This window comes from Aquamicrobium zhengzhouense, assembly GCF_016124105.1.
GTDB classification, from domain to species: domain Bacteria; phylum Pseudomonadota; class Alphaproteobacteria; order Rhizobiales; family Rhizobiaceae; genus Aerobium; species Aerobium zhengzhouense.
This window is the reverse complement of record NZ_JADGMQ010000011.1, coordinates 1-56,546: the sequence shown is the minus strand read 5'-3', so window position 1 is coordinate 56,546 and position 56,546 is coordinate 1. Positions and strand designations below refer to the sequence as shown.

51 protein-coding genes (1 of these 51 running past the window's edge) are annotated in these 56,546 nt (G+C 60.5%); 28 read left to right on the top strand and 23 right to left on the bottom strand.

Annotated elements, in window-relative coordinates; translation table 11 throughout:
- A protein-coding gene (gene sppA / locus IOD40_RS14465; protein WP_198477401.1) for a signal peptide peptidase SppA crosses the window boundary here: on the bottom strand, positions 1-423 show its beginning. It extends 546 nt beyond the left edge of the window; only the first 423 of its 969 coding nucleotides appear in the window; the start codon lies at positions 421-423; the stop codon falls past the left edge of the window.
- Between the two features lie 248 nt (positions 424-671).
- Between sppA and lptC the strand changes: the two genes are divergently transcribed.
- The 6 genes from lptC (at position 672) to ptsN (ending at position 5,744) form a co-directional block, all read left to right on the top strand.
- Positions 672-1,397 (top strand): LPS export ABC transporter periplasmic protein LptC, encoded by a 726-nt coding sequence (lptC, locus tag IOD40_RS14460; protein WP_198477400.1) that lies wholly within the window; start codon positions 672-674, stop codon positions 1,395-1,397.
- On the top strand, positions 1,387-1,935 hold the full coding sequence (locus IOD40_RS14455) for an LptA/OstA family protein (RefSeq protein ID WP_198477399.1): 549 nt from the start codon (positions 1,387-1,389) through the stop codon (positions 1,933-1,935). The genes lptC and IOD40_RS14455 overlap by 11 nt, the downstream gene beginning before the upstream one ends.
- A 51-nt stretch (positions 1,936-1,986) precedes the next feature.
- Positions 1,987-2,736 carry an LPS export ABC transporter ATP-binding protein gene (lptB, locus tag IOD40_RS14450; protein ID WP_325099744.1) on the top strand — a complete coding sequence of 250 codons (750 nt, stop codon included), beginning with the start codon at positions 1,987-1,989 and terminating at the stop codon, positions 2,734-2,736.
- Positions 2,737-2,879: 143 nt separating this feature from the next.
- Positions 2,880-4,394 carry an RNA polymerase factor sigma-54 gene (gene rpoN, locus IOD40_RS14445; RefSeq protein ID WP_198477398.1) on the top strand — a complete coding sequence of 505 codons (1,515 nt, stop codon included), beginning with the start codon at positions 2,880-2,882 and terminating at the stop codon, positions 4,392-4,394.
- Positions 4,395-4,615: 221 nt separating this feature from the next.
- Entirely contained in the window at positions 4,616-5,197 is a 582-nt protein-coding gene (hpf, locus tag IOD40_RS14440) for a ribosome hibernation-promoting factor, HPF/YfiA family (protein ID WP_198477397.1), read from the top strand.
- An 82-nt stretch (positions 5,198-5,279) separates the two neighbouring features.
- On the top strand, positions 5,280-5,744 hold the full coding sequence (gene ptsN / locus IOD40_RS14435; RefSeq protein ID WP_198477396.1) for a PTS IIA-like nitrogen regulatory protein PtsN: 465 nt from the start codon (positions 5,280-5,282) through the stop codon (positions 5,742-5,744).
- A 47-nt stretch (positions 5,745-5,791) separates the two neighbouring features.
- On the opposite strand, the gene IOD40_RS14430 is transcribed toward ptsN, so the two are convergent.
- Together IOD40_RS14430 and IOD40_RS14425 are read right to left on the bottom strand one after the other, a co-directional pair.
- Positions 5,792-6,049: a BQ00720 family protein gene (locus tag IOD40_RS14430; RefSeq protein WP_198477395.1), complete on the bottom strand. Its 258-nt coding sequence runs from the start codon at positions 6,047-6,049 to the stop codon at positions 5,792-5,794.
- Positions 6,050-6,123: 74 nt separating this feature from the next.
- Positions 6,124-6,549 carry an Hsp20 family protein gene (locus IOD40_RS14425; RefSeq protein WP_198477394.1) on the bottom strand — a complete coding sequence of 142 codons (426 nt, stop codon included), beginning with the start codon at positions 6,547-6,549 and terminating at the stop codon, positions 6,124-6,126.
- Positions 6,550-6,661: 112 nt separating this feature from the next.
- Here IOD40_RS14425 and IOD40_RS14420 point away from each other — a divergent pair, with 112 nt between their 5' ends.
- Entirely contained in the window at positions 6,662-7,603 is a 942-nt protein-coding gene (locus IOD40_RS14420) for a nucleoside hydrolase (RefSeq protein WP_198477393.1), read from the top strand.
- A gap of 49 nt (positions 7,604-7,652) precedes the next feature.
- On the opposite strand, the gene IOD40_RS14415 is transcribed toward IOD40_RS14420, so the two are convergent.
- From IOD40_RS14415 to IOD40_RS14405, 3 genes are all read right to left on the bottom strand, one after another.
- Positions 7,653-8,546: a ribokinase gene (locus IOD40_RS14415; RefSeq protein ID WP_198477392.1), complete on the bottom strand. Its 894-nt coding sequence runs from the start codon at positions 8,544-8,546 to the stop codon at positions 7,653-7,655.
- A gap of 50 nt (positions 8,547-8,596) precedes the next feature.
- Positions 8,597-9,484 (bottom strand): methylated-DNA--[protein]-cysteine S-methyltransferase, encoded by an 888-nt coding sequence (locus IOD40_RS14410; protein WP_198477391.1) that lies wholly within the window; start codon positions 9,482-9,484, stop codon positions 8,597-8,599.
- A 98-nt stretch (positions 9,485-9,582) separates the two neighbouring features.
- Positions 9,583-10,065 carry a DUF2244 domain-containing protein gene (locus tag IOD40_RS14405; RefSeq protein ID WP_198477390.1) on the bottom strand — a complete coding sequence of 161 codons (483 nt, stop codon included), beginning with the start codon at positions 10,063-10,065 and terminating at the stop codon, positions 9,583-9,585.
- Between the two features lie 21 nt (positions 10,066-10,086).
- On the opposite strand from IOD40_RS14405, the gene nth reads away from it, so the two are divergent.
- Complete coding sequence (gene nth / locus IOD40_RS14400; protein WP_198477388.1) at positions 10,087-10,839, top strand: endonuclease III; 753 nt, start codon at positions 10,087-10,089, stop codon at positions 10,837-10,839.
- Between the two features lie 3 nt (positions 10,840-10,842).
- On the opposite strand, the gene IOD40_RS14395 is transcribed toward nth, so the two are convergent.
- The 3 genes from IOD40_RS14395 to IOD40_RS14385 all read right to left on the bottom strand — a co-directional run bounded on the left by IOD40_RS14395 (position 10,843) and on the right by IOD40_RS14385 (position 12,673).
- On the bottom strand, positions 10,843-11,280 hold the full coding sequence (locus IOD40_RS14395) for a DUF2214 family protein (protein ID WP_198477386.1): 438 nt from the start codon (positions 11,278-11,280) through the stop codon (positions 10,843-10,845).
- Between the two features lie 84 nt (positions 11,281-11,364).
- On the bottom strand, positions 11,365-11,787 hold the full coding sequence (locus IOD40_RS14390; RefSeq protein ID WP_198477464.1) for a VOC family protein: 423 nt from the start codon (positions 11,785-11,787) through the stop codon (positions 11,365-11,367).
- 160 nt (positions 11,788-11,947) lie between these two features.
- Positions 11,948-12,673, bottom strand: coding sequence for a sulfate transporter family protein (locus IOD40_RS14385; RefSeq protein WP_198477384.1), 726 nt, complete (start codon positions 12,671-12,673; stop codon positions 11,948-11,950).
- 168 nt (positions 12,674-12,841) lie between these two features.
- Here IOD40_RS14385 and IOD40_RS14380 point away from each other — a divergent pair, with 168 nt between their 5' ends.
- Positions 12,842-13,834: an adenosine kinase gene (locus tag IOD40_RS14380; RefSeq protein WP_198477382.1), complete on the top strand. Its 993-nt coding sequence runs from the start codon at positions 12,842-12,844 to the stop codon at positions 13,832-13,834.
- Between the two features lie 9 nt (positions 13,835-13,843).
- Here the strand turns inward: IOD40_RS14380 and IOD40_RS14375 are convergent, their stop codons facing one another.
- Complete coding sequence (locus IOD40_RS14375) at positions 13,844-14,476, bottom strand: trimeric intracellular cation channel family protein (RefSeq protein WP_198477380.1); 633 nt, start codon at positions 14,474-14,476, stop codon at positions 13,844-13,846.
- A 47-nt stretch (positions 14,477-14,523) separates the two neighbouring features.
- Positions 14,524-15,207 (bottom strand): nucleotide exchange factor GrpE, encoded by a 684-nt coding sequence (grpE, locus tag IOD40_RS14370; protein WP_198477378.1) that lies wholly within the window; start codon positions 15,205-15,207, stop codon positions 14,524-14,526.
- Positions 15,208-15,374: 167 nt separating this feature from the next.
- On the opposite strand from grpE, the gene IOD40_RS20100 reads away from it, so the two are divergent.
- Positions 15,375-15,944: a thermonuclease family protein gene (locus IOD40_RS20100; protein WP_233714002.1), complete on the top strand. Its 570-nt coding sequence runs from the start codon at positions 15,375-15,377 to the stop codon at positions 15,942-15,944.
- Positions 15,945-15,959: 15 nt separating this feature from the next.
- On the opposite strand, the gene hrcA is transcribed toward IOD40_RS20100, so the two are convergent.
- A complete protein-coding gene (gene hrcA, locus IOD40_RS14360) occupies positions 15,960-17,030 on the bottom strand; it encodes a heat-inducible transcriptional repressor HrcA (protein WP_198477376.1) in 1,071 nt (356 codons plus the stop codon).
- 132 nt (positions 17,031-17,162) lie between these two features.
- Here hrcA and rph point away from each other — a divergent pair, with 132 nt between their 5' ends.
- The 11 genes from rph to IOD40_RS14305 all read left to right on the top strand — a co-directional run bounded on the left by rph (position 17,163) and on the right by IOD40_RS14305 (position 28,384).
- Complete coding sequence (gene rph, locus IOD40_RS14355) at positions 17,163-17,879, top strand: ribonuclease PH (protein ID WP_198477375.1); 717 nt, start codon at positions 17,163-17,165, stop codon at positions 17,877-17,879.
- A 3-nt stretch (positions 17,880-17,882) separates the two neighbouring features.
- Positions 17,883-18,293, top strand: a complete 411-nt coding sequence (locus tag IOD40_RS14350; protein WP_198477374.1) for a VOC family protein — start codon at positions 17,883-17,885, stop codon at positions 18,291-18,293.
- A complete protein-coding gene (locus tag IOD40_RS14345; protein ID WP_198477371.1) occupies positions 18,293-18,940 on the top strand; it encodes a non-canonical purine NTP pyrophosphatase in 648 nt (215 codons plus the stop codon). The genes IOD40_RS14350 and IOD40_RS14345 overlap by 1 nt, the downstream gene beginning before the upstream one ends.
- Positions 18,941-18,976: 36 nt before the next feature.
- Positions 18,977-20,125 carry a radical SAM family heme chaperone HemW gene (gene hemW / locus IOD40_RS14340; RefSeq protein WP_198477370.1) on the top strand — a complete coding sequence of 383 codons (1,149 nt, stop codon included), beginning with the start codon at positions 18,977-18,979 and terminating at the stop codon, positions 20,123-20,125.
- Between the two features lie 3 nt (positions 20,126-20,128).
- Positions 20,129-21,025: a 16S rRNA (cytidine(1402)-2'-O)-methyltransferase gene (gene rsmI, locus IOD40_RS14335; protein WP_198477369.1), complete on the top strand. Its 897-nt coding sequence runs from the start codon at positions 20,129-20,131 to the stop codon at positions 21,023-21,025.
- A complete protein-coding gene (locus IOD40_RS14330; protein WP_198477368.1) occupies positions 21,015-21,389 on the top strand; it encodes a YraN family protein in 375 nt (124 codons plus the stop codon). Before rsmI ends, IOD40_RS14330 begins: the two co-directional genes overlap by 11 nt.
- A gap of 101 nt (positions 21,390-21,490) precedes the next feature.
- Positions 21,491-24,289 (top strand): [protein-PII] uridylyltransferase, encoded by a 2,799-nt coding sequence (locus IOD40_RS14325; protein ID WP_198477366.1) that lies wholly within the window; start codon positions 21,491-21,493, stop codon positions 24,287-24,289.
- Between the two features lie 33 nt (positions 24,290-24,322).
- A complete protein-coding gene (gene murJ, locus IOD40_RS14320) occupies positions 24,323-25,918 on the top strand; it encodes a murein biosynthesis integral membrane protein MurJ (protein WP_198477361.1) in 1,596 nt (531 codons plus the stop codon).
- 75 nt (positions 25,919-25,993) lie between these two features.
- On the top strand, positions 25,994-27,061 hold the full coding sequence (trpS, locus tag IOD40_RS14315) for a tryptophan--tRNA ligase (protein ID WP_198477360.1): 1,068 nt from the start codon (positions 25,994-25,996) through the stop codon (positions 27,059-27,061).
- Between the two features lie 97 nt (positions 27,062-27,158).
- Entirely contained in the window at positions 27,159-27,650 is a 492-nt protein-coding gene (locus IOD40_RS14310; protein WP_198477359.1) for a universal stress protein, read from the top strand.
- A gap of 152 nt (positions 27,651-27,802) precedes the next feature.
- Positions 27,803-28,384, top strand: a complete 582-nt coding sequence (locus IOD40_RS14305) for a NifU family protein (protein ID WP_198477358.1) — start codon at positions 27,803-27,805, stop codon at positions 28,382-28,384.
- Between the two features lie 103 nt (positions 28,385-28,487).
- Here the strand turns inward: IOD40_RS14305 and IOD40_RS14300 are convergent, their stop codons facing one another.
- Positions 28,488-29,105, bottom strand: a complete 618-nt coding sequence (locus IOD40_RS14300; protein ID WP_198477462.1) for a L,D-transpeptidase — start codon at positions 29,103-29,105, stop codon at positions 28,488-28,490.
- Between the two features lie 283 nt (positions 29,106-29,388).
- On the opposite strand from IOD40_RS14300, the gene IOD40_RS14295 reads away from it, so the two are divergent.
- Complete coding sequence (locus IOD40_RS14295; protein WP_198477461.1) at positions 29,389-29,889, top strand: MmcB family DNA repair protein; 501 nt, start codon at positions 29,389-29,391, stop codon at positions 29,887-29,889.
- Position 29,890: 1 nt separating this feature from the next.
- Here IOD40_RS14295 and IOD40_RS14290 read toward each other — a convergent pair whose 3' ends face one another.
- The 4 genes from IOD40_RS14290 to IOD40_RS14275 form a co-directional block, all read right to left on the bottom strand.
- Positions 29,891-30,457, bottom strand: a complete 567-nt coding sequence (locus IOD40_RS14290; protein ID WP_198477356.1) for an ActR/PrrA/RegA family redox response regulator transcription factor — start codon at positions 30,455-30,457, stop codon at positions 29,891-29,893.
- Positions 30,458-30,518: 61 nt separating this feature from the next.
- Positions 30,519-31,835: an ActS/PrrB/RegB family redox-sensitive histidine kinase gene (locus tag IOD40_RS14285; protein WP_198477460.1), complete on the bottom strand. Its 1,317-nt coding sequence runs from the start codon at positions 31,833-31,835 to the stop codon at positions 30,519-30,521.
- A gap of 46 nt (positions 31,836-31,881) precedes the next feature.
- Positions 31,882-34,335: an ATP-dependent helicase HrpB gene (gene hrpB / locus IOD40_RS14280; RefSeq protein WP_198477347.1), complete on the bottom strand. Its 2,454-nt coding sequence runs from the start codon at positions 34,333-34,335 to the stop codon at positions 31,882-31,884.
- Entirely contained in the window at positions 34,268-35,467 is a 1,200-nt protein-coding gene (locus IOD40_RS14275) for an OpgC family protein (RefSeq protein WP_198477345.1), read from the bottom strand. The genes hrpB and IOD40_RS14275 overlap by 68 nt, the downstream gene beginning before the upstream one ends.
- Before the next feature lie 462 nt (positions 35,468-35,929).
- Between IOD40_RS14275 and IOD40_RS14270 the strand changes: the two genes are divergently transcribed.
- Entirely contained in the window at positions 35,930-36,241 is a 312-nt protein-coding gene (locus IOD40_RS14270; RefSeq protein WP_198477459.1) for a (2Fe-2S)-binding protein, read from the top strand.
- On the top strand, positions 36,207-36,692 hold the full coding sequence (gene bfr, locus IOD40_RS14265) for a bacterioferritin (RefSeq protein WP_198477343.1): 486 nt from the start codon (positions 36,207-36,209) through the stop codon (positions 36,690-36,692). Before IOD40_RS14270 ends, bfr begins: the two co-directional genes overlap by 35 nt.
- 6 nt (positions 36,693-36,698) lie before the next feature.
- Here the strand turns inward: bfr and IOD40_RS14260 are convergent, their stop codons facing one another.
- A complete protein-coding gene (locus tag IOD40_RS14260) occupies positions 36,699-38,489 on the bottom strand; it encodes a glucan ABC transporter ATP-binding protein/ permease (RefSeq protein WP_198477341.1) in 1,791 nt (596 codons plus the stop codon).
- A 187-nt stretch (positions 38,490-38,676) separates the two neighbouring features.
- Positions 38,677-47,127 (bottom strand): GH36-type glycosyl hydrolase domain-containing protein, encoded by an 8,451-nt coding sequence (locus tag IOD40_RS14255; RefSeq protein WP_198477339.1) that lies wholly within the window; start codon positions 47,125-47,127, stop codon positions 38,677-38,679.
- Positions 47,128-47,420: 293 nt separating this feature from the next.
- Between IOD40_RS14255 and gyrB the strand changes: the two genes are divergently transcribed.
- Positions 47,421-49,868, top strand: coding sequence for a DNA topoisomerase (ATP-hydrolyzing) subunit B (gyrB, locus tag IOD40_RS14250; protein WP_198477332.1), 2,448 nt, complete (start codon positions 47,421-47,423; stop codon positions 49,866-49,868).
- Positions 49,869-50,774: 906 nt separating this feature from the next.
- Here the strand turns inward: gyrB and IOD40_RS14245 are convergent.
- Genes IOD40_RS14245 through IOD40_RS14235 form a run of 3 tightly spaced genes read right to left on the bottom strand, consistent with a single transcriptional unit; the run spans position 50,775 to position 52,836 of the window.
- The gene (locus IOD40_RS14245; protein WP_198477331.1) at positions 50,775-51,347 is read right to left on the bottom strand and encodes a DUF6969 family protein; all 573 of its coding nucleotides are present in this window, start codon (positions 51,345-51,347) and stop codon (positions 50,775-50,777) included.
- Positions 51,347-51,628: a hypothetical protein gene (locus tag IOD40_RS14240; RefSeq protein ID WP_198477330.1), complete on the bottom strand. Its 282-nt coding sequence runs from the start codon at positions 51,626-51,628 to the stop codon at positions 51,347-51,349. The genes IOD40_RS14245 and IOD40_RS14240 overlap by 1 nt, the downstream gene beginning before the upstream one ends.
- Entirely contained in the window at positions 51,625-52,836 is a 1,212-nt protein-coding gene (locus IOD40_RS14235; RefSeq protein ID WP_198477329.1) for a YeeE/YedE family protein, read from the bottom strand. Before IOD40_RS14235 ends, IOD40_RS14240 begins: the two co-directional genes overlap by 4 nt.
- Between IOD40_RS14235 and IOD40_RS14230 the strand changes: the two genes are divergently transcribed.
- From IOD40_RS14230 to IOD40_RS14220, 3 genes are all read left to right on the top strand, one after another.
- The gene (locus IOD40_RS14230; protein ID WP_198477328.1) at positions 52,826-53,458 is read left to right on the top strand and encodes a thioredoxin family protein; all 633 of its coding nucleotides are present in this window, start codon (positions 52,826-52,828) and stop codon (positions 53,456-53,458) included. The two genes, IOD40_RS14235 and IOD40_RS14230, sit on opposite strands and share 11 nt — an antisense overlap.
- Positions 53,459-54,181, top strand: coding sequence for a cytochrome c biogenesis CcdA family protein (locus IOD40_RS14225; protein WP_198477327.1), 723 nt, complete (start codon positions 53,459-53,461; stop codon positions 54,179-54,181).
- 125 nt (positions 54,182-54,306) lie between these two features.
- Positions 54,307-55,602, top strand: a complete 1,296-nt coding sequence (locus tag IOD40_RS14220) for a sulfurtransferase (RefSeq protein ID WP_198477325.1) — start codon at positions 54,307-54,309, stop codon at positions 55,600-55,602.
- A 538-nt stretch (positions 55,603-56,140) separates the two neighbouring features.
- Here the strand turns inward: IOD40_RS14220 and IOD40_RS14215 are convergent.
- Positions 56,141-56,546, bottom strand: a 406-nt coding sequence (locus IOD40_RS14215) for a transposase (protein WP_233714001.1), incomplete at its 5' end; no start/stop codon positions are given.

The following is a 56,546-nucleotide window of genomic DNA, read 5'->3' as shown; positions in this document are numbered from 1 at the left end:
TGAAGATTGGCGCGCGACAATATGGTCGGTCGCGCTTGCAATCATATATCCCGCTGAAGCTGCCAGCGTGCCGACCTGCGCGACAACCGGCTTCTTGGCAGACAGCGTCCGGATCGCCTCAAACAGGGCCTCACCGCCTGCTGTGGTGCCGCCGGGCGAGTTGATCCAGAAGATGACCCCTGCAACCTGATCGTTCTCGCTGACTCGCTTGATGCGCTTCAACAATTCGTCATCTTCAGTGATCGTGCCTTCGATCTTGATCTTGGCGATATGCGGCGCGCTCGCGCCCAGCGTGTCCCGCATTGTCCACGAAGCCAGCGCGGCGACTGCGAGAACGAGTGCCAGAAGCCCGAAGGCCCGCCAGAATGTCAGCTTTCGCCGCAATCTGCGTCGGTCGATAATGTCGTCTGCGCGCTGCGCCATGGTCCGTCTCTTTCCGTTCGGCCCCATCCAGAACTCCTGCTTTTAAGCGAAGGAGCTTCACGCTGGAAGGGTGGATTCACCCTCAATTGGCAATGAGCCTTCCCAAACGTCGTCCGCAAGAGTATTGCGCACTCGCAAACTTATCCAAAAAACACCATATTAACGTGTGATCGCGCCAAGGGGACGCTGAACAGGACGACCGTGGTATCGTCACAGCGAGCGCAACGCTCGGAGAACGGATAGCAAATATGACCCATACGGCAACGGAACGGTCGCCCGAATCGCGGCTGCGGACGAGCCGCACTGGAAGCGTGCAGCCCGATGCAGGTCGCGTCGAGGCGGCCTTCAATCGGGCCCGGAAGCACTCACGGCGCGTGCGCCTGCTCAAAATAGCGCTGCCGACACTGGCCGTGGTGGCAACAGCGGCTTTTTTTGGCGCATCCTGGATTTCGGCGCCGGGCGGCGTCTCCTTTGATCTCGGCGCAACCGCGATCGAAGATGGCCGCATCGTCATGTCCGATCCGCGCCTTGACGGGTTCACGGGCAATGACAGGCCTTATTCCATGGCGGCTTCGCGGGCGATGCAGGACCTTGGCAATACCAATGTCATTGATCTTGAGGGTATCGAAGCAAAACTGCCGTTTGATGACGCCAATTGGGTAAATGTCGCGGCAAAGAGCGGCATCCTCGACCGGGCAGCCAACACGTTGAACCTCAATGACGAGATCGAGCTGACCACCGACACGGGGATCGTCGCTTTGCTGAAGTCGGCGAAGGTGGATTTTCGCGGCGGAAATCTGGACTCCGACACGCCAGTCGACATAACACTGTCCGGTGCACGCATCGAGGCAGATTCATTGCAGGTCCGCGATCGCGGGGCTGTGATGATCTTCGACAAGCGGGTACGTATGGAAATCGAGCCGAAGCGATTGCAGACTGCTGCATCGGGCGAGGGAGGAGCCGATGAGAATTGATACCCGCGCGGTCATGCTGGCTGCTGCGCTGACTCTGCCATTCGGCGGATTGGCCTCTGCGCAGGAGGGACGGCTGACTGGCATCAAGCTCGACGGCGGCAAACCCATCCAGATCGAAAGCGACCGGCTTGAGGTGCGTGAGGCCGATGGCTTGGCGCTGTTCACCGGCAACGTTTCTGTCGTGCAGGGTCCGACGCTTCTGCGAGCCGGCCAGATGACGGTTTACTACAATACCGGCGATGATGGATCAGCGACCACCGGTTCGGCCGACATCGACCGGCTGGAAGTCTCGGGCAAGGTTTATGTCCGTTCCGAAAGCCAGGTCGCCACTGGCGATGCCGGCAGCTTCGACATGCGCACCGAGGTTCTGGTGCTCACCGGCAAGGAAGTCGTGCTGACCGAGGGCGAAAACGTGGTCGTTGGCTGCAAGCTGACTGTGCAGATGGCAACCGGTCAGGCTCAGCTTGACGGGTGCGGCGGAAATCAGGCTGGCGGCCGGGTGAAAATGCTTCTCAAGCCGAGTTCGCAGGGGCGCTGATTCTTGAAACGCCCGGCATTTCTTGAGCGCTCCGGCACTCCGGCGGCGGCAGTGAGCGCAACGGACCGCGAGCGGTTTCGCGGCACGATGATCGCGCGCGGCCTCACCAAAAGCTACAAGGGCCGTCAGGTCGTCAGCGGTGTGTCGTTCGGCGTGCGGGCCGGCGAGGCCGTCGGCTTGCTCGGTCCGAACGGTGCCGGCAAGACCACATGCTTTTATATGGTCACCGGGCTGGTGCCGGTTGATCAGGGCACCATCGAGATTGACGGCTATGACGTTACCGCGCTGCCCATGTACCGGCGCGCCCGGCTCGGGATCGGTTATCTGCCGCAGGAAGCTTCCATCTTCCGAGGCCTGACGGTCGAGAACAACATTCGTGCAATCCTCGAAGTCGTCGAGAAAAGCCGCAAGCAGCGCGAAAGGCGGCTCGATGAGCTGCTGGAAGAATTTCACATTACCCATTTGCGCAAATCGCCTTCGGTCGCCCTGTCGGGCGGCGAGCGACGCCGCCTGGAGATTGCCCGCGCACTTGCGAGCAACCCGAATTTCATGCTTCTCGACGAGCCGTTCGCAGGCGTTGACCCGATTGCCGTGTCGGATATCCAGCAGCTGGTGCGACATCTGACGGCGCGCGGCATCGGCGTCCTGATCACCGACCATAATGTGCGCGAAACGCTCGGGCTGGTTGAGCGCGCCTACATCATCCATGCAGGTCAGGTGCTGACACACGGCGTCCCCGACGAAATCGTTCGCAACCCGGACGTGCGCCGTCTTTATCTCGGCGAAGGCTTCACGCTTTAGTCTTCGTCGGCGTCCGGCATTAATGGCCGGCTAATCCTTCTCAGGCACTTTCCCTTGACAAGCAAAAGCCGGGCCAGTTTGATCCGGCACTTCGCGAGACGCTGCTAAAACAGCCGCGTTCGCTACAGGGGGTCGTGTACTGGATGGGTCTCAGCGCCAAACTGCAATTGCGTCAGTCGCAGTCGCTGGTCATGACACCTCAACTCATGCAGTCCATTCGGCTGCTGCAGTTTACCCATATCGAGCTTGAACGTTTCATCGACGAGGAGATCGAGAAAAACCCGCTTCTCGAACGCCCTGAGCCCGTGTCCGACGAACCGGAGATGGATGTTCGCAGCAGTCTGAGCGAGGCGGAAGCCGCGGATACATCCATCGACCAGATGTTTGAAGTGGCAGAGACAAGCGTCGAGACGCTTGCAGATCAGCTCGACACCTCTATGGAAAACGTCTTTCCAGACGACCCGGCAGCCGACGCCGTTCACGCGCCGGATCGGCCCCAGCTTTCGTCAGCAAGCACCGCATCGGCTGGTGAGAGCTACAATCTGGAGGAGATGGCACGCGCGGAAATAACGCTCTTCGACCATGTCACCGAGCAGATCGCCTTTTCGCTGCGCCACCCGTCCGATTTGATGATTGCACACGAGCTTGCCGACGCGCTCGATGAAGCTGGTTATATGCGCGCGTCAGTGGAGGAGGTTGCGGAACGGCTGGGGACAGATGTGGAGGATGTTTGCGCTGTTCTGGAGGTCTGTCAGCGCTTTGATCCGCCCGGCCTCTTTGCCCGTGATCTGGCCGAATGTCTTGCGCTCCAGCTTCGTTCAAAGGACCGACTGGATCCTGCCATGCAGGCGATGCTGGCCAATCTGGACTTGCTGGCGCGCCGCGATTTTGTCCAGCTGCGCCGCTTGTGCGGCGTCGATGATGACGATCTGATCGACATGCTGGCGGAAATCCGCGGTCTGGATCCGCGCCCGGCTCTGGTTTTCACATACGGCACGGCAGATCCGATCGTGCCGGACATTATCGTCAAGCCTGCCGCCGATGGCAGTTGGTCGGTGGAACTCAACCCGGACGCACTGCCCCGCGTGCTGGTCAACCAGACTTACTTTGCGAGCGTTTCCACCAGGGCGAAGAGCACTGCCGAGAAGGAATTTCTTGCCGAGTGCATGCAAAGCGCGAACTGGCTGACCCGCAGCCTTGATCAACGCGCGAAGACGATCCTGAAAGTGGCCTCCGAGATCGTGCGCCAGCAGGACGCCTTTCTGCTTCACGGCGTCCGTCATCTTCGCCCGCTTAATCTGCGCACTGTTGCCGACGCGATAGGCATGCACGAATCGACGGTGAGCCGTGTCACGGCAAACAAATACATGATGACGTCGCGGGGGCTGTTCGAGTTGCGCTACTTCTTTTCCGTCGCGATCGCTTCGGCTGAGGGGGGTGATGCACATTCCTCGGAGGCGGTTCGCGACCGCATCCGTGCGCTGATCGACGCGGAGACTGCGGCGGAAATTCTGTCCGACGATGCGATCGTTGCGATCCTCAATCAGGATGGAATCGATATTGCCCGGCGCACGGTCGCCAAGTACCGCGAAGCGATGAATATCCCTTCATCGGTTCAGAGAAGGCGTGAAAAGCGTGCGCGTGCGGCGGTTGGCTGACGGGGTCTGTCAGCCACCTTCAATTGACAAGCCGATATGAAGTGGCTAGAAGCCCGCCCCCATAAGGCGGCCAGCGACACGTCGGTAGCAAGCCACCTGGAACGAGCGGGTTTGAGGATCTGACAAAGTTCGAACTGGTTTGATGGCGTTAGAACCTTGTAAGCGCCACCTTCCGGTATAAACTCATCAGTATCGATAATCCGCAAGAAGGTGAGTTTCTCATGAACCTGCGTATCTCGGGTAAGCATATGGATATCGGCGACGCATTCCGCTTACGGATCGAAGGCCGGATCGAAGATGCTGTCACGAAATATTTCGACGGCGGTTATGCGGGCCACGTGACTGTAGAAAAGTCCGGCTCCCGCTTCACTGCGGACTGCATGGTGCGGCTCGACACAGGAATTTCCCTTCAGGCGACTGGTCAGGCACAAGACCCTCAAATCGCGTTTGATGCAGCTGCAGAGCGGATAGACAAGCGCCTGCGGCGGTATAAGCGCCGCCTAAAGTCCTATGCGCCTAACGGAGCAGGTGCACAAATCATCGATCTGGACTACAAGGTGGTAGCGCCGGTAGCCGATGAGGACGAGGAAGTCCCGGAGGATTACGCCCCGACCGTCGTTGCAGAATCGACCATGGCGTTGCAAACGATGAGCGTTGCGTCGGCTGTTATCGAACTGGATATCAAGGACAGCCCGGTATTTGTGTTCCGAAATGCAGGAAATGACCATGTCAACGTGGTGTATCGCAGAGCGGATGGCAATATTGGCTGGATCGACACGTCTTCGGCAGCACTGAAAGCATAAAATTCTGACGGAAATACCCACTCGGCCGTCCGCAGGCGGGGGGCTTGCACCGCGGTAAACTGGCAGAGCAAAGGACAGCAAGATGGATCTCAGCGACCTGATCGGGGTTTCGGCAGTGATGCCGGCCTTGAAGGCCAATTCCAAGAAGCAGCTTCTGCAATTGCTAGCTGAAAAAGCGGCGGCGGTTACCGGCCTACCGGAGCGGGAAGTGTTTGACACGATCCTGCAACGCGAGCGTCTGGGCTCGACCGGTGTCGGGAATGGCATCGCGATCCCGCATGGCAAGCTGCCCGGGATCGACCGGATCACCGGCATTTTCGCGCGGCTGGAATCACCGATTGATTTCGAGGCGCTGGATGACGAACCGGTAGACCTGGTGTTCCTGCTGCTTGCGCCGGAAGGCGCAGGCGCAGATCACCTCAAGGCATTGTCACGGATTGCGCGCGTGCTGCGTGATCCGGACACAGTCACAAAAATCAGAGGTACCAAGGACGCGCAGGCGATCCATACGTTCCTCGCTCAGGCGCCGGCTTCGCACGCAGCTTGAGCTCTCTGGCCCCGCGCATCCGGCCGGGGCCATCATCTTTCTTCCGCTTAGTGGATGCTCACCGGGGTCAGGTCGTTCTGACGGGCTCCGGCGATCGCGGCATCGCGCGCATCCGTCAGCATGATCGGTGTGCCATTGGCGGCAAAAACCGCCCAGAGCCGAATGCCCGGCTCCATCTGGGGCATCCCCGGAAACTTTCCGACGAGATCTTCGCTGTTCATCTCACGCAGATAAGCGACGGAGCCTTCACCCAGACCCGCCATTTCCGCGTCTGACAGGACGTTCTTTTCAAAATCGGCATTCATGTCAGCCTCCTGAATCTGCGGAGTGTCATCATGACCAACCCGCATTAGAGCCGTTGGTTCCGGTCACGACTGTTCTAGTCTGTCACCGAAATGTTTATTTTTCGTACGAGCCTCTCGGGCTCCGGACGGTCAAGGTCAATCGCGAGAAGCCCGTTCTTCAGCTCCGCGCCTGCAACTTTCATGCCGTCTGCCAGTACGAAGATCCGCTGAAACTGGCGAGCTGCAATCCCGCGATGCAGATATTCGCGCTCGGTATCGTCAGCCTGGCGGCCGCGCACCACAAGTTCGCTGTCCTCGACGGTCACTTCCAGATCCGCCTCGGAGAAACCCGCAACCGCGAGCGTGATACGCAGCTTGTCTCCGGACCCGTTGGTCGCGCGCAGTCGCTCTATATTATAGGGCGGGTATCCGTCACCGCTCTTGGCGACGCGCTCCAGCGTCTTTTCGATCGTGTCGAACCCAAGCAGAAGCGGGCTCGAAAAGGGCGTCATACGGGTCATCTCTTGTCCTCAGTGAGCGACTTGGAGGGGGCGAAAACCCGGATGGCATTCTCGCCCGTGCCCCTGATATGGTCTGCCTTGAATTCGAGTTCAAGTCAGCAAGGGGGGCATCATGAGCGAGCCACGCAAGATCATCATCGACACCGATCCCGGCCAGGACGATGCGGTCGCCATCTTGCTCGCCCTCGCCAGCCCGGAACTCGACGTGCTCGCGATCACCGCGGTCGCGGGCAATGTCCCGCTTTCCCTGACCCAGAAGAACGCGCGTAAGATTTGCGAGCTTGCCGGACGAACGGACATTCCGGTCTATGCCGGAGCGGTTCGGCCGATCACGAGGGGCCTCGTCACCGCAGAACATGTGCATGGCCGCACGGGCCTCGACGGGCCAGATCTTCCTCAGCCGTCCATGCCGCTGCAGGAAAAGCACGCGGTCGATTATCTCGTCGAGACGATCATGAATGAGCCGGACAGCGCGGTGACGCTGTGCGTGCTTGGTCCCCTCACCAATATTGCACTCGCCATGATCCGCGAACCAGCTCTCTCGGGGCGGATCAGTGAAATCGTCCTGATGGGTGGCGGCTATTTCGAGCAGGGCAACGTCACGCCCTCGGCAGAGTTCAACATCTATGTCGATCCGCAGGCCGCAGATGTCGTTTTTCGTTCGGGCGCGCCAATCGTGATGATGCCGCTCGATGTGACCCACAAGGCGCTCACCACAAATGCGCGCGTGGCAGCGATCCGTGAGCTTGGAACGCCGGTGGCGGTTGCCACTGCCGAGTTGCTCGACTTCTTCGACCGCTATGACGAGGAAAAATACGGCACCGATGGCGGCCCGCTGCATGATCCCTGCGTCATCGCCTATTTGCTGAAGCCTGATCTGTTTTCCGGCCGCCAATGCAATGTCGAGATCGAGACAGCGTCGGAGCTGACCATGGGGGCCACAGTGGTCGACTGGTGGGGGATCACGGACAGACCAAAAAATGCGCTGGTCATGCGCGACATCGATGCCGACGGCTTTTTCGCGCTTCTGACCGAACGTCTGGCGCGGCTCTAACGCCGCGCTGTTCTATGCCGAAATTTTCAGCCTGAGTGTCGGCTGTTCGTCACATCGCCGCGTCGACATCCGCCGCGTGGGGGATTGCGGGCTGTGCCCCTGCTGCAAGGCAAGCGAGCGATCCGGCAATCGCGGCGCGGCGCATCGCGCTTTCAAGGGGCAGCCCGTCGGCAAGTCCTGCCGCCAGATAGCCGCAGAACGTATCTCCGGCACCAACCGTATCCACCGGTTCGATCTTGAGGCCCTGCGCCCTCAGAAATTCATCCGGCGTTGCAGCTACGACGCCATCCCCACCAAGTGTGACGACCACGGTGCGGCTGGTTCTGGCCACGAAGTCGCGCATCCTGGCTTCACGATCATCGCCTTCCAGTGCCAGCGCATCGGCATAGAGGTCGAATTCCGTTTCGTTGGCGACGACATAATCAGTCTCTGCGAGGAAGCTGGCAGCTTCCTTGCGGAAGGGGGCTGTATTCAGGATCGACACCGCACCAGCCTCGCGGGCGGCGACAATCGCGGCTTTGACTATGTTGAGCGGGATCTCGTGCTGAAGAAGGACGTGATTGCCTGCCTTCAGCCTGGCCGCAGCAATGTCGTCTTCTTGTACCTCGCCATTTCCGCCCGGGATGACCGCGATGATGTTCTCGCCATCTGCGCCGACCATGATCGAGGCGATGCCCGTCGCGCCCTCGGTCGTTCGCACGGTCGACAGGTCTGCACCGCTTTCGCGAAGAAGCGCGAGCGCCTGACCTGCGAAGGGGTCGTTGCCCACAGCTCCGACCATCTTGACTTCGGCACCCGCGCGTCGCGCCGCCAGCGCCTGATTGGCGCCCTTGCCGCCGGGTGAGGTGGTGAAGACGGTGCCAGGAACAGTCTCGCCGGGGCGGGGCAGCCGCTCCACATTGGCGATCAGGTCAAGATTGATGGAACCGATGACGACGATCACGGCAAACTCCTCTGCTTTGCGTGACCGCTTAGCCGATTTCCCGGGGCGCGTCAGGTAGCTTGCGGCTGGAAATGCCCAGCTTCCCAGCCCAGCATGGCACGTTTGCGGGTGAGGCCCCAATGATAGCCGGTCAATGCGCCGGATTTGCCAAGCGCGCGATGACATGGGACGACGAAGGAGACAGGGTTCGCCCCCACCGCCGCGCCGACGGCTCGGCTGGCAGAGGGATTGCCGATTTCGGCGGCAAGGGCCGAATAGGTCCGCGCCCTGTTGATCGGAATGCGCAACAGCGCCTCCCAGACGCGGATCTGGAAATCCGAGCCGATCAGCACGACGCGCAGCGGTTGATCGGCTTGCCAGCGCGACGGATCGAAGATGCGGGACGCATAGGGAAGGGTAGCGGCCACATCTTCGACGTAAGCGGCGTTGGGCCAACGCCGCGCCATGTCCTCAAAGGCCTCTCGTTCTTCGCCCGCGTCGCAGAACGCCAGGCCGCACAGCCCGCGGTCTGTCGCCATCACGAGCGCAATGCCAAACGGGGACAAATGATAGCCGTAGCGGATCGTCAGGCCGCGCCCGCGGCTCTTGTAGTCGCCGGGCGACATCGCCTCATGGGTCACGAAGAGATCGTGGAGACGCCCGGGGCCAGACATGCCGAGTTCGAAGGCGGCATCGAGAAGCGGCGCCCCCTCGTCGAGAAGTCTGCGCGCATGATTGAGCGTCACCGCCTGGAGAAAGCCCTTCGGCGTCAGACCCGCCCAACGGGTGAAGAGTTTCTGCAGCGAGGAGGGTGTCTCGCCGACCGCTTCCGCGAGCGTTTCGAGTGAGGGCTGCTCGCGGTAATCCAGGCTGATCATCTCGATGGCCTGACGAACGATTTCATAATCGCTGCCCGTCGGGGTGATGTCGCGTTCAAGTGTGGCTGTCTGGACGTTCATGGAACCAACTCCTTGAACGGTACTATCGGACGCAGCGCCTTCCTCTGCCACCCGATTCTGGCAGAAACGATCCGTGCCCAAAATTATCTCCGTCTCGTCTATCGTCTAGCTGTAGCCAGGGCGTTGCCAAAGGCTGCGGCAAAACTTTCCCTGTCGTCCGGATTGAGAAAGGAGCCGATCGTTACCCGTCGTCCTTCGCCCTCGACCGCCATGTCGGTAATGCCGATCTCTTCATGACGCGCAACACGGAACTTTGCCCAGAAAGGATTGAAGGAAAAGCTCTGGGTCTTGCCAGAGGGCTCCACTTTGCGGATTTCGAGCAAGACACGCGAAACCGAAACCTCCTCGCGCGCCCGCGCAGCGCGATAGTTCATCTTGAAGGCGATGTAGAGCAAGAGAAGGTCCAGCCCGAAGAAGCCAAATACGGGCCACGCACCGAGTGACATGAAGAATGCGCCGGTCCCAAGCCAGGTAACGGCGAATATGCTCATGACGATCGCAAAGCCCTTCCGGCCCATCGAGCGATGGGGGGTCAAAAGCGCGCGAAAGATCGGCTCGTCCAAGGCATTTGTTTCCTGCATGGCCCGAAGTATAGAGGCCCCATGGAAAAGCCCAAGAGAAAAACCGCGTTACCGGCGACCACGCGTCCGGCTCGCAAGCGTGTGCGTACGCGTTACACGCGGGCGGAGATTCACGAAATCTTCCGCCGCTTTGCTGTCCAGCGTCCTGAGCCGAAGGGCGAACTGGAGCATGTCAACGTTTTTACCCTTCTCGTTGCCGTCGTCCTGTCGGCGCAGGCAACGGATGCCGGGGTCAACAAGGCGACGCGCGGCTTGTTCGCGGTTGCGGATACTCCGGAAAAAATGCTGGCGCTCGGCGAGGAACAGGTCGGCGAATATATCCGCACCATCGGTCTGTGGCGCAACAAGGCCAAGAACGTCATCTTGCTGAGCGAAGCGCTGATCCGCGACCATGGTGGCGAGGTTCCGGACAATCGTGATGATCTGGTGAAACTGCCCGGAGTTGGCCGTAAGACCGCGAATGTGGTGCTCAACATGTCCTTCGGCCAGCATACGATGGCAGTGGATACACATATTCTGCGCATCGGCAACCGCATCGGACTGGCGCCTGCCAAGACACCGGATCAGGTCGAAGAAATTCTGGTTCGCAGCATCCCGGACGAATATATGCGCCACGCGCATCACTGGCTGATCCTGCACGGGCGCTATGTTTGCAAGGCGCGCAAGCCGGACTGCGAAAAATGCGTGATCGCCGATATCTGCAAGTCAGCAGAGAAGACGACAGATGTTCCTGCCCCCCTCGTGCCGCTCGAGGAGGTGTCGGAGACGGTTTAGATCCTAATAGCCGATGCCCCTTGCCATCATGGCTGCGAAGACAAGGATCAGAAGCAGGAAGGCTCCTTCTGCGCGCATCCACGGCTGTACCTGAGCGATCTCGCTGGCCGAGATGGACTGGCTTACCTTCCGCCATTTCCGGAATTCGAGCGTCGGCTTGATCGATAACAGCCCGACAACGGCGAATGAGGTGACCTTGGCCCAGAACACCCAATAGCCGCCATAATACTCCCAGCCCTTGAGGCCAAGGAACACACGAGCAAAACCGACGACGAGCGCCAGTAGTGCGAGGCCGCCATAGGCGGCATCGAACCGCGCCAGTCGTGCTGTCGCGTCGCCTTGCAGCCCGGGGCGCACGAAACTGACCCGGATCGCGTAAACCGCGAAAATTGCAAAGACGACGACGTGGTGGAAGATCGCAAGGGTAAGATCGGCGAGCATGACTGCTTTCCTTCCGCGCGGCAGGCGCGGGCAGGGAGGTTCATGCAGATCCTGCCTCGCGTCAACCCACGGTCCGCTGCTGGCCTAGACCGCGAAGGTCACATACCCCTCCGCGCTGATGCGCCATGACGGGTTCCACGCGATCTCCCAAGCATGTCCGTCAGGGTCGGCAACATAGCCTCTGCAACCGCCATGGGGCGGTGCATCAGCGGCGCGCAAAAGCTGTCCGCCGGCGGCAACGAGAGCATCCATCAGCGGCGCGACGTCGTCCTGTCCGGCTACATTATGCGCCAAGGCAAACGCGCTTCTGGTGGAAAGAGCATCGCGGTTCATGTCCGTTTCGAGGGAGCTCTGCAGGAAGGTGCCGAGGACAAAGCCGTTCATCTGATAAAAGATGATCTCCTGGTTCTCGAAGATAGGCGTCCAGCCGAATCCCGACGTGTAGAAGCGGCGCGAACGTACGAGATCTGCGATGCCGAGCGTGATGACGGAAATCTGTTGTTGCATGTCCATAACCCCATATCCGCGCTGCGGAAGTGCAGCGTCGTTCAAGGCCATGGGGCTCATCGATCATCCGATGGCCAGGACCCGCCTCGCGGGGGCTGGGCTAACCGCACCAGCCTCTCCTTTTCTGACCGCCAGAGGCTAGCAGCGAACAGCAATTTGCTCAACCGGGCAGCGATCTTTGGCTGGCGCTTTCGCGCGCAGACACCGCCTTGTGAAGATGCACCATCATCGCCGCGGCAAAGATCGGGCCGAGCAGGTTGAGGATCGGGACGGAAAGAACGGCCGCGATCACCAGGCCGCCGATGAACACCGTGCCGGCGTGCCTGCGCCGCAGCGCCTTGGCCTCCGCCTCGCTGCGATAGCGCATGGCCGCGAACTCGAAGAACTCGCGCCCGATCAGGTAGCCGTTGACGACGAAGAAGGCGATGAAGTTGACGCCGGGGATCAGAAGCAGAAACAACGCAAGCAGATTGCCGGCGATGACGAGACCCAGGAATTTGAGAGAGACGATAATCGAGGTGACCAGCGGCAAGGCTCGGCCTAGGCCATCTTGCGGATAATCTTCCCTCTCGATGATCTCCGCCACATCATCCTGGAAAAGCCCCGCAATGAGCGCTGTGACCGGCGCGATCAGCAAGCCAAGACCGAGAGCAAGCGCTATGCCTGCAAAGATCGCGGCAATCCAGCCAAGCCAACTGGTCCAATCGGGAAGATCGGGCAAGAAACTCAAAAGAGGCGGCAAGGCAAGAGCTTCGAAGGCGCCGGTAATGAGAAACCAGAGGCCAATAAGCGCTAGGATTGTCAGGCCCAGAGACTTGTAGAGGACCGAGCGAAACTCAGGAGTGAAAAGTCGGGCGGCGGCGGCACTCGCGGCTTCCAGGATCATGGCATCTCCTATGCTCAAGAGGAAATAGGTGGCGGCCTGCCGCGCGGCAAGGTTGCACCTTGCGAAGGGTCAGATCGTAAAACCTTGCAATTAAAGCCTCAGCGGTTAAATCCGTCAGACAATTCAAAACCCGGAAACGACCGTTTGCGGGATCTTCCGGAGTATCAAATGAGCCAGTACGACGTGCTTTGCATTGGCAATGCGATTGTCGACATCATAGCGCGCTGTGATGAAGCCTTTCTCGTGGAGAACGGCATCATCAAGGGCGCAATGAACCTGATCGATGCCGAGCGCGCAGAGCTGCTCTACAGCCGCATGGGTCCGGCGATCGAGACGTCAGGCGGCAGCGCCGGAAACACAGCGGCAGGACTGGCCAGCTTTGGCGCTCGCTCAGCCTATTTCGGCAAGGTCAGCAACGATCATCTGGGCCAGATTTTCACGCACGACATTCGTGCGCAAGGCGTCGCGTTCGACACCAATCCGCTGAATTCCGCCCCGCCAACTGCACGCTCGATGATTTTTGTGACGCCCGATGGCGAGCGCTCAATGAACACTTATCTTGGTGCCTGCGTCGAGCTTGGGCCTGAGGATGTCGAGGAAGAAAAGGCCAAGGGCGCGCTCGTCACCTATTTCGAGGGCTATCTGTGGGATCCGCCCCGCGCCAAGGATGCGATCCGTCTGACTGCAACCCACGCGCATGCGGCGGGGCGCGAATTTGCGATGTCGCTCTCCGATCCCTTCTGCGTTGACCGCTACCGCGACGAGTTTCTCGACCTCATGCGCGCGGGGATCGTTGATATCGTCTTTGCCAATGAGAGCGAGGTCAAGTCGCTCTACCAGACGGAATCTTTCGAGGCGGCTCTGGATGCCGTTCGCAAGGACTGCAAGCTTGCGGCCATCACGCGATCGGAGCGGGGCTCTGTCGTGGTGCGCGGCGACGAAACGGTTGAAGTTGATGCCTTGGAGATTGCTGAACTGGTGGACACCACCGGGGCAGGAGACCTTTACGCAGCCGGCTTCCTGTTCGGCTATACGAGCGGGCGCAGCCTTGCCGAATGCGGTGCGCTGGGCTCGCTTGCCGCCGGCCTTGTCATTCAGCAGGTCGGGCCACGTCCGCGTCAGAATTTGCGCGAAGAAGCGCAGCAGCGCGGCTTGCTCTGACCCGTTGGCTCACGGAATATCTTCGGGCCGCCTGCCTGGGCGGCTCCGATAGGGCGGAAATGACCAGCCGAATTTCAGCGCTCCCCCCCGGATTACGAAGGCAGTCAGAAATGCTGGCATGACCGAACCCAACAGCGGCATTCCCATAATGTGCAACGCCGTGAAAACGACAGCTCCTGCCATTGCGGCAGTGACATAGATTTCCGGACGCATCAGGACCGAAGGTTCGCCTGCAATCTGATCGCGCAATATGCCGCCGAACGTTGCCGTGATCATCCCCATGACGATGGCTATCGGAGCCGATCCCGTTACGACCAGAGCCTTCCACGCGCCAAACACGCAGTAGGCAGCCAGCCCCAGCGCGTCGAGCCAGAGCAGCAATTTGTATCGGGATTCGATCAGATGCGCCGCGAAGTAGACGAGGATGGCAACCCCCGTACAGACGAGCAGATAGTCAGGGTTGGGCACCCAGAAGACCGGCACCCCAAGGATGAGGTCGCGAATCGTACCGCCGCCAATTCCGGTCAGACCCGCAAAAAAAAGGAACCCGATAATGTCGAGCTCCTTTCGCGAGGCGGCAAGTGCGCCGGTCGCCGCAAAGACGGCTACGCCAGCGTAATCTAGAAAGACAATCCGGTCCATCGCGGCCTCCTGGTGACTGGTTACCGGAAGCCGCGACTAAAGAAAAGTTAGGCGTCCTTTTCGGCGTTGCCGTTAACGGGGCCGGGCTCTGCCTGAGCAGCAGGTTCTGCCGCCGGAGCCGGCTTCGGGCCGCCCTTCGATACGCCAACCATTGCCGGGCGCAACACGCGGTCACCGATGATGAAGCCGGTCTGAACGACCTGCACGACCGTATTGGCCGGAACTTCCGGGTTCGGGACCTCAAACATTGCCTGATGGAAATTGGGATCGAAACGCTCGCCTTCGGGGTCGAGACGCTTCACGCCATGACGCTCCATGGCAGAAAGCATGGCGCGACCGGTCAGTTCGACACCCTCGATCAGCGCCTTGAAGCCAACGTCGCCGCTTTCCTTCGCCTCGGCAGGAATTGCTGCCAGCGCCCGGTCGAGATTGTCGGAAACCTGCAGCATGTCGCGAGCGAAGTTCGAGATCGCGTAGGACTTGGCGTCCTGCACGTCGCGCTGCGTGCGGCGGCGCAGGTTCTCCATCTCGGCTGCCAGTCGCAGCGCGCGATCCTTCAGTTCTTCATTTTCCTTCATCAGGCGCACGACTGCCTCATAATCGGCATCCTGTGCCTGCGCCTGAGCGGCCTCGTCGGCCTGGAAAGCCTCACCGGTCGCTGCCGTCTCTGCGTATTCGGTTTTCGCCGCAGTGTTTTCGGGCGTGCGTTCGTCTTTTGGCTGTTCGCTCATCGCCTGATCCCGTCCTGAATGTTTTACAAGTTGCGCTCGATATCGAGGTTCGTCGGCTGAAAATCAAGGGGCGAGCCGCCTCGAAGGCGTCGCGGTTGGGGCGGTTTTGTTTCATAAGCTTTGGTCAACTTCGCGCTGCTACCGCTGCTTCAACAAAGGAGCAGTGCATGCGCAGCAACAAGGCCCGCCGGGCCCCTAGGGGAAATTTCGCCTCCACAAGGTCGCGGGGACGTCGCGGTCGCGGGGCGCTCGTCAGCTTTCTTCTGTTAGGTGGTGTTGGGTTTGCCGTGTTCGGCGCGTCAGGCATCGAGCGCTATGCACCCGCGCTCGTGGATTTTTCGCGCAAATTGGTGGGTTACCCAGAGCAGCGAGCTGAACCCGTCGCGCTTGTCGCGAGGATGCGACCGATGCCGATCTGCGGTGCCGGCAAGCGGGCCACCTGCGTTGTCGATGGCGACACGTTCTGGATCAACGGTGAGAAGGTGCGCATTCAGAGCATCGATGCGCCGGAGGTGAGGGGGGCATGCCCGCGCGAGCGTGAACTTGCCCAGCAAGCAACACAGCGCCTTAGCGAAATCCTCGCAAGCCAGGATCTGCTCCTCGATCGCAGTGGGACTGACCGATATGGCCGCACACTCGCCCTCGTCAAAACCGGCGCTGGCGAAGCGGGCGAGATTTTGGTGCGCGAAGGCCTTGCGCAGCGTTGGGCTGGTCGCAAGGCACAGTGGTGCAGCTAGACGCGCTCTGGATGATCAGCGCAACATTCGGCTGATCATCTGCGCCGTGTAATCGACCATCGGCACGATCCGGGCATAGTTCAATCGCGTGGGGCCAATGACGCCAAGCGCACCGATTACGCGCGAATCCTTGTCGCGGTAGGGTGCGACCACCAGAGACGACCCTGACAGCGAAAACAGCTTGTTCTCCGAGCCGATGAAGATGCGGACCCCTTCACCATCCTCGGCAAGGCCGAGCAGCTGGAGAAGCCCTTCCTTCGTCTCCAGATCGTCAAAGAGGTGCCGGACCAGATCCAGATCCGTTTGCGCGGAGATGTTTTCCAGGAGGTTGGCGCGGCCCCGTACTATCAGTCGCGCCGGAAGTCCGCCCTCAGCTCCTGCCCAGACTGCAAGCCCGCGCTCGACAAGGTCCTGCGAAAGGAGGTCGAGTGCCGCTTTCGTCTCTTCCTTCAGTCGCGAGATTTCGGTTTTTACTTCCGCAAGTGTGCGTCCGCGGATGTGGGCGTTCAGGAAGTTCGAGGCTTCGTGCAGCTGTGATGCGGTCGTGCCGACAGGAAGCTCCAGAACCCGGTTTTCCACTTCGCCATTTTGCGAGACCAGAACGGCCAGAGCCTTTGTCGGCTCAAGCTGGATGAATTCGATATGCTTGAGCGGAACCTCAGCCTTGGTTGCTAGAACCAGTCCTGCGCCTCGCGACATGCCGGACAGCATCTGGCTGGCTTCCGTCAGCATATGCTCAAGCGAGGAGCCCTCTCCGGACGCCTTGACTTGCGCTTCGATGGATCGACGTTCTTCGTCGGCAAGATCACCGATCTCCATGAAGGCATCGACGAAAAAGCGCAGCCCGGCTTGCGTCGGCATACGCCCTGCGGAAACGTGTGGCGCATAGACGAGCCCAAGATGCTCAAGATCGCTCATCACGTTCCGGATGGTAGCCGGCGACAGCGCCTGTGGCAGCAAGCGAGAAATGTTGCGCGAGCCCAGCGGTTCGCCATCCCTCAGATACGATTCGACAATCATCCGAAAGATTTCGCGAGACCGGGCGTCAAGCGACTGCAATTGCTGATCGACCAACGGTTTCGTCATCGCTTGTCTCTGCTTCTGATGAGCTAGATATAATGAGCTGCCGGCTTTAAGCAAAGCAAGCTTGACGCTCTTGCATTGCGCCTGACGCGAGGCACGGCTACAAGCCGGAGCATATCAAACAGGATCTGTACCATGCGGCCATCAAAGCGCCAGCCCGACGAGATGCGGGCGATCTCCTTCGAACGCAACGTATCGAAGCATGCCGAGGGGTCATGTCTCGTGCGCTTCGGAGATACGCATGTGCTGTGCACGGCAAGCCTCGAGGAGCGCGTCCCGTCCTGGCTGCGCAATTCCGGCAAGGGCTGGGTCACGGCTGAATACGGCATGCTGCCGCGCTCGACCGGTGAGCGCATGCGTCGTGAGGCCTCGTCTGGCAAGCAGGGCGGTCGCACGCTGGAGATCCAGCGTCTCATCGGCCGCTCGCTGCGCGCGGTCGTCGATCTGCAGGCGCTGGGCGAAGTTCAGATCACGGTTGACTGCGACGTGATCCAGGCCGATGGCGGCACCCGCACTGCGGCGATCACCGGCGGCTTTGTCGCACTTCACGATTGCCTGAAATGGATGGAAACGCGCCAGATGATCAGCGTGCAGCGGGTTCTCAAGGACCATGTCGCCGCGATCTCCTGCGGTATCCACAATGGCGTTCCGGTGATCGACCTCGATTATGATGAGGATTCCTCGGCCCAGACCGACGCGAACTTCGTCTTGACCGGCAAGGGCGGCATCGTTGAGGTGCAGGGCACCGCAGAGGGCGAGCCCTTCTCGGAAGAGGAATTCGCAGCGCTGATGGGGCTTGCGAAGAATGGCATCGCACGGCTGGTCAACCTGCAGAAGATGGCGATAGCATAGGGTATGACACCAACCGGCATCCTCGAAGCCGCGCTCTATGTCGATGATCTCGACAAGGCGGAGGCTTTTTATGGCGAGGTGCTGGGACTGGAAAATATCGTGCGAGCCGAGGGACGGCATGCCTTTTTCCGCTGTGGCGAAGGCGTGCTTCTTCTATTTAACGCTCAGATGACGTCACGCCCGCCGGCGCCGGATGCGCCTTTGCCGGTGCCTCCGCATGGGGCACGAGGTCCGGGCCATCTGTGCTTCCGTGGGACTGCCGATGAGATCGTGCGTCTGAAGGCGCATCTTGAGGCGCATGGCGTAGAAATCGAAACGGACTTCGAGTGGCCCAATGGCGGTCGCTCGATCTACTTTCGCGACCCGGCCGGCAACTCGCTGGAAATGGCCGAACCGAGAATATGGGGACTTTGATGCGCAAATTCGAAGGCGGAAAGCTCGTGGTTGCGAGCCACAACAAGGGCAAGATTGCCGAGATTGCCGACCTGATCGGTCCCTTCGGCATCGAGGCGAAATCAGCCGCCGAATACAATCTGCCGGAGCCGGAAGAAACCGGCACCACATTTGAGCAGAACGCCTACACCAAGGCTTTTGCAGCCGCCTCCGCGACCGGCTTGCCCGCATTGTCCGACGATAGCGGTCTCGTCGTTGACGCGCTGGGTGGCGCGCCGGGCGTTTACACTGCCGACTGGGCTGAGACCGGCAATGGCCGCGATTTCGACATGGCAATGCGCAAGGTCGAACATTTGCTTCAGCAGGAGGGGGCGACGACGCCGGACAAGCGGACCGGCAGGTTCGTGGCCGTGCTGTGCCTTGCCTGGCCAGATGGCCACGCCGAGTATTTCCGTGGCGAAGTCGAAGGTACGCTGGTCTGGCCGCCGCGTGGTGAGAAAGGCTTTGGCTATGACCCGGTCTTTCAGCCAAACGGCTATGAGGAGACCTTCGGCGAAATGCCGGCTTCGCAGAAACATTCATGGGAAGCAGGGCGAGGAGACCTTGGCCTCTCCCACCGCGCCCGCGCCTTCGCGCTCTTCGCCAGGACCAGGCTGGGAGCCGCATAGGTTGATTTGCGGGCGCGGCAACACCGGAGCTTTCCATTGAGCGATCCTGGCTTTGGCATTTACGTTCACTGGCCGTTTTGCGCGGCCAAATGCCCTTATTGTGACTTCAACAGCCATGTTCGCCATCAGCCGGTCGATCAGGAGCGCTATGCAGCGGCCTTTGATCGCGAGATGGCAACCATGCGCGAGCGCACCGGCGCACGCACCGTCACCTCGATCTTCCTTGGAGGTGGCACGCCCTCGCTGATGAAGCCTGAGACGGTGGGCGCGGTTCTGGAAAGTGTTGCTCGCCACTGGACTGTCCCGGCTGGCATCGAAGTCACGCTTGAGGCAAATCCATCCTCGGTCGAGGCCGAACGTTTTCGCGGCTATCGCGATGCAGGCGTCAACCGCGTCTCCCTTGGTGTGCAGGCGCTCAATGATGCCGATCTGCGCTTCCTTGGCCGTCTGCACAATGTCGAGCAGGCGCTGGGCGCGATTCGCCTTGCACGGGAGACCTTTCCGCGTCTGTCCTTTGATCTCATCTATGCGCGGCCAAACCAGAGCCTTGAGGCTTGGGAAGCCGAGCTTAACGCTGCTATCGATCATGCTGCCGACCACCTGTCGCTCTACCAGTTGACGCTGGAGGAGGGCACGCGCTTCTTCCAGCTGCATGCGGCCGGCAAATTCGTCATGCCTGAGCCGGATCATGCGGCCGATCTTTACCAGCTGACGCAGGAAGTGACGGCGGCACGCGGTCTTCCGGCATATGAGATTTCCAACCACGCCCGCCCGGGCGCGGAAAGCCAGCACAATCTGGTCTACTGGCGCTATGGCGAATATGCCGGCATCGGACCCGGCGCGCACGGGCGCTTCATTGAGAACGACCGTCGGACCGTCACCTTCACCGAGCGGCTCCCGGAAAGGTGGCTCGACCTCGTCGAGCTCAAGGGCCACGGCGTGATTGGCGGCGAAGTGCTGACCCGTTCTGAGGAAGCCGACGAATATTTGCTGATGGGCCTTCGCCTAACTGAGGGAATCGACCTTGTCCGCTACGAGACGCTGGCCGGTCGGTCCTTGTCTTCGCGCCGGATTTCCGTGCTGCAGGAGGAGGGCGTCGTCGCTCCGGTCGGCAATTCACGTCTGCGTGCAACCCCTGCGGGCATGATCGTGCTCGACGCGGTGGTTGCCGATCTGGCACGATAGGTCATGAGCGACGAAGAAAGATCCCGCAGCTACGTCATCGGACAGAGCAGCTTCACGGCCCGTCCTCTGGAGCCTGCGCTCTATCTGGTGGCAACGCCGATCGGCAATCTTGCCGACATCACCATTCGCGCGCTGGAAACTCTTGCGTCGGTGGATGTGCTTGCCTGTGAAGACACGCGCGTCACACGCAAGCTTTTGGACCGCTACGGCATTCGCCGCCGCTCGATGCCATACCATGAGCATAACGCCGCCGAGGCAGGGCCGAAGCTGGTGGAAGCGATCCTGTCCGGGCAAAGCGTTGCGCTCGTCTCGGATGCAGGTACGCCGCTGGTTTCAGATCCAGGTTACCGCCTCGCTTCGGAAGTCATTGCCGCAGGCGGGCGCGTAATCCCGATACCGGGGGCATCAGCCCTTCTTTCGGGAATCTCGGCTGCGGGGCTCCCATCCGACGCCTTCTTCTTTGCCGGCTTTCTTCCCTCAAAGTCCGGCCAGCGAAGCACTCGGCTTGAGGAACTGAAGAACATCCCCGGCACGCTGATTTTTTATGAGTCGCCGCGCCGACTGGCCGAAAGCCTTGCATCGATGGCGCAAGTGCTGGGCGATCGTCCGGCGGCTGTCGGACGTGAGCTGACCAAAGCCTATGAAGAGTTTCGCCGGGGGTCCCTTGCTGCGCTCGCGGCTGCCTATGCAGGTGAAGACACGCCCAAGGGCGAGATCGTCGTCTGTGTTGCGCCTCCCGGAGGAGCAAACGATCCGGTTGAAGATATCGATGCGCTCCTGCTTTCGCTGGCCGAGGAGCTTGGCGCTTCGAAAGCAGCTGGCGAAGCCGCCAAAATGACCGGGGGCCGCAAGTCGGACCTATACCGCCGGCTGATGGAACTGAAAGGCGATGCGAGTTAGCGCCCGCAACAAGCGCCAGCATCACGAGCGTCGCGGACATCGCGGCGAATGGGTCGCCTCCCTTGCCCTGATGGTGAAAGGCTACCGCATCATCCAGCGGCGTTACCGCACCAAGCTTGGCGAGATCGACCTCATCGCGCGTCGTGGCGACCTGGTCGCGATCGTCGAGGTCAAGGTGCGGCCGAGCCTTCTGCAGGCTATGGAAGCGATCAGCCCAGCCAGCGAACGACGCATCGAAGCGGCGGCAGATCTCTGGCTTGCACGTCAGCCTGACTATTCGCGCCTGTCGGTTCGTTTCGATATGGTCGCGGTTCTTCCGTGGCGCTGGCCGGTTCACGTCGAAAATCTGTTTCAGGGACGTTAGCCGGCTCGTCATATTTTTGTTGATGTCTGCGCAAAAGCTGCCCGCTGTTACTCTGGCCTGTTTCGCGCTATAGAGCCGCATCTACCCGGACCCCGGACCGCATGGCAAAGATTCCCCTCAACCTTGAAAAAGTCATCGACGGCGCATCGCTGCGGCGGGAGCTTTGCGAGCTGGCGGCCCCTTACGGTGGCGATGGCTCTGCGCCAGAGGTGCGCAGATCTGCGATAAAGCTGCTGAAAGGGTACATCCTCAAGGGCCGGGAAATTGCCGAACAGATGCTGGGTGAGGACGGCAGCGGCACCGCATGCGCCGAGCGCTTGTCCTATTTGATGGACGAGGTCATCACCGCGCTCTATCAGTTCGCCTGCGATCATGTTTATCGGGCGATGAATCCCTCATCGTCGGAGCGCATGAGCGTGGTGGCGGTGGGCGGCTATGGTCGCGGTACGCTTGCTCCCGGCTCCGACATCGATCTGCTTTTCGTGCTGCCATACAAGCAGACGCCCTGGGGCGAACAGGTTGCCGAATACATCCTCTACATGCTCTGGGATCTGGGGCTGAAGGTTGGCCACGCGACCCGCAATCTTGATGACTGCGTCCGCCTTTCGCTGACAGATATCACAATCCGAACCTCGATCCTGGAAGCAAGGTTCATCATCGGCGACGATGAGCTCTTTGCCGAGCTGGTCGAGCGGTTTGACGACGAAGTCGTCAAGGACACGGGTCCCGCCTTTGTCCAGGCAAAGCTTGCCGAAAGGGACGAGCGGCATGCCCGGGTCGGTGAAAGCCGTTACCGGGTCGAGCCCAACGTCAAGGAGGGCAAGGGTGGCCTGCGCGATCTGCAGACCCTGTTCTGGATCGGCAAATATTTCTACAGGGTCCGTACAGCTGAGGAGCTGGTCGGCAAGGGCGTCTTCACGCGTGCTGAGTTCAACCAGTTTCGCAAGGCGGAAGATTTCCTTTGGGCAGTGCGCTGCCACATGCACTTTCTGACCGGCCGAGCCGAGGAACGCCTGCATTTCGACATTCAGCGCGACATTGCCGAGCGTCTTGATTACACGCGACACCCCGGCCTGTTGGCGGTCGAGCGTTTCATGAAGCATTACTTCCTGACCGCCAAGACCGTCGGTGACCTGACACGTATCTTTTGCGCAGCGCTTGAGGAGGAGCAGGCCAAGCACGCACCAGGCTTCGACCCGATCAAGGCGCCTTATTCAAGGCGCAAGCGAAAGCTGGCGGGCACGTCGGACTTCATCATCGATAACCATCGCATCAACGTGGCGGATGAGGAGGTCTTCAAGCGGGATCCGGTCAACATGCTGCGTCTGTTCTGGTTCGCTGACAAGCATGGTCTTGAGTTTCACCCGGACGCGCTGAAGCTTCTGACCCGGTCACTGAAGCTGGTGGACCGGAACCTGCGCCGCAGCGAGGAAGCCAATCGTCTGTTCATGGACGTGCTGACCTCTGACCGAGACCCAGAGCTCAATATGCGCCGCATGAACGAGGCGGGGCTTCTTGGAAAGCTCATCCCCGACTTCAACAAGATCGTGGCGATGATGCAGTTCAACATGTACCACCACTATACGGTGGATGAGCATTTGCTTCGCTGCGTTGGCGTCCTGTCGCAGATCGAGAAGGGGAAGGCGGAAGACATCCACCCGCTGACCCATGGGCTGATGCCAAGCCTGAAGGCACATCGCAAACTCCTCTATGTCGCGGTCCTGTTCCATGACATCGCCAAGGGAAGGCCGGAGGATCACTCCGAGGCAGGAGCCAAGATCGCGCGCCGCCTGTGCCCGCATATGGGGTTTTCGCCTCCCGAAACAGAGATGATTGCCTGGCTCATCGAGCATCACCTTGTCATGTCGATGACCGCGCAAACGCGTGATTTGAACGACCGCAAGACGATCCAGGACTTTGCCGATGTCGTGCAATCGGTCGAGCGGCTCAAGCTGCTGCTTGTTCTGACCGTCTGCGACATTCGCGGTGTCGGGCCGGGCGTGTGGAACGGCTGGAAGGGCCAGCTTTTGCGCACCCTCTATTTCGAGACAGAGCTGCAACTGACCGGCGGATTTTCGGAAATGTCGCGATCCGAGCGGGCGCATATTGCACGTGAGGAGCTTGATCGGGCGCTTGCAGAATGGGATGCCAAGGAACGCGCGGCGTTCACCAAGCTGTTTTATGACAATTACTTGCTGACGGTCGAACTGCCAGACCAGGTGCGCCATGCCAATTTCATCCGCAGCGCCGACCAGGCTGGTCGCAGGCTCGCCACGGCGGTGCGTGCGCATGAGTTTGAAGGCGTAACCGAGATCACGGTGCTTGCACCTGACCATCCTCGCCTTTTGTCGATCATCGCGGGTGCGTGTGCGGCGGCTGGAGGCAATATTGTCGATGCGCAGATATTCACCACGGCCGATGGCCGCGCGCTGGATACGATCCTGATCAGCCGCGAATTCGACATGGATGAGGACGAAACCCGACGCGGCGAGCGTGTCGGCAAGCTGATTGAAGATGTGCTGTCAGGCAAGACACGGTTGCCGGAAATGATCGAGAAGCGCACCAAACCCAAACGCGGGGCGAAGACTTTCCAGATCCAGCCACGCGTCGACATCGGCAACACCTTGTCCAACCGCTTTTCGGTGATCGAGGTGAAGGGGCTGGATCGGCCCGGCCTGTTGTCGCAGATAACCAGCGCGATATCGGATTTGTCACTCGACATCGCCTCGGCCCACATCACCACCTTCGGCGAGAAGGTGATCGATACGTTCTATGTCACCGATCTGACGGGCCAGAAGATCGAAAATCCCACGCGGCAGGCCAAGATCAAGCAAAACCTCCTTGCAGTCATGGAAGGCGAGGGGCACGCAGGCTCTTCCTCCAGTACCGCGGCGGCATGAGTTGGTGTTGAAGCTTCAATCCAGAGCAGAACGATGAGCCTCATCAAGAAATTCGCCACCGTCGGTGGCGCGACGACCCTCAGCCGTGTGGTCGGCTTCGTTCGCGAAGCTCTGATCGGTGCTGCGCTCGGTGCTGGTCCCATGGCGGATGCCTTCTATGCCGCATTCCGGTTCCCAAACCTGTTTCGCCGCCTTTTTGCGGAAGGGGCGTTCAACTCTGCCTTCATCCCGCTTTTTGCCAAGGAGCTTGAAGGCGGGGGGCCGGAAGCTGCGCGAAAGTTCTCCGAGCAGGTTCTTTCCGTCCTGACTGCGTGGCTTCTGTTCCTGTCGGCGCTGGCCATGATTACGATGCCGTTCCTGACGAGATGGGTCATCGCGCCTGGCTTCGCCGACGATCCCGAAAAACTCGACATGACCGTCCTGATGACGCAGATCATGTTCCCGTATCTGCTTTGCATGTCTCTCGTGGCGATGCTGTCCGGCATGCTGAACTCGATGCGGCACTATTTCCTTGCCGCCTTCGTTCCGATCTTGCTTAACGCCGGCATGATCGGCGCTCTGGTCATCAGTCTCGGCACAGACATGAACGAGCGGGATACCGGGCTTTTGCTGTCCTGGGGTGTTCTGGTTTCAGGTTTCGCGCAGCTTGGATGCCTTTACTGGGCGGTGCGCCGCCAGGGTTTTGGAATGCGCTTGCGCGTGCCCCGGCTGACACCGGACGTCAAGAAACTGCTCGTCCTGATGGGCCCTGCAGTTCTCACTGGCGGCGTCACCCAGATCAATTTGCTGGTTGGCCAGATCATCGCTTCATCGCAGGAAGGTGCGATCGCGCTCCTGAATTATGCGGACCGTATCAACCAGTTGCCGCTCGGGATCATCGGCATTGCGGTGGGGGTGGTGCTCCTGCCCGAACTTGCCCGCTCGCTGAAGGCGGGTGACCATGATGACGCTCAGCACCTGCAGAACCGCTCGCTTGAATTTGCACTGTGCCTGACATTGCCTGCGGCCGTCGGCTTCATGCTGTTTGCGGGCCCGCTGGTGAACATCGTTTATGAACGTGGCGCATTCACGCCACAGACCACGGAACTCACGGCTGCGGCGCTTGCCGCCTTTGCAACCGGTCTTCCGGCCTACGTGCTCATCAAGGTATTTTCACCGGCCTTCTTTGCCCGCCTCGACATGAAGAGCCCGATGTGGTTCTCGATCGTGGCTGTGGTCGTCAATATCGTTGGCAGCGTGGCGTTGTTTCCCTCTTACGGGCATGTGGGCATTGCCGCCGCAACCTCGATTGCCGCGTGGGTGAATTTCGTTCTGCTGGCAGTCGTCCTGTGGCGTCGCGGTGATTTTCGCCCGTCCCCGGAAACGCTCCGCCGGATTGTCTTCATCGTTCTGGCAAGCGTTGCGATGGGTGCGGTGGTTTTGGGCCTTGATGCAGCCCTGGCATCCCACGTGCACAATCCCTCGCTCGGAGTTCGTGCGCTGACCGTTCTCGTCATCATCGGGCTCGCCGCGATCGTCTATTTCGCAATCGTCATCGCGACCGGAGCGATTGATCGCGACGAGCTCCTCGGAGCCTTGCGACGCAAGCGAAAGCCGGCTACCGGACAGGCTGCGCCACTTGAAGAGTAGCGCAGCATCCGGCATAAGCGCGAGGCATTCCAGCCCTCGTCCAACGAGGCCCTCCACCAGCCCTGGACCGTTATCATGACCAGTTTCAAGCCACTTGTTTTCTCCGGCGTCCAGCCAACCGGAAATCTGCATCTCGGCAATTATCTCGGCGCTATCCGCAAGTTCGTCGCGCTGCAGGACAGCCATGAGTGCATCTATTGCGTCGTCGACCTGCACGCGATCACCGCGCAACTCGTCCATGGCGATCTCGCCGGCCAGACCCGTTCGATCACCGCAGCGTTCCTTGCTTCCGGCATTGATCCGAAGAAGCACATTGTTTTCAATCAGGCGCGCGTGCCGCAGCACGCAGAGCTCGCCTGGATCTTCAACTGCGTCGCCCGCATCGGCTGGATGAACCGCATGACGCAGTTCAAGGACAAGGCTGGCAAAGACCGCGAGAACGCGTCGCTGGGCCTGCTCGCCTATCCGAGCCTGATGGCCGCTGACATTCTGCTCTACCGCGCCACCCACGTTCCGGTTGGCGATGACCAGAAACAGCATCTTGAACTGACGCGCGACATCGCTACCAAATTCAATAACGATTTCTCGGCGCGCATCGGCGAATTGGGCGTTGGCGTCGAGATGCAGGTTGGTGACGAGAGCGTCAACGGTTTCTTCCCGATTACTGAGCCGCTGATCGAGGGCCCCGCCACACGCGTCATGAGCCTGCGCGAAGGCTCGAAGAAGATGTCGAAGTCGGATCCATCGGACCTTTCGCGCATCAACCTCACTGATGATGCCGACACGATCTCGAAGAAGATCAAGAAGGCCAAGACCGACCCCGAGGCGCTACCGTCGGAAGTTGAGGGCCTTGAAGGCCGTCCTGAGGCGGAAAACCTCGTCGGCATCTACGCAGCTCTCGCCGAGATGACACGCGAGCAGGTGCTTGCCCAGTTTGGTGGTCAGCAATTCTCGGCCTTCAAGCCAGCGCTTGCCGATCTTGCCGTTGAAAAGCTCGCGCCGATCGCTTCGGAAATGCGCAAGCTTGAGGCCGATCCTGCCTATATCGACAGCGTGCTTCGCGATGGTGGCGAGCGTGCGGGCGTGATCGCCGAGGACACCATGAAGTCCGTGAAAGAAATCATCGGTCTTCTCGACAACTGATGGAGTATCGGGGCAGGCGGAAGTTGCATTCTGCTTGCCCCGGAACCTGCCGAATGGCAGATTGCACCCGATTGGCGCAGCCAAAACGGGAAAGTTCATGGTTTCAAAACGTCTCAGCCGTGAGGCTGGTCACCGGCGCAAATTCCTGGCCATTGCAGATGGAACGCCGGAGTCCGAACGTGCCATCTCCTATGCAGCGCACCGCGCCGCCGCGACGAATGGTGCACTGGTCCTGTTGCACGTAATCGATTCAAGTGATTTTCAGCATTTTCTGGGCGTCGAGCAGATTATGCGCGAGGAAGCCAATACGGCTGCGAGCAATGCCCTTCATGCGCAAGCGGTAAAGGTCCGGGAGGCGGTCGGGATTGAACCCGAGCTCGTGGTCCGCGAAGGCACGACCAAGGAAGAGATTCACAAGCTAATCGAGGAAGATCAGGATATTGCGGTTCTGGTCCTCGCAGCAGGCAGCACCAAGGAGGGGCCTGGCCCTCTGGTAGCAGCAGTTGCCGGCAAGGGCGCGGCATTCCCCATCCCGGTCACAGTTGTGCCGCTGAGCGTCTCGGACGAAGAGCTCGAAAGCTTCACCTGACCTCTGCTCGGCACGGCCAGATTTGCCTATTGAGGGCGTCAGCCCCATATTCGTAGCGATCACGTTTTACGCGACCGGATCATTGCGGCTTGCCGCCGCCGCATTTGATCGCTATTTAGAATTATTCCAAACTGTAGACGCGGAGAGCGCTTATGTTCATCCAGACTGAATCCACGCCCAATCCCGCGACGCTGAAATTCCTGCCCGGCAAGGTCGTGCTTGATGAGGGCACTGCAGACTTCCGCGACGCCGAAAGCGCGCGTTCTGCCTCTCCGCTGGCGGGCCGGCTTTTCGATGTTCCGGGTGTTGTCGGTGTCTTCTACGGTTATGACTTCGTCACCGTCACCAAGAACGACGATTACGACTGGCAGCATTTAAAGCCGGCAATCCTCGGCGCGATCATGGAGCACTTCATGTCCGGTCAGCCGGTCATGACCTCAGTTTCGCATGCTGCTGACAGTGCTGCCCATGACGAGGGTGAGGAGTTCTACTCCAAGGATGACGAGGAGATCGTTCTCACCATCAAGGAATTGCTTGATACGCGCGTTCGTCCGGCTGTTGCTCAGGACGGTGGCGACATCACATTCCGCGGCTATGAGAACGGCACGGTCTTCCTGCACATGAAGGGCGCTTGCGCTGGCTGCCCGTCCTCCACGGCAACGCTCAAGCACGGCATCCAGAACCTGCTTCGCCACTTCGTTCCGGAAGTTCAGCAGGTCGAACAGATCGTCTGATCTCGACCGGTTCAGGCCATAGAGACGAAAAAACCGGGCATTCTCGCCCGGTTTTTTGTTGCGACGTCAGTGTTGCCCAGACGGCTCGCGGAAACTTACAAGTTCAGATGACGATGACCTTGGCGCCGATTTCGACGCGGTCGTAGAGGTCGATAATGTCCTGATTGATCAGGCGCACACATCCCGACGAGACGGCACGACCGATCGAATTCCATTCCGGCGAGCCGTGCAGGCGGTAGCCGGTGTCGCCGCTCCTGTTGAACAGGTAGAGCGCGCGTGCGCCAAGCGGATTGGAAAGGCCGCCGGGTTGGCCGCCTCGCCATTTGGCAAGCTCGGGCTGGCGCTTGATCATCTCTGCCGGGGGCGTCCAGGTAGGCCATTCGCGCTTCATGGCAACGCGCGTGGTGCCCTTCCATTCGAAGCCCTCGCGGCCAATGCCGATGCCATAACGCATCGCCTTGCCGTCCGGCATCACGAAGTAGAGGAACTTGTCCTTGGTATCGACGATGATGGACCCCGGCTTCTCATCCGTCTTGTAGCGGACGATCTGGCGGTGGTACTTGCGCGCAATCTGATGGATCGGGACGGATGGCAACTGATAGCCATGGTCTTTGCGGGCACCGTACTCAGCGGTGAAAATGTTAAGCTCGCCCGTGGTGCAGCCAGCCATCGCCGCCGTCATTCCCAGAGCGCCCAGAAGAAAAGTCCGTCTCGACTGCATGTGCTGCCTGAAAGCGAGTTCCTGAATGTGGCCCAACGAGCGCCACATTCTCGTCATGTTTCCCTACGCGCCCCTTCATGAATTGCCAAGTGGACACAGCGATCTCAACCTGCGGTTCAGCGCATTCTTTCTTAACCCTATTGCAAAAGAGCAACGGAATGCCTGTCAGCGGCTATGTTGGCGAAGAACAGGAGGACGCAACGTCACGTTGTGAATGTCCGGAGATGGCAGCTTCCGTGTCTGAACATCTTTGCGGGAAGAGCGTTAAATGCCATTTTGGGCCATGCCGATAGTTTCGCCGATTCCTCTCAATCCACTCATCGATGGACGACAATCCGAGCGTGCCATGCTGGTCCGCCGTGGCGTTCAGCGGTTGCTGGCACAGATGGGTGTCACGTCGATACCGGAACTGTGCCTTGCAAACGGCCGCCGTGCCGATCTTCTGGCGATCACGGCAAAAGGCGAGATCTGGATCATCGAGATCAAGTCGTCGGTTGAGGATTTCCGTGTCGACCGCAAATGGCCGGAATACCGGCTCTATTGCGACCGGTTCTTCTTTGCGACCCATCCGCAAGTCCCGGCGGATATTTTCCCGGACGAGTGCGGTTTCATCCTTGCAGACGGTTATGGAGCCGAGATGATCCGCGATGCGCCGGAGCATCGCCTGTCGGCGGCCACACGCAAGGCGCTGATGCTGCGGATCGCACGTGCAGGTGCTGCCCGCCTCACGGCAGCCGAGATGGCGGGCGTTTCCGTTCCGACGCTAGCCAACGAAGGCGAGTAGATTAGCGCGGGGCGCGCTTGGCGAGAATGCGCTGCAGCGTACGGCGATGCATGTTGAGGCGTCGTGCCGTTTCCGAGACGTTACGGTCGCACATTTCATAGACGCGCTGAATGTGCTCCCAGCGGACCCGGTCTGCTGACATCGGGTTTTCGGGAGGCGCAACCTTCTCTGCGCCGCTGCTAGTCAGCGCGGCGTAGACATCATCGGCATCAGCGGGCTTTGACAGATAATCGATGGCACCGAGCTTCACCGCCGTCACGGCTGTCGCGATATTGCCGTAGCCGGTCAAGATGACTGCGCGGGCATCTTCCCGCTTTTCCCGAAGCGTTGCGACCACGTCGAGACCATTGCCGTCGCCAAGGCGCATATCAACGACCGCATAGGCCGGAGGAGCAGATTTAACCTTGGAAATCGCTTCTTCGACGGATTCTGCAGTATCCACCAGAAAGCCGCGACCTTCCATGGCACGCGCCAGGCGCGTCAGAAACGGCTTGTCGTCCTCGACGATGAGCAAGGTACGATCCTCACCCAGGATTTCCGTCACATCGGGGGATACTTCGTCGCTCATAATTGCCGCTCCGATCTTCTAGTTTGGCGGCGCTAAAACACCGCTTCAAATGTCTTCCAGCTCAATAGGCGTCGTCGGCGACAGGCGAGCGGGCCAAAAAGGCCTCGCGAGGCCACGACACCTTAACCACCGCGCCTCTTCCGGGTTCGCTGGAATTGCCGAACTTAACGCTGGCTCCCGAGCGCTCCAGAAGCGTCTTTGCAATGAACAGTCCCAGGCCGAGGCCCCGTCCCCCCTCATCGGGTGGTCGTCTCGACATGTAGGGTTCCCCGATGCGATCTACAATCTCCGCTGGAAATCCAGGTCCGTCATCGGTCAGCTTGATATCGATCGTGCTGGAGTTCCATTCCCAGCTGAGCTCGACCTTTTCGCGCGCGAAGTCGACGGCGTTTTCAACGAGATTGCCGAGGCCGTAGATCACGCCAGGGTTGCGACGGCCGACAGGTTCCGACCCCAGAAGATTTCCTGGCCGCAGAAGGATCTCGATACCAAACTCGCGATGGGGATCGATGACTTCCTCGATCAGCGAGGTGAAGGGCAGGCGGGCAAGGTGAACTTCTCCCTCGCTCGACAGGCTCGTCAGTCGCTTGAGAATGTCGCGGCAGCGCTCGGACTGGCTGCGCAGCAGGACGACATCTTCGCGAAAACGGGAATCTTCACCGAGCGCTCGTTCCATCTCCTTGGCAACCAAAGCGATGGTGGCCAGCGGCGTGCCAAGCTCATGGGCGGCCGCTGCGGCTAGCCCGTCGAGCGCCGACAGATGCTGCTCGCGCTGGAGGATGAGTTCGGTCGCCGACAATGCGTTCGCAAGCAGGCGCGCCTCTTCCGCCACGCGGTAGGCATAAACGGCTGTGAAGGCGATAGACGATACGACCGCGATCCACATGCCGAAAGTATAGATAAAGGGCATGCGCAGCGTCTGGCCCGGAAACCACGGCAACGGCAGGTGGAAGAACATCAAGACCGTGGCCATGGCGACGACCAGAAGACCTAGGAGCATGGTCCAACGCGCTGATAGCGACGTCGCCGAGATCACCACCGGCACGGTCATCAGCAGCGAAAACGGATTGGTCATCCCGCCGGTCATGTAGAGAAGTCCTGCCAGTTGCAGGGCGTCGAACAGCATGATCGCAAGGGCGAATGTCGGCGGCAGGCGATGGGTCGCGGGATAGCGGAAGGCCAGCAGAAGATTCAGACCCGCTGACAGCGCAATCAGTGCGAAGCACAGGCTGACGGGCAGCGGGAACTGAAGAATATAGGCGACAAACAGAACTGCGGCGCTCTGGCCAACAACGGCAAGCCACCGCAAGCGCAGCAGCGTGTTGAGGCGCAGATGGTGGATCTGCAGGGGGTCGGGCTTGCCCATCTTCATCAGCATGAGATTGGGTATACGCGCGGCCTCCCGCTGCGCCAAGTGCCGAACGCTATTGACCCCGCGGTTTTGCGCGTGCGGTAGGTGCAGCCTCGAGCGGATTTTCCGGCCAGACATGCTTGGGGTAGCGCCCGCGCATGTCCGATCGCACGTCTGCCCAGGACCCGCGCCAGAAGCCGGGAAGGTCGCGGGTTGTCTGGATCGGGCGATGGGCCGGTGACAAAAGTTCAAGTGTCAGCGGCACCGTTCCGTTGGCGATCGACGGGTGCTTGTCGAGGCCGAACAGTTCCTGGACGCGGATCGCCAGAACCGGCCGCTCCTCATCGTAGCGGATTGGCAGAGAGTTTCCGGTCGGGGCACTAAAGTGTGTCGGCGCAAGTTCGCCCACCTTGCGCTGGAGGTCGTACGGCACCAGCGACATAAGCCCGTTGCTCAACGCCTGCTGATCGATTTTTGCCAGCGAGGCTCCGCCCGACAGGAATGGCAACAGCCACTCATCAAGCTTGGCGATGAGGGCTTCATCGCTCATGTCAGGCCATGGTTCGCCAAGACCGGTGTGAAGCCAGGCCAGCCGTCGGCGCAATGTGCCGACGCCCTTACCCCATTCCAGAATATCGAGGCCGTGTGACCTGATTGCCTCAATCACGGCGTGGTCGGCATCGGTACCCTTGGGAGCCGGCAATAGCCGCTCCGTAAGGCGGATAGCCCCGATCCGAATTGTCTCTCGCACCCGCACTGCGCCGCGCTCGGGGTCAAAGGAGCTTTCCGAGATGATCTCCAGCCGATCGGCAAGAACGCGGCGCAAATCCTCTTCAGACACTGCGGCTGCCGAGGCGATTCGCGCATTTTGCGCCTTGCCCTGAATGTCGGCGACCACCAGAAATGGCTCCCTTGCCAGTGGATCGGCGGGATCCAGCATCGCACCGCGCCCGTTCGCCAGCACAAACCGCCCGTACTCGCCGCGCGCCTTGGCGACACGATCAGGATAAGCGAGGAGGAGGGTAGCTCCGGCGGAATTGTCCGCGCCAGTGGGGGGAGTGCCGCGCGCCGCCTTCGCCAGCCGATCCGCCATGCCTTTCGCAGCCTGGGCGCGGGGGCTTTTGTCGATGCGAAATGCGCTGAGGCGACGTTCGAGATCTAGCGAATTTCCACCCAGCCCCCTTTCAGTCAACAAAATGGCAAGCTGCGTCGCAAGACGGGGATTGTCAGCCCGCGCAACCATATGAGCCAGCCGCACAGGCAGCGCGAGTTTGCGCATCGCCTCGCCTGTTTCGGTGAGGCGGCCGTTTTCATCCAGCGCGCCAAGTTCGCGCAACAAGCTGCGTGCTTCGGAAAGGGCAGGCGCGGGCGGCTTGTCGAGGAAGGAAAGCGTGGCCGGATCCACGACACCAAAGACAGCGCAGTCGAGCAAAAGACCAGACAGATCGGCTTCCAGGATCTCGGGCGGGCTGAACGCCGGAAGCGCAGCGGTCTGTTCGGCGCGCCAGAGCTGCAACGCGACGCCCGGTTCGGTTCGCCCGGCACGTCCAGCACGCTGGTCTGCCGAGGCGCGTGACACACGAGCCGTTTCCAGCCGGGTCAGCCCGGTAGCAGGCTCATATTTCGGCAGTCGCGCCAGCCCTGAATCGATGACGACGCGAACCCCGTCGATGGTGATCGAGGTTTCCGCGATCGAGGTTGCGAGCACGATCTTGCGACGCCCACTGGCCGCAGGCTTGATCGCCGCATCCTGTGCCTTGCCATCGAGCCCGCCATAAAGCGGCGTGATGTCGACATTAGCAGGCACGCGGTCTCGCAGCTGTTCGGCCGTGCGTTCAATCTCGCGCTGTCCCGGCAGGAAGGCGAGGATGCTGCCTTCTTCCTCAGCCAGCATCGCGCGGCAGGCTTCAGCCATCGCATCTTCGATGCGTTGCTCGGCTGGTCGCTCGCGGTGGCGAATGTCGATCGGGAAGGTGCGGCCTTCGCTGGTGATGACAGGTACGTCACCAAGAAGGCTGGCAACCCGCGCACCGTCGATTGTTGCCGACATGACGAGGAGCCGAAGATCTGGACGCAGAGCGCCTTGCACATCAAGCGCCAGCGCAAGGCCGAAATCGCCATCAAGGGAGCGTTCGTGAAATTCGTCAAAGATGATCGCCGAGACGCCGGGCAGTTCGGCATCGTCGAGGATCATGCGCGCCAAAATCCCTTCCGTGACGACGAGAATGCGCGTCTTGGCCGAGCTGCGGCTGTCCATGCGCATGGCATAGCCAACCGTTTCGCCCGGCTCTTCACCCAGAAGGGCTGCCATGCGCCGTGCGGCGGCACGGGCTGCGAGGCGTCGAGGCTCAAGAAGCAGGATCTTGCCGTCCCCCCGCCATTCCTGATCGAGGAGCGCGAGGGGAACCAATGTGGTCTTGCCTGCGCCCGGAGGCGCAACGAGAACCGCGGACTGGCGATCAGCCAGCGCGTCCAGTACTTGGGGTAGAACGTTCGATACGGGCAGTTCGGGCAGTGGTTTCGACATCACGCGCCGGTATGCCCGAACTTGTCGCCGGCTTCCAGCCGTTCACGACACGGCGGTACCACTCAATGTACCACGCAACGCCGAATTGCAGCACGATGCCTGCTGCCACGATGGCGATATCGACGTTGTAATTGGTGACATAAACCATGCGCCACGCCTGGGCAGCCATCGACAGGATGGTGCCGACCACGAAGACAGGCAAAGCGTGGCGTCCCATCAGCGCCAGCGGATTGCTTTCGGAAAGCCGTGCAAGTCCGTTCAACCATGGGAGGCTCGCGATCAGGTAGGCAGTTGCCAGCACATGCAGGAGGCGCGGGGCAGACAGGAAGGTCTTGTCAAAGCCGGTCAGGACTGACGGAAGCCCCATCGACGTGTTGATGCCCCAGAGCGGGATCTTCACCCATGCCATGGAGATGATGAGGTAGAGCGCGGCGAGACCGATCAGAAGCGGGCTTTTGGGAAGCGAGCCACCGCGCTTGATATGAATCATCGATGCAAGGCCGATGACGAACAAGAATTGCCACGACAGCGGGTTGAGGAACCAGACGCCGTCGTTCGGATAGTTGAGGGGACCAACCCGGTAGATGCCTGCAAGCAGCCACACCAGGCCTGACGCGGCGACCATCAGCGAAAGGCGAACCCGTCCGATCAACAGGAAGATCGGCAACAGGAGAAGGACGCCAGCATACATGGACAGGATGTTGTTGTAGCCGAGCTGGTGCCCCATCGTGACAATGCCGAACAGGGCGGCCGCGGTATCATCCATCACCGGCCCGATGTTGATTTTCTCCAGAAGATGCGGCGCGGCAAATTGAAGCGAGAAGTAGGAGAAGATGCCGAGCGTTGCCATCGTCGTGCCGAGCTGGGCGATGTAGAGGACGCCCGCCCGCCGCCACATCTTGAGCGTCAAAGGCAGCGCGCTGTCCCAATTGAACTTCAGCCCATAGGCAAAAGCGGCGGAAATCCCGGAGATAAGAACAAAGGCTTCTGCGGCGTCCGAGAAGCCGAAGTTCTTGGAGGTCAAGGCTTCAAGCGGGTTGCCTGGCACATGATTGATGAAGATCGTGATCAGCGCGACTGCTCTGATGACGTCGATCCGGGTATCACGCACGCTTTTGTTCAAATTTGCCATGTCATTCAATCAGTGGAGCCCGAATAGGTTCCGGCTGAACAAGATGTCGCTGCCGGAGTGAAGTTAGAACGATTCTAAACTATTGATGTATGAGGTTTTTTGTCATGTTTCCATTGACAGCGGAACGGCGCGGCGCTTTTATGCGGCCGCGTTATCTGACGCGATCCTTTGATGTCTGGGCCTTGAACCCGGTTGATTGGAGGTAGCAGTGACGGAGAGCCTTTATGTGCGGCAGGCCCGCACTGTATTTCGGCGCTCGCCATTGCCTGCAGCTCTGGCTTTTCGAGCCGCAGCCTTCCTTCATTCTTCTTTGGGCTCAGCAAGGGCAGCAATTGCGATGGCAGGTGCGGGCCTGCCTTCGGCAACCTATATCCCGCATCGAGCCGAACGAGCTTACGCCGGACGGTCCTGAGAGTGTCGAGCCCGGCCGTGAATGAGCACGGCCCAGCCATGAGTATGCGAATGCTGGTCTGCCACTGCAATCTCATTACCGCCAAGGAAATCGAGGAAACGATCATCTCGCTTCTCGATGAAGATCCGTGGCAGCTGATCGTTCCTGCAAAGGTGTACCATCGTCTGAAACAGCGAGGACGCTGTTGCGGCTGCTTCCCAAATGTGGTGGAAACGATCATTCGGGTCACCGAAGACTACCATCTGCGCAATGGCGCAGGTGAAACCGAGATCGTACCATTCTTGGACCGTGTACGTGGTTTGCGCGGCCAATTCGGGAGCATGAGCCATGAAGGGCGAAAGTCAGATCATCGAGCGGCTTAACGAAGCGCTGTACCTCGAGCTGGGCGCCGTCAACCAGTACTGGTTGCACTACCGCCTTCTTGAGGACTGGGGCTACATCAAGCTTGCCAAGAAGGAACGCGAGGAATCCATCGAGGAGATGCACCACGCGGACAAGATCATCGCGCGCATCATCTTCCTTGAAGGACACCCGAACCTGCAAAAGGTGGGGCCGCTTCGCATCGGTCAGAACGTCAGGGAAGTTCTGGAGGCCGATCTTGCTGGCGAATATGACGCGCGCGCATCTTACAAGCGCTCGCGTGAGATCTGCAACGAGGTCGGCGACTACGTCACGATGAAGCTGTTCGAAGAATTGCTGGCGGACGAAGAAGGTCATATCGATTTCCTCGAAACGCAGCTGCAGCTTCTCGAAGAGCTCGGCACTGAGAAGTACGGCCTTCTCAACGCCGCGTCAGCAGACCAGGCTGAATAAGCCACTTCAGGCCGCCTCGGGAGCCAGTTCCGGGGTGGCCGCCACGGCGACCTTCGCCGGGGTCTGCGTCAGGCTGCCAAGCCCACCTGCCCGCAGCAGCGACGAAAACCTTCCGCCTTCGCGCTCAGCCAGTTCGCGGAACCCGCCCATCTCGACGATGTGGCCCTTGTCCATGAAGATGACGAGATCAGCGTCGCACACGGTCGAAAGACGGTGCGCGATGACGAAGGTCGTGCGGTTGGCCCGCAAGCGGTCGATCGCATCCTTCACTTTCATCTCGGTCTCAACGTCGAGCGCCGAGGTTGCCTCGTCGAGGACGAGGATTGGCGCGTCTTTCAAAATGGCGCGTGCGATTGCAAGGCGCTGGCGCTCGCCACCCGAAAGCTGCGATCCGCGCTCGCCGACCACAGTGTCATAGCCATCGCTCTTGGAAAGGATGAAGTCCTGAGCCGCGGCCGCAACGGCAGCCGCGTGGACCTCACCATAACCGGCATCTTCACGGCCAAGACGGATGTTCTCCTCAATCGTGCGGTTGAGCAAACCGGCATCCTGGAACACAGTCGCAATCTGTGAGCGGAGCGAACTCCGGGTAACGGAACGTGTATCAATGCCGTCCACCCGGATCGTGCCCACTTTTGGATCATAGACCCGCTGGAGCAAATTGATCAGCGTAGACTTGCCGGCACCCGTCGGTCCGACGATCGCGACTGTCTTGCCCGCAGGAACGTGAAAGCTGATGTTCTCGACACCCGAGCCGGAGTCCGGGAACTGGAACGAGACATTTTCGAAGGTGATATCCCCGGCCACCCGGCCAACCGGACGGGTGCCAAGAGGTTCGCGGCGCTCCCCGCCTGCGTCTTCCATGGCGTAGAAAGGTTCAAGCTTGGCCCGTGCCTCGAAAACCTGGGTGACGAACGCAGTTACCTGATCGAGTCGGCCGATCAGCAGCGTCGCAAAACCTGCAAAGGCAACGATGTCACCGATGTTGAGGTGACCGCGCTCGACCAGAACAGCGCCGATCACCAGGACGACCATCATGGAGATCGTCGCAGACAGGCGGTGCAGGGCACTTGCCAGCGCCCACCAGTTCAGAACAGGAAACTGGGCATTCAACAGGTCGGACGTGTAACGACGCAGCGCCTGGGTTTCCTGATTGAGGCGCCCATAGCTCTGCAACACGGATACATTGCTGATCGAGTCGCTCACATGGGCGAAGACCTGATGGTAGTGCGTCTCGACCTCGGCCTGGCCCTCGCGGGTCTTCTCCATGACGGCACGTCCGATGAGGACGTAGGAAATGCCGAGGCCGAGCAGAACGCAGGCCATGCGCCAGTCCAGCGACAACGCCGTCGGAACAAGGAAAAGCAAAGCCACCGCTGTCGACAGATGCTGTCGCATAAATTCGAGCCACAGCGCGAACAGGGTTTCCAACGCGCGCAGCAATGTGTGCAGCGACGTCGAAGTGCCGTGCTTGTGGTGCCAGGCGAGCGGCATCGTGATGACCTTCTCGAACGAAGCTGCCATCACCTCGGCGCGCCGACGATGCGCCAGACGGTCGGCCGCCCGAGCCACCAGCACGAACGCGATTACGTTGAAGATCCCGAGCCCGGCCCACAGGCTGATCTCGGTCATCACGCTTTTCTCCTGGGCGATCGACTCGATCACCCGCCCGAAAAGAATGGGCTCGGCAATCATGATAGCCGCAAGAACGACGTTCGCGGCGCAAATCGCCGTAACCTGTCGCTTGTCGGCCGCCAGATATGTCAGGGCCCGGCTATAGATTTCTACAAGTGTCACGCAAAAGACCTCACGCTTGCTGCAGCGCAGCATCGGGAGCGGACGCTACGCCTTGGCACATTTGCCGACAATGCGAAAAGCGCGATTCCGTTGCGTCAGCCCCAACAACAACGGCGACAAGCCTTTACGATTCGTGATCGTGTAACAGACTGAAATATTTGAGAAAATGGCAGGAGGGTGGCCGAACTCAGTCGGCCACCGTCACAATCACCTCGTGTACGCCGTGTCGCTCAAGACGAATTGCGTCAACCTTTTGCCGGTTAACTTCCACTGACGCTTCTTCGCCCCGATGGACCTTGATCCGGTAAACCGCGTCCGAGACGCGCAACCGCACAGAAAAGCCCGGCCATGCGCTCGGTAGTGATGGATTGAGGTGCAGCACATCGGCCCGACGCTGAAGACCCAGAATTCCCTCCACGGCAGCCCGGTGGAGCCAGCTGGCCGAGCCCGTATACCAGGTCCAGCCGCCGCGCCCGCCCTTGTCCCCCGAGGAGTAAACATCGGCCGCCACGACATAGGGCTCGACACGGTACTGCTTTGCGTCATCGGCATTCAGCGCATGACTGACAGGGTTCAGCATCTCGAAGACCCGCCAGGCTTCATCGGCTCGTCCAAGACGCGCAAGCGCGATGACCAGCCAGGTCGCGGCGTGCGTGTATTGGCCGCCATTTTCACGCACACCCGGTGGATAACGCTTGATGTAGCCCGGCTCCTTGTCGGTCTTCTCGAAGGGCGGGGTAAACAGCCTGGCGATCCGCAGCTTGTCATCGACCAGGAGTTCGACGGCCTTTGATACCGCCTGTTGTGCCCGCTCAGGGTCAGCTTCGCCAGAAAGAACCGCCCATGATTGAGCGATCGAATCGATCTGGCACTCGTCGGCGTCTTTTGAGCCGAGTGGAGAACCGTCATCGTAGAACCCGCGGCGATACCATTCACCGTCCCAGCCAGCATCCTCTAGCGCTTTTCTGAGCTGGTCGGCATGGTCTTGCCAGTGCGCCGACCGCGCTGTGTCGCCGCGCTCAAATGCAATGGCAGCGAAATCGCGCAAGGTCATCAACAAGAACCAGCCGAGCCAGACGCTGGTACCACGTCCTGCTTCGCCGACGCGGTCCATGCCATCGTTCCAGTCGCCGCCGAGGATCAGCGGCAAACCGTTTTCGCCGGTGCGCTCTATGGCAAGATCGAGTGCACGCGCGCAGTGCTCGTAAAGGCTGGCGCTCTCGGCTGCGGTCTCCGGCGTGAAGAAGGCATCATGCGCATCTTCCTTGAGCAGCTGTCCTTCGATGAAGGCAACTTCTTCATCGAGGATGGAGTGATCGCCGGTTGAGCGGATATAGTGCTGCGTCGCATGGGCAAGCCAGACCACGTCGTCCGAGATCCTGGTGCGCACGCCGGCACCGGTCCGCGGCAGCCACCAATGCTGCACGTCGCCCTCCGAAAACTGGCGCGACGCTGCATTGAGGATCTGCTCCCGTGCCAGTGAAGGGTCGTATAGAAGCAGTCCCAGAGTATCCTGCAGCTGATCGCGGAACCCGAAGGCACCGCTCGCCTGGTAGAAGGCCGAACGCGCCCGTAGCCGGCAGGCAAGGGCCTGATAGGGAAGCCAGACATTGACCATCGCATCAAATGCCGGATCCGGCGTTTCGACCTGGAGCGCGCTGGCAAACGTCTCCCAGCTCTCGCGGTTGTCGCTCACCCTCTGGTCAAAATCACGGGCAAGATGGCTTTGCGCACGGGCTATTGCGGCATCCGGAGAATCGGCATCGCCCAACACGAAAAGCACGGATGCCGTCTCACCAGCTGCAACTTCGATATCGCAGGAAAGCGCAGCACAACTGTCCGAGCCGGCTTCAACCGAGCCAGAGAGCACCGCGCCTGAAAGTGGCGCAGCCGGCATCCGGCTGGAGCCTCCTGCACCGATGAACTCGGCCCGGTCGCTGGTAAAATGCTGCGCATTCCCGTTGCATGCAAGGAAAGCAACGCGGTCGCCGAAATCGAGATGATAGGGATTGCAGGCAAACAGCGTTCCCGTATCTGCATCATGTCCGGGTACGATCAGGGGAGCCGACTTGGCCCTGCTCGTGCCCATGACCCATTCGGCATAAGCATAGACGCGCAATTTTGCCGGGCTTGAGCCGGAGTTCCGGATCGTCAGCCGCTGAATTTTGACCGGCTCCATCCAATCTACCAGCTGCGTCAGCTCAGCAGACAGCGCCCCGCGCATGATGCTGAATCTCGACATTCCGCGCGCATGGCGGGCTTCATAGACAATGGCCGGATCACGCAGAACGCAGGCGAGAGGCGAGAAGGCCTCGCCGGACGCCAGATCGTGAATGTAGATTGCCTCCCCCGGCCGATCCGTGACCGGATCATTTGACCAGGGCGTCAGCTGGAAATCACGGCTGTTGCGGCTCCATGTGAAGGACGCGCCGTCGGCGGATGTGTGGAAGCCGAATTCGCGGTTGGCGATCACATTGATCCACGGGTGGGGCGTTGTGGTCCGCCCGCTGAGCCGCACAACATATTCGCGTCCGCCATCGGCGAAGCCGCCAAAGCCGTTCCAGAAGGCCAAATCATCGCCGCTGGCGCGCTGCGGCAGCCGCGCAGAGCGCATGGCGTCGGGAACGCGTGCTGGCGCAAGCAACCGCGAGTTCTGGCTTGCACGTTCAACCTGATCGAGGACCTCGCCATTGCGTGTGTGCATGACGACGCGCGCAGAGGCGATCAGCGTCCGGTAGGACGCTTCATCCATCAGGTCGCGGCGCACCGCGAAAATGTGCTGACGAGGTCCCAGCTCGCGGCCACGCAGTCGCGCATTTTCGCACAATTGCTCGATCGCCTGCTGCAGGTCCTGCACGTAGGAGGACGATTGCTCGTTGATGATCACCAGATCGACAACGACACCATGCGATCGCAGATACTCCTGCATTCTGAGCGCCGAAGCGACAATGTGCAGATCGGCAATCAGGCCGATGCGCAGCGCGAAGATCGGGAAATCGCCGGATATTGCCATCGGCCACAGCGATGATTGCGGGCCAAGACCGGTGGCGATGCTGTCGGCGGTGGCACGCAGGGTCGGGTCGGCGAAGAGGAGGTGACGGGCGAGCTTTTGCACACCTGCCGCTTCCGCAAGGCTGAGCCCGACATGACGTGTCTGCACCTGCGAGCGCGTCCATGACAAGGTCGCCTGCCGCTGAAAGCTGTCCGGTTGCTGGAAGCGAAGCATTTCCCGGCCGACATCGATCCGGTTTGCTGCAGTTACCGTCCAGAACGTCAAGGACACCTTGCGACGCGCCGGAACGCGCACCCTCGCACGAAGGGCAGCGACCGGGTCCATCGTGAAGCCTGCAGAGTTCGTCAATCGCGCCGCCGGATCGAAAGCAGCGGCGCTGACAATCGAACGGCCCCGGCCGATGAAGTTGCGTCGATCGGTTTCGGCTTCGACTTCACGCGCCACGCCTTCTGCCGACGTCACAAAATGTGCGAGGGCGATGGTCGGGTCCGAGTTCGAGCGGCGCTGTCTTTCAGCAAAGATCGTTGATGAAGACAGATCGATCTCCGTCTTGACGAACATCTTCGAGAACGCCGGATGCGCGTCATCTGCGGCATCGAAGTTGAGAGCAAGCTCGGCGAACGACGTCACCTCGACATGGCGGTCGCGATCGCTGTCATTGAAGAGGGTGATGCGGCGTGCTTCACCGTTGCCCTCCTGCACGGCTATGCACTCGACCTCGGACCGCAGCGTGCCAACGGTCTTCTGGAACACCGCCTTGTCGTCATGGAATGTGGTGTGGCAGACCTCTCCGGGCGCTCTTTTCGGCGCAGCAGTCGCAGACCACCACTCACCAGTTTGAGGGTCCGATATGAACAGGAAGGTGCCCGATTGCTCTTCAAGGGCATCGCCATTCCAGCGTGTAACGGCCACTTCATCAGCCCGGCTGTAGCCCGCGCCGGTAGCGGTCACCATCACGTGGTAATGGCCGTTCGACAGGAGCGCGAGAGCGGGAGTTGCGTTAAGCGGGTCGCTGATCGAGCGCGAGTCCGGGCGCTCGTCAACAAGCGCAGGCTTGATCCGTTCGGCCGTGTCGGCGCGGATCGGCATTTCCGGCACATCGCGCGGAGCCTTCTCCTGCAATAGCAGTTCAGCTGCCTTGATCACCGGGTCCGAGTGGAAGCGTTCGCGCATCCGGCCCTCGAACACCACATTGTCTACCGCCACGATCGACATGCCGTGGTGGTGCGCCATGAAGTTCTTCACGATCGCGCGGCGATAGCCTTCCGGCAGACGATCGGGCGTGAAGTCCACTGCGTCATAGAAGCCGTAGCGCCCCAGTGCGCCGTGCGCGCGCAGCCGCTTGAGGTTCGCAACCGCAGCGGCAGGGCGGAACTGCGCCGCGAGAAGACTTGCATAGGGCGCAATTACCAGATCGTGCGCAAGGCCGCGCTTGAGGCCGAGACCCGGGACACCGAAATTGGTGTATTGATAAGTCATCTCCCGGTCGCGCGCATTATATGCCGCCTCGGAGATACCCCATGGAACACCGCGTGAACGGCCATATGCCATCTGCTTGGCGACGATCAGACGGTTGGTCTGGGTCAGAAGTCCGCCGGCGGGTTCCTGCATCACCAGCGGCGGCATCAGATATTCGAACATCGAGCCCGACCAAGACAGCAGCGCGCCCGAAAATCCGATCTCGGTAACGGGACGGCCTAGGCGGAACCAGTGCTCGGTCGGCAGATCGCCCTTGGCAATGCCGAAGAGGCTCGTCAGGCGAGCTTCGGAGGCGAGAAGGTCGTAGCAGGCTTCGTCGAGCTGGCGCTCTTCAACGCGGTAGCCGATCGACAGAAGCTTGCGATCCTCGCGCAGCAAGAACGAGAAATCCATCTCGAATGCGTATTTGCGCGCACGGTCCCGCAGCGTTGCAAACCGTTCACGCAGACGCGGCGTGCCGTTCCCTGCGGTATGGGAATCGTTGAGGTGAGCCTCGCATGCCTTTTCGAGCTTACCGGCCCAGAGCAGCACATCCTTCGAAGCTGCAGATCCGATCTCCTCATCAAGCCCGCGGGCAAGACGCATGATGTCGGCCGCAAGAACCGTGAGGTTGATGGTTCGGATGGCGGCCGTCTCCGGCTCGGACCGGATGGTGTTCACCGCGCGCCGCATGCCGTCTATGCGCTCGGCGAGACGGTGACGAAGCGGCCTGAGAAGGCGCCGGTCATCCGGCAGGTTTTCCAGCCGCTCTTCCAGGATCCCCGTAACGTCGATGATTCCTTCGAAATCGCCCTGAAGGTGGGCTGCGAGCGCGTGGGTCCATTCATCGCACGCCGCTGCGACGGCAATCAGATGGCCTGCAAGATTGCCGCTGTCGACCGACGAGATGTAGAGGGGGTGAAGCGGCCGAAGCGTGCGCGTTTCATACCAATTGTAGAGATGACCGCGATGGCGCTCCATCTTCTCCATCGTCGTCAGCGTCCGATCGAGGCGGTCAGCGGTTTCCGCGAGGCTGATCCAGCCAAAATCTCGCGCTGCGATGGTGGAAAGAAGATACATGCCGATATTGGTCGGCGACGTGCGCGCCGCGACCACCGGTGCCGGCACCTCCTGGAAGTTGTCCGGCGGCAGCATGTTGTGCTCTTCCGTGACGAAGGTCTCGAAATAGAGCCAGGTTCGCCGAGCAATGTCGCGCAGTTCGGCCTTGTCCTCGGGGGCGACCACAAGACGGTCCTCGGTTTCGGCAGACTGGCTGACAAACCAGGCAAAGGCGGGTGAGCCGACCCATAACAAGGAGAAGAATGCCGCAATCCAGGCGCCGGTCGTGCCGCCAGCAAGCGGGATCGCCGCTGCAATCAGGGCGACGGGCACCACGCCGGACATCTGGAAATAATGACCGATCAGACCGCGATCACCCGAGCGGGCAACGCTCGATGCCGTTCTCCACTCCAGCAATTGCTTGCGCGACACGAACAGGCGATACAGCGTGCGCACGATGGCATCCGCATAGGACGCAGCCGCATGCGCCATCAACACCATCTTTGAGGCAACAAGCGCACTTGAGAACGCGATGTCCCGACCAACGGAGGCCAGATGCGCCTTGATGCGCGATTCACTGTCCCGCGGGATGATCGAATCGACAAGATGATAGGTTGCGGACAGGAACAGACTCAGCACCATCAAGGCCTGCCACTGCGCAGCTTGGGTGAACGGCAGGACCGTCCATCCAGCAATCGAAGCCGCGACCCAGAAAATCGGCAGCAGCGAACGGCGCAGATTGTCGATCATCTTCCAACGCGACAGGGCAGGTACGCCTGAACCCGGGTTGAAGATCCAACGCAGGAGCTGCCAGTCGCCGCGGGCCCAGCGGTGGTGGCGCGAAGCGTCGACGATATATCGTGTCGGGTAATCCTCGATCACCTCGACATCGGTGACGAGCGCGGCCCGCGCAAAGGAGCCCTCGATGAGATCGTGCGAGAGAATGGCGTTCTCCGGGATACGGCCCTTGAGCGCCGCTTCCATCGCATCAATGTGGTAAAGGCCCTTGCCGGTGAATGTGCCGTCGCCAAAAAGGTCCTGATAAGTATCAGACACCGCAAAGACGTAAGGATCGATGCCGCGATTGGCGGAGTAGACCCTTTGAAATACCGACGATTCCTCACCGCTTGTCAGCGAAGCGGTAACGCGCGGCTGCAGGATGCCATAACCGGAAATGACCCGGTCGCCCTTCTTGTTCAGCACCGGCACGTTCAAGGGATGTGTCATCTTGCCGACGAGCTTGGCCACCGTGTCGCGGGTCATGCGGGTGTCAGAGTCCAGCGTCATGACGTGGACAATGTCGGTCGGCAGAGGCGATGCAGCCGGGAAAAAGGTGGTGTCCTGATCTCCCCTCAGCATCGCGTTGAGTTCGTGCAGCTTGCCGCGCTTGCGCTCCCAGCCCATCCAGCACCCCTCGGACGGGTTGTAGAGCCGCTTGCGATGGAGCAGGAAAAAGCGGTCGTGCCCTTCCTTGGGATAGCGGGCATTGAGCGAAGCGACCTGCTTGGTCGCATAATCCAGCAAAGCGAGATCTGCCGGGCCCTGCTCATCATCGCTGTCAGGCCAATCCGACAGGATCGCGAAATGCAGTTCGCCCGTCATATTGGCGAGATAGTGCACTTCAAGATCGCGCACCGCCTCGTCGACGTCGTCGCGGCTGCCAAACATGGTGGGCACGGCGACCAGCGTGCGCGCATGAGCCGGAACGCCGTTCTTGTATTCGAAGCCGATGAGCCGGGTTGGGCGCACGAAGGTTGAGACGATGGTATTGAACAACCCCATCGCGGCTTCGGACGCGGGGAAGGCAAAGAGCAGGGCGAGGAGCGCCACCGTTCCCGCCGAAAGTCCCGCAGATGTCAGTGCCCAGGCGGCGGCGGCGATCAGCGCCAACGACAAAAGGGCAACCGGCACTACCATCCCCAGCCAGCCGGAGCGTCGGTAGGCACGGTAGAGCTTCAGGGTGAAGGGCGGATTGTAGCCGAGCTCTTTTTCGAAGCTCTCCTGCTCATCGCCCGCAAGGACACAGCCTATGTCCTCGTTGCGCTCACGCGCGAAATTGAGTGCAGCGCGCGCAACGTCCGTCTCTTCCTTGCCCGAACGTTTCGCCAGATTTTCGATCGCCCGGCGATAGGTGTCCCGGGACTGGAAATCCAGCGCGGCGAAATCGGTGTTTTCGCGCAGCAATTTGTCGACACTGCTGACTGTCTCGAACCAGTCTGTCCAGTCGATGTCATCAAGCAGCCGCAGACCCTTGATGATGTTGCCGGTGGTTACGTTCCCGGCGGAAAGATTGGCGTGTTCGGCGAGCGTTGCTTCTTCCGCATCCGTTCCCGAGGCTTCGAGCTCGCTTTCCAGCCAGCCCAGCGTAGCGCCTGACGAGACAGACCCGTCACGCAGCCGAAACAGAAGCTGGGTGGAGAAGACGCGATCCATTGCATGGTGGCGGTGCTCACCGAGAAGCTTGGTGGCCTCATCTGCGGGGAGGGCTGCGAGCCGGTCCGCAAGGGCATTGGCTGCAAGGCGCATGTCTCGTGCGCCCGCTACCCGAAGTGCAAGGCGACGCAGATTTTCCACAAGGACAAAGCGCAGGATCGATGGGAGCGCCCACAATTCGCCGATTCGCAGCGGCTGCACCTGCTGGAAGCCTTCAACGATCTCTCTGAAGCCGTCAGCTGTGACGGCGCTGTCGCTGTGGGCGACATATGCCCAGGCGATGGCCTGGACACGCGGGATGCCTGCCCCGGCAAGCTCCGGCAATTCAAGGTAAAAACGGGGCGGCAGATCGCGGCGGATACCTGCAATCGCCGCTTCAATGACATGGGAATTGTCGAGCAACCAATTGGCGGCCGGGGTCAGCAATTCGCCTGCCTGCTGCGCCCGGGCCAGCGCCTGGGCGACTTCTCTGATGTGAGTCGCGTTTTCCTTTGTACGCAACCTTGGGTCGAAACTCTTCACATTAGCGATCAGCGGGCACGAGCCCTCTGCAACGCTCCTGCCAAGTGCGTGCAGATCGCCCTGATGTTGAAAACCTGACCTGATGGGGAATTCTCCCCGTGTCGACGAGGGAAGGGTTTCCCGCCCCGGCAAAGGACCGGCATTCACGTTCATAGACAATATCTCTCGAAAAGCCGTGACAAATTGGTCTTCGGCCTGCATCGCGCATAGACGGCTACGGAACTGCCTTTAAACGATTGAGTAAGGCGATTGTTCCGGCGACGGTATTATCCGCCATCAAATTGGATTACGGTGTGTGTGCATCTGTGCGTGCGCTTCTCATCCCCATCCGAGTAAACCCCAAAACTTGGAAAAGAATGCGTTCATGCCTATATTCAGTGCAGTTCAGGTGCGCGATTCGACACGTCACAGCGCACCTTTTTTCTGAGCGGCAAGATTGGAACTTTATGAGCGACCAGACCGAGAACGTCAACGGCGGGGTATCTGAGTACGGCGCCGATTCCATTAAGGTTCTCAAGGGCCTGGATGCTGTCCGCAAGCGTCCTGGCATGTATATCGGCGACACTGATGACGGATCCGGCCTCCACCATATGGTGTATGAGGTGGTGGACAACGCCGTCGACGAGGCGCTGGCGGGGCATGCCACTCGCGTGACGGTTACCCTCAACCCCGACGGATCGGTGACGGTTACCGACAACGGACGCGGCATTCCGACCGATATCCACTCGGGCGAAGGCGTCTCTGCGGCTGAGGTCATCATGACCCAACTTCACGCAGGCGGTAAGTTCGACCAGAACTCCTACAAGGTATCCGGCGGTCTGCACGGCGTCGGCGTTTCCGTCGTCAATGCACTGTCGACCTGGCTGCGGCTCACCATCCGTCGCGCTGGCAAGATCCATCAGATCCAGTTCTCGCACGGCGTTCCGGACGCACCGCTCGCTGTCATCGGCGATGCCGGCGAGGAGACCGGAACCGAGGTCAGCTTCCTGCCGTCGCCGCAGACCTTCACCAACATCGAATTCGATTTCGCCACGCTTGAAAACCGCCTTCGGGAGCTTGCGTTCCTGAATTCGGGCGTGCGCATCGTGCTGACTGACGCGCGCCATGCCGACATCAAGCAGCAGGAGCTGCATTATGAGGGCGGTCTTGAGGAGTTCGTGAAGTACCTCGACCGATCGAAGAAGGCATTGATCCCGCGTCCGATCCACCTGACGGGCGAGAAGGACGGCATTACGGTCGAAGTGTCGATGTGGTGGAATGACAGCTACCACGAGAACGTGCTCGCCTTCACGAACAACATTCCGCAACGCGACGGCGGCACGCACCTTGCCGGGTTCCGTGGTGCGCTGACGCGCCAGATCACCGGCTATGCGGACACCTCGGGCATCTCCAAGAGGGAGAAGGTCTCGCTTACCGGCGATGACTGCCGTGAGGGTCTGACAGCGGTCTTGTCGGTCAAGGTTCCGGATCCAAAGTTCTCGTCGCAGACCAAGGACAAGCTCGTTTCGTCCGAGGTTCGCCCTGTCGTTGAAAGCCTTGTTAATGAAGGTCTGAATACGTGGCTGGAGGAGCATCCAGGGGAAGCGAAGATCCTCGTCGGCAAGGTCGTTGAAGCGGCTGCCGCACGCGAGGCCGCGCGCCGCGCGCGCGAGCTTACCCGCCGCAAGGGCGCGCTGGATATCGCCTCGCTGCCCGGCAAGCTTGCCGACTGCCAGGAGCGCGATCCGGCCAAGTCCGAAATCTTCATCGTCGAGGGTGACTCGGCAGGTGGTTCGGCCAAATCCGGTCGCTCGCGCAAGAATCAGGCGATCCTTCCGCTGCGCGGTAAGATCTTGAACGTCGAGCGTGCGCGCTTTGACCGGATGCTGTCCTCGGACATGATCGGCACGCTGATCACGGCTCTTGGAACGGGCATCGGCAAAGACGAATTCAACATCGACAAGCTGCGCTACCACAAGATCATCATCATGACTGACGCTGACGTCGACGGTGCGCACATTCGTACGCTGCTGCTGACCTTCTTCTTCCGTCAGATGCCGGAGCTGATCGAGCGCGGCCACCTCTACATCGCCCAGCCACCGCTCTATAAAGTGACGCGCGGCAAGAGCGCCCAGTACATCAAGGATGAGCGTTCGTTTGAGGAATTCCTCATCAACACCGGCCTTGAGGATGCGACGCTCGAACTCGACGGCGGTGAAGTGCGTGCCGGCCAGGATCTGCGCAGCGTAATTGAAGATGCGCTTGACGTTCGCACGCTCCTCAACGGTCTTCACACCCGCTACTTGCATTCGGTCGTGGAGCAGGCGGTGATCGCCGGCGCGCTGAACTCTGAAATCCTCACCAATATGGGCCGTGCCGAGGAGGCCGCCAACTATGTTGCGCAGCGCCTCGACATGATCTCCGAGGAGACGGAGCGCGGCTGGATCGGGTCGGTCAGCCAGATCGATGGCGTAATTGACGGGCTGGTTCTGGAGCGCACGGTACGTGGCGTGAAGGAGACGGTGACGCTTGATGCGGCACTTCTCGGTTCGGCTGATGCGCGCGCACTTGATCGTTATGCAGAGCGGCTCCAGGAAGTCTTCGGCAAAAGCCCGGTTCTTCGCCGTCGCGATACATCAGCTGCAATGTCCGGTCCAATGCAGCTTCTCGACATCATCTTCGCCGTCGGCCGCCGCGGCCTGACCATGCAGCGCTACAAGGGCCTGGGTGAGATGAACGCCGAGCAGCTTTGGGAAACGACGCTTGATCCGAACGTCCGCTCGCTGCTGCAGGTGAGGGTCGCCGACGCGACCAACGCCGACTCGCTGTTCTCCCGCCTCATGGGCGACGATGTCGAACCGCGCCGCGACTTCATCCAGGAAAACGCGCTTTCGGTCGCAAACCTCGACGTGTGATCGAAACGTCATCGAAGACGCAAACGGGCCCGCGGGGGCCCGTTTTTGTTTGCGGCAGTCTGGTTCCAAGCCCCCTCCGTCGCTTCGCGACACCTCCCCCTCATGAGGGGGAGGAACCTGGCGGTGCTGGTTGAAGTTCTGAGCGCTTGCCTGCGTGGCAGAAGGTCATCGAAGCCCCAGATAAGATGGCAGGGATGTTGAAGAGCCGTGCCTGAGGAACCTCCCCCATTTATGGTGGAGGGGGCGTTGTGGAGTGCTGGCCTTGGGAGCGACGCTATCGGGCCTACGCCCTGCCTCGTTTGCACGGACCCTGTTTAGGCCTTTCTCATTCGCCGCATTTACACCGCGCGCTCGGCGAGCCCCCTCCGTCGCTCCGCGCCACCTCCCCCTCATGAGGGGGAGGAACCTGGCGGTGCTGGTTGAAGTTCTGAGCGCTTGCCTGCGCAGCAGAAGGTCATCGAAGCCCCAGATAAGATGGCAGGGATGTTGAAGAGCCGTGCCTGAGGATCCTCCCCCATTTATGGGGGAGGGGGACCATGCGGAGCATGGTGGAAGGGGGCGTTGGAGTGCTGGTCTTGGGAGCGACGCTATCGGGCCTACGCCCTGCCTCGTTTGCACGGACCCTGTTTAGGCCTTTCTCATTCGCCGCATTTACACCCCGCGCTCGGCGAGCCCCCCTCCGTCGCTTCGCGACACCTCCCCCTCATGAGGGGGAGGAACCTGGCGGTGCTGGTGGAAGAACTGAGCGCTTGCCTGCGCGGCGGCAGATCACTCGAGCCACAGGTCAGAAGGTGGAGCTATTGAAGGGCTCTGCCTGAGGACCTCCCCCGTTTATGGTGGAGGGGGCATTGTGGGGTGCTGCGGGGCGGGTGCGACGTTATCGGGCTTGCGCCTGCCGCGCCCTTTTCACCCCACCCTGAACTCCGACAGAACCTCGATCGAGCGGTCGGCGTGGAATTCTTCGTGTGGGCGGCCGTCGGTCCGAAGGCGTTCGTCGCGGGCGACGTTCAGCTTCACGATCTCGTCCTCGTAGCGGGTCAGGACCGCTGTCACCCAGCGGTTCACCAGATAGTCCGGCAGTGCCATTTCGACATTGAATTGGTCGAGAAGGGCGTTGGTGGCTTCGGCATCGCGCCACTCACCGCCCACCACCCACTGATTGACCGTGAACAGCCGTGTAATCTTGCCATGTCCGGTGACGCCGACGGCGACCAGATGCACGGGTTCGCTCTTGCGCCCGTCCGGGCGAACGAAACAATGAAAATGCCCGTGTTCGCCAAGTTCAGCGCTGTCGGTGTGGCAATGGTAGTACCACTGCGCTCCGGATGACGGATCAAAGACTTCCGGTTCCGGATAATGCTTCCAGGTCACAAGACCTTCGGCGGGAAGCACGCGCAGCAGGACGGACGTGCTGGACTTTGTGAGTATCTGCTCGCAATAGGCCATCTCCTGCGCCGCGCGCTGCTTCGCCTCACTCATTACAGAAGACCTGCCGAACAGGGGTTGATGTCGGGCGAAGGAGCAGGAGCCGGGGCAGGGGCTGCCGGAACAGCGGTTCCGCCGCTGAACTCATCCGCAAGATCGTCATAATTGCGCTGTCCCGGCGCTGGAGGCGGCAGCGCGGCTGCGCACGGATTGAACGATTCTTCTGCCGCTGTGAGCGGGGCAGGGGCTTCGCTCGTTACATGGTCAGCTGCAACTGCACCTACGGCGACGAGCAGTGAAGCGGCAAAGAGGGCGGTGTTCTTTTTATTGCTCATGACTTCTTGAACCCGTCGAGACCAAACAGGGGGCGAAGGCCAATGCCCACCAGACTTCCAATATAGGCCATGACGAACCAGACCCATCCATGCAGACTGCCGGACGCAATCCCGCTGAAGAGTGCGCCGATGTTGCAGCCGAAGGAAAGGCGCGCACCATAGCCCATGAGAAGCCCGCCGATAATTGCTGCAACCCACGACAGAAGCGGGACTTTGACCTTCGGCGCAAATTTGCCCGCAAGGCCTGCAGCCAGCGCAGCACCAAGGATGATGCCGAAATTCATTACCGAGGTAACGTCGAAGAGGACGCTCTGGTTGAGGGCGCGAGACTGCGCGGGGGAGGCCCAGAATGCCCAGCTTGCCACGTCCACACCGCTGGCCTGAGCGATTTTCGCGCCCCACAGGCCGAAGCCATAGGTGACTGACCACGGGTGCCCGGCAAGAAGCAGGGTCAAAACGTTGCCGAGTGCCAGAACAAGTGCAGCAAGAACCAGCGGCCAGGGGCCATGCAGGAAGCTCGATGGCGATAGGTCCTTGAGGCCTGAGAAGATCGACTCAACATTGCCGTGGCGGCGCTTTTCGAGAAAGGCAAGAACCCCGACGATTGCTGCAATGCCCGCGAGGGTCACAAGCGTTCCGCCAATCCCGCCAAAGGTTTCACCCAGACGGACAACGGGAAGCGAGGGAAGGCTCAGCCAGAATGGCAGATGCGCGGTGCCGATCGTCGCGCCGGCGATGAAGCCTGCAAGCGTCACCAGCATGCGGGCACTGCCGCCGCCAACGGTAAAGAGCGTACCGGAGCCGCAACCACCGCCAAGCTGCATGCCAAGGCCGAATATCAGCGCGCCGAGAACGACGGAGACGCCAACCGGCGCCCAGGCGCCGACGAGATTGCGGTCGATCGGAACCAGCCCGCTCATCAGCGGGATGAAGACGATAGCCGTCAGGCCAATCATCACAAATTGCGCCCGCATCGAGCGGCTGCGCCCTTCGGTGGCGAAGCGCTTCCAGCCGCCGGTGAACCCGAACGAGGCCTGGTATAGCGCAAGGCCGAGCAAGCCCCCGACGAGGAATAGCAGCGCCTGCGTCGTGCTGACGATGGAGGACAGAACCGCAAAGCCGGCAATGATCGCGCCAGCGACCACCAGCAGTGGAGCAGTGTCGATCCTGAGGCCTTGCGGCCGGGAATCGAGAGATATGTATGCCATGTTGGATTGGGCCCGAATTTTAAGGTGCCTGCTTATCTCATATGCCGGCCCGCGGCAGAACGGACCGCGTACCCGCATTCCTCGCGCCGGCGAAAATCTACACCGTCAAACAGGCCGTGCGTGGAACAATATTCCTTCTATGGCGCAGGGGCCTCGTCTAGTTTGCGGCCAAGATCATCTTCCCGAAGGCTTCGCCGTGAAAACCCTGTACGTTCGTCCGGCGCTTCTAGCGCTTTCCCTGCTCGTTGGTTCGGCGCCTCTGGCGGTGCCGCAGTCATTGGCTGCCGGTGTCGAGCAAGCAGAACAGCGTGCAACGCTTGTCCAGTACTCCGCAGATACCGATCTCAAAGCCATCGCGGCCGAGAGCGATAAAACGGTCGTCTTCTTCTTCGCGGCCTGGTGCCCGAACTGCATTCTGACATTGACCGAACTTTCTGAAAAGTGGTCCGACATTGAACCGGATATCACACTGGTGATTGCTGACTATGATACCGAAACGGCGCTGAAGTCCGAATACGGCGTCACCTATCAGGACACGTTCGTTCTGCTCGACAGGCAAGCAAATGGCGTGAAGCTGTGGAATGCGGGCGGCATTGCCGGGCTGAATTCCAATACCCGCTAAATGAGCCTCTTTTTCGCGTTCATCGCTGGCATCGTGACGGTCTTGTCGCCTTGCGTGTTGCCACTGCTACCCGTCATTCTGGCAAGTTCCTCGATTGAAGGGCGCTGGCGGCCGGCCGGGCTCATCGTTGGTTTCGCGGTCTTTTTTACCGGGATCACGCTGTTTTTGAGCCTGCTCGTTCGGCAGGTTTCGATCTCTCCCGATGCGCATCGCACCGCCGCTGCCCTGATCTTCATCCTGATGGGGCTGGTGCTGGCAGTTCCTGCATTCAAGGCGCGCTTCGAAATCGCAACATCCGGCTTTTTGTCCCGATTTGCTGGCGGATCAAGACATGGTTCGCAAGGCTTCCTCGGCGGCCTCTTCACCGGCGCGGGCCTTGGTCTTGCGTGGACGCCTTGTGTCGGGCCGATCATGGCAGCGGTCATCACGCTGGCGCTCAACCAGCAGACCACGCTCTCGTCCACATTGACGGCGATTTCGTTCAGCCTCGGAACCGCGCTGCCGATGGGCGCTGCCGTCCTCTTCGGCCAGCGTCTTTATTCGCGCACGGCTTTTTTGAAGCGCAACAGTGCTCGCATTCAGCAGCTGATGGGCGTCATCATCCTACTCGTCGGGCTTGGTATCTGGTTCGGCATCGACAGGTCGATCCAGATTCTTCTCTTCAAGGCGTTCCCTGGCTGGGAGGCCGCACTTACGGGTTGGGAGCGGGCCGTCACTCCTTGATTGTCGCCCCTCGATCGATCTTAGAAAAATATTCTCAAACGGTGGCTGCAATTGGCAATCGGTTGATTGTTTCGTTCTCCGTCTTCTGTGATTTTCAGCGCATTCGCATTTCTGGAGTTTATTCAATGCTTCGCACCTTCACCCGTCGCCTTCTTGCAGCCGGTGCCCTGTCCGTCCTGACGCTGACGGTCGCTGCTCCGATGCTTGGCTCAGGGCTTTCAAACTCCATCGTCAGCATCCGCGCCGAGGCGCAGGAAGCGGCGCACCCGATCATCGTCAATCTCGAACAGTTCAAGGAGCTGATTGGCAACGGTGCCAAGATCGTGGACGTGCGCCAGCCGGCTGCCTTTGAGGCGGGTCACATTCCCGGTGCAGTCAATCTGCCCTGGGCAAAGCTCAACGTTTCGGAGCGCGACGGCATCCGCAACGAATTCGAGGCCGATGAGGTGATCGAGCAGATCGTCAGCGAAGCCGGTCTTTCGAATGGCGACACGCTCGTCATCTACGACACCAATTCGCTTCCGGGCCGTGCCTTCATTGCGCTGGAATATGCCGGCTTCAAGGACAAGATCCACGTTCTGGATGGGGGCATCGGCGCTTTCACTGACAAGCTGGAAACCGGAGCCGTCGAAGTCGCAAAGACCGATTTCAAAATCACCGACAAGTTCGATATGCGCGTCGACAAAGCCTATGTCGAGACCAAGATCAGGGCCAATGACTCCGTGATCGTCGACGGCCGCAACGCAGATGCTTTCGTCGATGGCCATATTCCGGGTGCCAAATCGCTGTCGGCATCCCGACTTCTGGCGGAAGACAGGAAGGTTCAGCCGGAGGACGTTCTGTCGGGTCTGCTTGCTTCGCGTGGCATCGACAAGGAAAAGGAAATCCTTTCCTATTGCGGTTCGGGTGTTGCTGCCGCCAACAACTACATTGCGCTGCGCAACCTCGGCTACAAGAACGTCCGCATCTATGACGAGAGCTGGGACGAGTGGAGCCGTGATCCGAAGGCTGGGCAGGCCCTGGCTCTGAACAACTACGGGTTCACCGGCGAGAATACTGGTGAGGAAGGTCCGAAGTTCCTGACCGCCGAAGAAGTGAAGGAACTGGCTGCCAACCCGAACGTCGTGATCGTCGATGTCCGCTCGCCATCGGATTATGGCGCAGGCCAGATCCCCGGCTCGGTCAACGTCTTCTGGGATACGACACTGGATGAGAACCGTGTCCTCAAGGGCGCAGACGATTTGAAGAAGCTTTATCAGGAAGCTGGCGTGACGCCGGACAAGCAGGTGATCCTGTTCACCCGCGGTGGCGTCCAGCTGACGCACTCCTACACGGTCCTGTCGCTCCTCGGCTTCAAGAACGTCGACTTCTTCACCGGCAAGTTCGAAGGCTGGGAAAACGGCGCAATGCGTCGCGGCTGATAGAAGCTACAGATATTTCTTTCCAAGACGGGCGCGACATGCGCCCGTCAGACCATGCATAAACCCCGTCATTTTTTGGCGGGGTTTTGCTTTACGGGTTTGACGGTCTGGTATTTCGGGCCAGCCGCAAGGCGCTGGAAGCACGTAGGCGAGGCCGGATTGGGCGGGCATTGTCAGCGCCTGAGCGATTGTCGCGATGTTCTGGGCGGCGGCCGTCAGCAGGCGATGGTATGCAAAGCGCGTCAGACTTCGGAACCTTGAACAGCGATGTCGATGAGGCTGCTTGTTGTCGTCGAAGGTGGGGCCGTCGTCTCCATAGAAGATCCCTAAATAGCTGCCTCTGCTTAGGTTCTCACCCTCAGCCCCCTCCGTCGCTTCGCGCCACCTCCCCCTCGCGAGGGGAGGATCATCAGTGCCAAGATCATCGAGGCATACCGCCCAGCTCTGGACGTCTCAGCAGGCCGTCCAAAAAGCTTTCGGTACGATCCCCGCCCGCACGGATCCTCCCCCTCGTGAGGGGGAGCGACTGTGTTGGGGGTCAAGCTGTTTTCCATGGTTTGCTGTCCCGGAGCATGGCGTTGAGGATGGTGACGAGTTTGCGCATGGCAGCTACCAGCGCGACGAGTTTGGGCTTGCCGGCAGCGACCAGCCGATCGCGGACGGCGCTGAGGGCGGCCATGAAGAGGCTCGCTCGCACCCCGCTTCGCCCGCCGCCAATGAAGCTCTTGCCGCGCCATTTGCCTGACTGGCGCGTGAAGGGTGCCAGTCCGACCAGCGCCGTGATCTGACGCCGGTCAAGCTGCCCAAGTTCTGGAAGCTCGGCCAGGAGCGTGCGTGCGGTCACTGTGCCCACGCCCGGCATGGAGGTGAGCAACTGTCGGCGCACCAGCCAGATCGGTGATTTGCGGATGTGGCCGTCCATCTCGTCATCGAGGCTGGCAAGT

What these genes read in the sequence shown, in the direction of transcription:
- lptC (WP_198477400.1), top strand. Translation starts at nt 672, where the DNA reads ATGACCCATACGGCAACGGAACGGTCGCCCGAATCGCGGCTGCGGACG.
- IOD40_RS14455 (WP_198477399.1), top strand. Translation starts at nt 1,387, where the DNA reads ATGAGAATTGATACCCGCGCGGTCATGCTGGCTGCTGCGCTGACTCTG.
- rpoN (WP_198477398.1), top strand. Translation starts at nt 2,880, where the DNA reads ATGGGTCTCAGCGCCAAACTGCAATTGCGTCAGTCGCAGTCGCTGGTC.
- hpf (WP_198477397.1), top strand. Translation starts at nt 4,616, where the DNA reads ATGAACCTGCGTATCTCGGGTAAGCATATGGATATCGGCGACGCATTC.
- ptsN (WP_198477396.1), top strand. Translation starts at nt 5,280, where the DNA reads ATGGATCTCAGCGACCTGATCGGGGTTTCGGCAGTGATGCCGGCCTTG.
- IOD40_RS14430 (WP_198477395.1), bottom strand. Translation starts at nt 6,049, where the DNA reads ATGAATGCCGATTTTGAAAAGAACGTCCTGTCAGACGCGGAAATGGCG.
- IOD40_RS14425 (WP_198477394.1), bottom strand. Translation starts at nt 6,549, where the DNA reads ATGACCCGTATGACGCCCTTTTCGAGCCCGCTTCTGCTTGGGTTCGAC.
- IOD40_RS14420 (WP_198477393.1), top strand. Translation starts at nt 6,662, where the DNA reads ATGAGCGAGCCACGCAAGATCATCATCGACACCGATCCCGGCCAGGAC.
- IOD40_RS14410 (WP_198477391.1), bottom strand. Translation starts at nt 9,484, where the DNA reads ATGAACGTCCAGACAGCCACACTTGAACGCGACATCACCCCGACGGGC.
- IOD40_RS14405 (WP_198477390.1), bottom strand. Translation starts at nt 10,065, where the DNA reads ATGCAGGAAACAAATGCCTTGGACGAGCCGATCTTTCGCGCGCTTTTG.
- nth (WP_198477388.1), top strand. Translation starts at nt 10,087, where the DNA reads ATGGAAAAGCCCAAGAGAAAAACCGCGTTACCGGCGACCACGCGTCCG.
- IOD40_RS14395 (WP_198477386.1), bottom strand. Translation starts at nt 11,280, where the DNA reads ATGCTCGCCGATCTTACCCTTGCGATCTTCCACCACGTCGTCGTCTTT.
- IOD40_RS14390 (WP_198477464.1), bottom strand. Translation starts at nt 11,787, where the DNA reads ATGCAACAACAGATTTCCGTCATCACGCTCGGCATCGCAGATCTCGTA.
- IOD40_RS14385 (WP_198477384.1), bottom strand. Translation starts at nt 12,673, where the DNA reads ATGATCCTGGAAGCCGCGAGTGCCGCCGCCGCCCGACTTTTCACTCCT.
- IOD40_RS14380 (WP_198477382.1), top strand. Translation starts at nt 12,842, where the DNA reads ATGAGCCAGTACGACGTGCTTTGCATTGGCAATGCGATTGTCGACATC.
- IOD40_RS14375 (WP_198477380.1), bottom strand. Translation starts at nt 14,476, where the DNA reads ATGGACCGGATTGTCTTTCTAGATTACGCTGGCGTAGCCGTCTTTGCG.
- grpE (WP_198477378.1), bottom strand. Translation starts at nt 15,207, where the DNA reads ATGAGCGAACAGCCAAAAGACGAACGCACGCCCGAAAACACTGCGGCG.
- IOD40_RS20100 (WP_233714002.1), top strand. Translation starts at nt 15,375, where the DNA reads ATGCGCAGCAACAAGGCCCGCCGGGCCCCTAGGGGAAATTTCGCCTCC.
- hrcA (WP_198477376.1), bottom strand. Translation starts at nt 17,030, where the DNA reads ATGACGAAACCGTTGGTCGATCAGCAATTGCAGTCGCTTGACGCCCGG.
- rph (WP_198477375.1), top strand. Translation starts at nt 17,163, where the DNA reads ATGCGGCCATCAAAGCGCCAGCCCGACGAGATGCGGGCGATCTCCTTC.
- IOD40_RS14350 (WP_198477374.1), top strand. Translation starts at nt 17,883, where the DNA reads ATGACACCAACCGGCATCCTCGAAGCCGCGCTCTATGTCGATGATCTC.
- IOD40_RS14345 (WP_198477371.1), top strand. Translation starts at nt 18,293, where the DNA reads ATGCGCAAATTCGAAGGCGGAAAGCTCGTGGTTGCGAGCCACAACAAG.
- rsmI (WP_198477369.1), top strand. Translation starts at nt 20,129, where the DNA reads ATGAGCGACGAAGAAAGATCCCGCAGCTACGTCATCGGACAGAGCAGC.
- IOD40_RS14330 (WP_198477368.1), top strand. Translation starts at nt 21,015, where the DNA reads ATGCGAGTTAGCGCCCGCAACAAGCGCCAGCATCACGAGCGTCGCGGA.
- IOD40_RS14325 (WP_198477366.1), top strand. Translation starts at nt 21,491, where the DNA reads ATGGCAAAGATTCCCCTCAACCTTGAAAAAGTCATCGACGGCGCATCG.
- murJ (WP_198477361.1), top strand. Translation starts at nt 24,323, where the DNA reads ATGAGCCTCATCAAGAAATTCGCCACCGTCGGTGGCGCGACGACCCTC.
- trpS (WP_198477360.1), top strand. Translation starts at nt 25,994, where the DNA reads ATGACCAGTTTCAAGCCACTTGTTTTCTCCGGCGTCCAGCCAACCGGA.
- IOD40_RS14310 (WP_198477359.1), top strand. Translation starts at nt 27,159, where the DNA reads ATGGTTTCAAAACGTCTCAGCCGTGAGGCTGGTCACCGGCGCAAATTC.
- IOD40_RS14305 (WP_198477358.1), top strand. Translation starts at nt 27,803, where the DNA reads ATGTTCATCCAGACTGAATCCACGCCCAATCCCGCGACGCTGAAATTC.
- IOD40_RS14300 (WP_198477462.1), bottom strand. Translation starts at nt 29,105, where the DNA reads ATGCAGTCGAGACGGACTTTTCTTCTGGGCGCTCTGGGAATGACGGCG.
- IOD40_RS14295 (WP_198477461.1), top strand. Translation starts at nt 29,389, where the DNA reads ATGCCGATAGTTTCGCCGATTCCTCTCAATCCACTCATCGATGGACGA.
- IOD40_RS14290 (WP_198477356.1), bottom strand. Translation starts at nt 30,457, where the DNA reads ATGAGCGACGAAGTATCCCCCGATGTGACGGAAATCCTGGGTGAGGAT.
- IOD40_RS14285 (WP_198477460.1), bottom strand. Translation starts at nt 31,835, where the DNA reads ATGCTGATGAAGATGGGCAAGCCCGACCCCCTGCAGATCCACCATCTG.
- hrpB (WP_198477347.1), bottom strand. Translation starts at nt 34,335, where the DNA reads ATGTCGAAACCACTGCCCGAACTGCCCGTATCGAACGTTCTACCCCAA.
- IOD40_RS14275 (WP_198477345.1), bottom strand. Translation starts at nt 35,467, where the DNA reads ATGGCAAATTTGAACAAAAGCGTGCGTGATACCCGGATCGACGTCATC.
- IOD40_RS14270 (WP_198477459.1), top strand. Translation starts at nt 35,930, where the DNA reads ATGCTGGTCTGCCACTGCAATCTCATTACCGCCAAGGAAATCGAGGAA.
- bfr (WP_198477343.1), top strand. Translation starts at nt 36,207, where the DNA reads ATGAAGGGCGAAAGTCAGATCATCGAGCGGCTTAACGAAGCGCTGTAC.
- IOD40_RS14255 (WP_198477339.1), bottom strand. Translation starts at nt 47,127, where the DNA reads ATGAACGTGAATGCCGGTCCTTTGCCGGGGCGGGAAACCCTTCCCTCG.
- gyrB (WP_198477332.1), top strand. Translation starts at nt 47,421, where the DNA reads ATGAGCGACCAGACCGAGAACGTCAACGGCGGGGTATCTGAGTACGGC.
- IOD40_RS14245 (WP_198477331.1), bottom strand. Translation starts at nt 51,347, where the DNA reads ATGAGTGAGGCGAAGCAGCGCGCGGCGCAGGAGATGGCCTATTGCGAG.
- IOD40_RS14240 (WP_198477330.1), bottom strand. Translation starts at nt 51,628, where the DNA reads ATGAGCAATAAAAAGAACACCGCCCTCTTTGCCGCTTCACTGCTCGTC.
- IOD40_RS14230 (WP_198477328.1), top strand. Translation starts at nt 52,826, where the DNA reads ATGTATGCCATGTTGGATTGGGCCCGAATTTTAAGGTGCCTGCTTATC.
- IOD40_RS14235 (WP_198477329.1), bottom strand. Translation starts at nt 52,836, where the DNA reads ATGGCATACATATCTCTCGATTCCCGGCCGCAAGGCCTCAGGATCGAC.
- IOD40_RS14225 (WP_198477327.1), top strand. Translation starts at nt 53,459, where the DNA reads ATGAGCCTCTTTTTCGCGTTCATCGCTGGCATCGTGACGGTCTTGTCG.
- IOD40_RS14220 (WP_198477325.1), top strand. Translation starts at nt 54,307, where the DNA reads ATGCTTCGCACCTTCACCCGTCGCCTTCTTGCAGCCGGTGCCCTGTCC.